This is a genomic window from Sphingobium sp. Leaf26 (genome assembly GCF_001421665.1).
Lineage (GTDB): Bacteria > Pseudomonadota > Alphaproteobacteria > Sphingomonadales > Sphingomonadaceae > Sphingobium.
In genome coordinates this window covers 165,849-223,519 of the sequence record NZ_LMKV01000028.1, presented here as the reverse complement: position 1 = coordinate 223,519, position 57,671 = coordinate 165,849, and the positions used below count along the sequence as shown (strand labels likewise).

Genomic DNA, 57,671 nt, shown 5'->3' with positions numbered 1-57,671 from the left:
CTCTCGATGGAAAAGCTGGTCGTGCAATTCGATCAGCGAGGCTTCGTCGTTGCTCCAGTGTCGCAAGAGGATTTGCATGAGCTGACCGACGCCCGTTGCTCCTTATACGGCATCTTGATCCCCCGATCGCTTGAACAAGGCGATACCCAGTGGGAGGAGAATATCGTCATCTGTCTCCACCGGCTCAATCGCGCCCAGTGGCTGGTGGGCGACCCTGCGCGGCTAAATCCGGCAGCGAGGATGGCACATCGAGACTTTCATCGTTCGATCATTGCAGCGGCCGGCTCACCTCCATTGGTGGATTTCATGGACACTCTCTTCGATTTTTCCGAGCGCTACCGGCTGCTTGCCCAGCAAAACCGTGAAGCGCCGCATCGCCCGACGTCGAACGAACATGCAGAAATGGCGGACGCCGCGATCAATCGCCGGACCAATGATGTGCTTGAACTTTGCCAAACCCATGTGCGCCGAACGGCGGCCCTGGTCGACCGACTATTTGAAGAGCAAGGACTCCCTGGTAGTAATTATCGATAAAATTTGACTTAATCAAAATTTATCGTTTATGCGCCGTGGCGTTGCCGCTTGATATGGTAAAGCGGCTTGCGGAACTCCGTTGCGGTGCGCCTTTGTTAAGCGGCTGGTCGTGCAGGGCGACTGCCGTCCTGCGCCCTTCGCGATCGCGGCGCAGAGCGTGTGGTCCGGTCGACCAACCGACCGGCGGGACTGCCGTCAAGCCCAAACCTGATGCCAAGCGCCAGCATCGCATCCACGCTGCCTTGGTCGGCGCATGACCTTGGAGGCGTGGTTCCTTCGAACTGACCGGGCAGCACGTCCGGTGTGCAGGTGTAAGCGGGCATGACAGCAGGTGAAGCAGGCGTTGAAAAATCCTTGGGTGCGCAAGACGGACTGACCAAGGACGGGGAGCGATTTGACTACGATCTTTTCGTCATAGGCGCCGGCTCGGGAGGGGTACGTGCGGCAAGGGTCGCGGCTGCCCACGGCGCGCGCGTCGGACTGGCAGAAGAGCATCGTGTTGGCGGGACGTGCGTGATCCGCGGCTGCGTACCCAAGAAGCTCCTCCTGTATGGAGCGAGTTTCGCCGAAGATCTTGCCGGCGCGGAATCGCTGGGGTGGCATCTGCCTGCCCGACAGTTCGACTGGCAGATCCTGCGGGACAACGTACAGGCCGAGGTCAGCCGTCTCAACGGCCTATACGAGGCGACCCTGCGCAAACATAATGTCTCGATCCATCTGGAACGGGCTCGCCTGGCAGGCCCGCATATCGTGCAACTGGCCAATGGCCGGACCATGACCGCCCGCCGGATACTTCTTGCCGTGGGAGCCTGGCCGATCATGCCAACGGTCGATGCGCTGCCTGGCGCTGACCTGGGCATCACGTCCAATGAGGTCTTTGGCCTGGCTGAACTGCCTCGACGCGTCGTGATCCTGGGGGGTGGATATATCGCACAGGAGTTTGCAGGCCTGTTCAATGCCCTTGGTTCCTCCGTCTCAGTCGTCGTCCGGTCAGAGACAATGCTCAGGGGCTATGACCAGGAACTGGTCGATCGTCTCGTACAGGCAAGCGCTGACAAGGGCATAAGCTTTAGAACCGGCACCGACCTTCGCAGCGTCGAACGCCAACCCGATGGGTCGCTGCTGATTGGACTTTCAAAAGGCGAGGCCGTCCGATGCGACCGCCTCGTCTACGCGATGGGACGACAGCCCTATACCGGCGGGCTCGGTCTCGAAACCGCAGGCGTTGCCACTGACGCGGCGGGCGCCATCATCGTGGGCGAGTACGGTGCCACGACCTGCAAAAGCATCTTTGCCGTCGGCGACGTCACCAACCGCGTTCAACTCACGCCGGTTGCCATTCGCGAAGGACAGGCTTTTGCCGATGCGTTCTTCGGCGACCACAAAGCGCCTGTCGATTATGAAGCGATCCCCAGCGCCTGTTTCAGCCAGCCGCCCCTTGCGTCGGTTGGATTGACCGAGGCTGCCGCCCGCCTGATCCACCCTGTCATCAAGATATTCCGTAGTGACTTCAGACCCATGAAAAATACCCTGACCGGACGGACGGAGCGGGCGCTGTACAAGATGGTGGTGGATGGGACGAGCGACAGGGTGCTGGGTCTCCATATGATCGGCCCCGATGCGCCCGAGATCCTGCAGGCCGCGGCGATCGCGGTGAAAGCCGGCCTCACGAAACGCGATTTCGACGCCACCATGGCACTCCATCCGAGCATGGCCGAGGAACTTGTGCTGCTCAGATAAGGTCGCCGACGCCGTGATGCTGTCGTCCGTCGGATCCCAGATCGGGTGCTTTTGCCATCCTTGGTCGACCATCATGGCAGGTCGCTACCGTGAGTGGTCATCCTCTTTCCAGCACTATCACGGAAATTATCGATTAAATTTGACCTAAAGCCGAATCATCTTTTATATCGCAGTTCTTGATTGATAATCGCCAGGCAAAGCCTGGGGCATAGAGGGAGGATAAGATGTTGCGTGCAAAGCTTCGGAACCATCACGTCACGCGAATTGCGTTATTGGCCTCTACGGTGATTGCCCAGCCGGCACTCGCGCAAGCCAGCCAGAAGCAGACAACCCAGGCGCAGACCGACGCCGCGAGCGGGCGTGCACAAGCGCCAGTGACCAACAGCGAAATCATCGTGACCGCCCAATTCCGCAGTCAGAAGCTGCAGGATACGCCGCTTGCCATTACGGCGCTCGATGCGCAGTTGCTGCAGGCGCGCAATTTGAACAAGCTCAGCGACATCGGCGAGCAGGCGCCGAACGTCGTGATTAAGCCCGCGGGCTCGGCTTATGGTCCGGCCACTCAGATCTTCATCCGCGGCATCGGGCAGGCCGACACGAACTTCGCCCTCGAACCTGGCGTAGGCGTCTATATCGATGACGTTTATTACTCGACGGTGTTCGGTTCGGTGTTCGACTTGGTCGATGTCGATCGCATCGAGATCCTGCGCGGACCGCAAGGTACCCTGGCGGGAAAGAATTCTATTGGCGGATCGCTGAAGCTGTTCTCGCGCAAGCCCGACAACGAGATGAGCGGCTCGATCGAAGCCAATCTGGGCAGCTTCGACCGCAAGGGCATTCGTGGCAGCCTCAACCTGCCGATCATCGAGGACAAGCTGGCCGTTAGGCTCGCCGGCGTTGCACGCTACAGCGATGGCTATGTCACGAGCTACGACTATGGCTGCCTCAATCCCGGATCGGGCGTGCCCTCGGTTCGCACGTCCAAGAGCTGCAAGATCGGCAGCGAGGGTGGCCAGGAATATTACGGCTTGCGTGGTTCGCTGCGCTGGACGCCGTCGAGTGATGTATCGGTCACGTTGACAGGCGACGTCAGCAACGACAAGTCGGAGCCAGCGGCTTCGGTTGTGACCCACATCGAGAGTCGCGGTCGCTCCTTCTTGAGCGGTACCCCCTTCGATTCGCGGTTTGTCACTGCAGGCACCTACCGCAATTACGCGACATACGACAATTCCGGCGGCAACTATGTCACGCGCACGGGCCAAGTGCTAACGCTCCCGGCCGGTGGTATTTCGCTTCAGCGCAACAACGATCTGGTCGACTGGGGTCTGTCGGGCGTGGTCGACTGGACGATCACCGATGGCTTGTCCCTGAAGTCGATTACAGCCTATCGTGAATATCACGGCATCTTTAACAATGATGCCGATGAAACACCTTTTGGTATGCAGTTGGTCAGCAATGACTTCCGGCATCGGCAGTTCAGCCAGGAATTGCGTCTGTCCGGTGCCAGTTTCGACCGGCATCTCGAATGGACCGTGGGTGGGTTTTACTTCAAATCGCGGGACATCACGGGCGGGCGTGTGTTTTTCCCCAGCAACTTCGACACGCTCCTGTACGACCCTGCCCATTCCCGCAGCCAGTCGGTGTTTGCCCATGGAACCCTCCATGTGACCGATCGTCTCAACGTCACGGCGGGCATCCGCTATTCCAATGAACGCAAGACCTATACATTCAATCGGGAAGACCCGGCAACCGGTGCGCCACCGCCCGCACTCGCAGCGATTGATGGTGTCACCGGCGAGGCCAAGAACAAGCGCGTGGATTACAAGATCAACGCGGATTATCATCTGAACGACGACGTCATGGTCTATGCGCAATGGTCGACCGGGTTCCGTAGCGGTGGCATTAATCCTCGCCCCTTCTACAGCAACCAGGTCGTATCGTTCGACCCTGAAGCCCTCGATGCCTACGAACTCGGGGTCAAGTCCGAGTTGTTCGACCGGGCATTGACCTTGAACGCATCGGTATTCCTGAACAAATATCGAAATATTCTGATTCAGAACCGCAATCCCTACGTCAATCCGAACATTCCGATCGATGAGAATCCTTTCTCGCCAACCTATAATCCGTCGGCAGGCACGGCACCGGCCTATGTGATCGCGAATGGCGGCACAGCGGATCTCAAGGGCTTCGAAATCGAAACGCGGATTAAGCCGCTGGCCGGCCTCGATATCGATGCCTCGCTCAGCTATCTCGATTTCAAATATACCTCCATCAGCGCAGCCGCGGCCAGCGGCGGCATTACGCTCGACTCCCGGCGCGAATTCATGCCGAAGTGGAAGTGGAACATTGGCGTCCAATATGAATTCGACCTTGGCGACCACGGTTCCCTGACCCCGCGGTTCGACGTGCTGTTCCAGGACGATATCTATACTGGGTCGGTCTCGAGCGAATTCAATTCCATTTCCGACTATACACTGGCCAATGCCCAGCTCACCTGGAAGTCACCTGAGCGGGACATCGATGTCAGTCTCGCCGTCAGCAACCTCTTCAACAAATATTATTATCTCAACAAGTTCGAGACGGTGGCAGCGAGCGGCACCGCGCTGGGCCAACCCGGCCGACCGCGCGAATGGCAACTCGTCGTGCGCCATCGCTTCTAAATCATACTCGAGGAGCACCACCGCATGCTTGCCAGTGAAACAGGCGGAGTCGATTCCGTATCCCATCCGCCTGAAGGAGAATGGCCCCCGGCTGGCCGCGCGTGGTGGGCTCTTTTTGTCTTCGGCGTGACCTTGACGATCAGTTATGTCGATCGGGGTGTCGTCAACCTGCTTGTCGAGCCTATCAAAGCCGACCTGCATCTGAGTGACACCCAAATCAGCCTCGTAATGGGTTTCGCATTCATCACCTTCTACCTCATCCTCGGCTTGCCCTTGGCACGGGTGATAGATGGGGGACCGCGGCGCGCCATCCTGGGAACTTGCGTCACCATCTGGAGCGTTGCGACTGGCCTTTGCGGCCTTGCGCAGTCGTTCTTCCAACTGGCTCTGTTTCGCGTCGGCGTCGGCGCGGGCGAAGCCGGGGTCGCACCGGCAATCTCCTCGATGGTGTCGGACTTGTTTCCGCCGCACAAGCTGCCGCGCGCCATGTCGATGTTGGCGTTCGCCTTCATCGGGGGCAATGCCCTTGCGCTCCTGTTGGGGGGCTTCGTCCTTGGAAGCCTCTCGACCAGCGGCCCCCTGACCATTCTGGGCATGGGGCCGCTCAAGCCCTGGCAACTGACCTTCCTTGCGGTCGGCTTGCCAGGGCTGTTTGCTGCGCTGCTTTACCTGACGGTCCCTGATCCAGTACGTCGTGGCGGCCACGCCACGGCCGGGAAGGATACGCCAACGCTTGTCGAAGTCTTGCGATACATCCGCAAGAATGCCAGCGTTTTCGGGCCTATGTTCATCGGCCTCGCGCTGCACAGCGTCGCGTTTTTCGGTACCCTAGCATGGAGCCCCGCATTCTTCAGCCGTACCCATGGCTGGTCTCCGGCCCATTATGGGTCCGTAGCCGGCATTGTCGGACTGGTGGCAAGCCCGATCGGCCTGATGATCGGCTTCCGCATCACCGAGAGCTTCATTCGCAAGGGCTATGACGACGCCAGCCTTCGGCTCGTGGTATGGGCGACGTGGCTCGCCTTGCCATTCCACATCGCCATGCCGCTAATGCCCAATCCTTATCTGGCCGTCGGTATGATCGCCATCTCTGGTGCCATCGGAGTATCGGCAATCGGCTCCCAGAATGCCGCGATGATGATGGTGACGCCCAATCGCATGCGGGGCCAGATGACTGCACTCTTCCTGGCCATGTACAATGTCATCGGCTTCGGGGCGGGCCCGACTGTGGTCGCCGTGCTCACCGATTTCGTGTTCGGCCGCGAGGCACTTTTGCGGTGGGCTTTGCTCTGCACAGCCCTGGTACTTCCAGCCGGATCCGCGATCCTGCTGACGCTGGGCCTCAAGCCGTACGGCGAGGAGGTCGCCCGCATACGGACGACGGCGTGACGGACCCATGGCGCGCGCTCGACATCAAACGAACATCCCCGGTCAGGTTGCTGGTCTAGCTGGGATGGCGTGCCGGCACATCTTCCCGCGAGGATGTGCCGGCATGCTCGCGCCGATGAGGCTACCAGTCCTAATGCGGCTCCCTTCGCATGGGCATTGGGGCCAATCAGCATGTCGGAACTGTTGGGAGCACAGATGATGCAACCACTATGCGGCCAAGGTCGCGCCGCCCTTCTTCTAACACCGAAAGGACCGTGAATGCTGGAACTGTACCACGCCGAACCGATCGCCAACTCCGTGAAGGTGCTGATATGCCTCTTCGAAAAAGGGCTGGAGTTCGAGAGCCACTACGTCAACCTGCTGAACTTCGAGCAACATCGACCAGAGTATCTTGCAATACATCCTGACGGTATCGTCCCCGCCTTGCGCGATGACGGCGTGGTGGTCACGGAATCCTCGGTCATCAATGAATATCTTGATGACCGCTATCCCTCCCCTTCCCTCAAGCCTGACAGTGCCCTGGGGCGCGCGCGCATGCGGACGTGGACCAAATGGGTCGATGACTATTTCGGGCCTTATTCCAGCAGGATCGGATGGCAAATGCTGCTTCGCCCGCTCGCCCAGAAGCTTGGCCCTGACCAGATGGCGAACCGCATCGCCCAGGTTCCGATGGGAGACCGTCAGAAGAAGTGGGCGACGATTGCTGGCGACGGCTTCAGCGAAGCGGAGCTTGCAGAGGCGGGCCGATGGGTCGCGGAAGGCGTGACCCGCCTAGAGCGTATCCTGGAGAGGAATGCATGGACCGCGGGTGATGATTACAGCCTGTCGGATATAGCAACCTACTGCGTGGCGCCTGGCTTGCCTCGCATGACACCCCATCTCGTCAGCCTGGAGCAGACCCCCAACATCATGCGCTGGCTAGAGGCCATGAATGCTCGGCCCGCAGTCCAAAAGGCCCTTGGCATGCCCAACAAGATCGGCGAAACCCTGCGGGCGGCCGGCCTTTGATACACATTATGATCCGGGGCCTGCTCGCTGCGGTCCCGGGTCATACACGCCAGTCAGCATCCCTGGCCGATCATTTTTGGGCCAGAAGTGGAAGATGCGGCCCTTACGACACGAGGTGATAGCCCTGCGCTGTTTTCGCATAGCGGGACGCGGGGGGAACAGGCAATGGGTTGTGGCTTTACTGCCCCGCCTCCCGGAGAGCATGGCGGTGATTGCCGTCGAGGATCGGCCGCTGGTACAGTCGATACCGGCTCCCCATGCGCCTGAACTCGCTCGGCCATTTTTCCGGTACGGCCCCTCGATCGCCGTCCCTGCGTACCGGCGATCTGCTCGTGCACGTTCTTTGTCACGCCTTTGCCAAACTGCCGTTTGCCCGATTCTCACGCACCGCGGTTATGGCTACGAAGGGGCGGTGGACCCGCTCTCAGGCCGCGCCGGCGAGGGACATGGGAGCGATATCAGCGGTCGACACTATTCTCGACGAAAGGCAACGAAGCGTCCTGTCATCGTCGCGGCAGGCAGATCGTCTGCGAACAGCGTCACCCCGACCTCAATCCTTGCCCGTTTTCTTCGCGCGAGCATTTTCATGAAAATCGGCCAGTCCGAGGTACGAACCAAACTAGACTTTGCGGTAAAAATTCCGGTTATAGGCCTGAGATAGTCCATCTGGCTGGACTGGATGACTACCTCGCAGGCGACACCCTCGCTTTCGAGCCGTGTATGGACAATCGCCCAGGCAGCAAGGATGCCTAGCACGGAGATACTACCTCCAAATGCGGTGCTTTTGTGGTTGAGGTTCGGCGCGAGCGGAGCAGAGAGGGTCAACGAGTGTGCGTCGGCATGAACCACCTTCGCCGCGACTGCTGCTGCCAGTGGAATCTGCCTGTGTAGATATTCCTCAAGCGCCTGTCTGTTCATCGGCGTTCCATGCTCGGTTTGCATAAGCGCTGCGGTCTTCTACCTTTATACAGTCCAATTGCTAAGCATCGTGCGGATCGACGCCTCTTCGGCAAGCACTTGTGCCTTGCGTACGTCGCCCCACCATCAATGTCATAATGCCTGATCGCGCATGGCTTGCCGCATCGCGAGATCCTGTTGCCATCGCGCTTCGTTGCGCGGCTCGTCCGGCAAAGAGGCGATCAACGCGTCCCGGCGCGCGCGCACGACAGGAGCAAGTCCGCCGTCGGTAAAGATGAAAGGCTTATTGGCGACGATGGCTTCTACGACCAACGCGCCGACGTCATCGGGATCCATGCCATGCGACAGCATGCGCTTGAGCTGCGCCGCTTCCTCTTCCGACTGCGTATATTTGCCATCGGCAAAGGCAGCGGGTCTCATGCCGTGGTGCTGGTGGATATTTGTGTTCACGGCAGCAGGACAAAGGACGGAAACACCAATGTTATCACCTGCCAAATCTTCCCGCAGACATTCCATCATGGCTGTGACACCGAATTTTGCAGCGGAGTAAATTCCCCCGCTGTCGGCGACGACCAGTCCACCCATCGACGAAGTGGCTAGCACGTGCCCGCCTCCATTCAAGGCTCGCAGACGGGGCACGAACGTACGAACGCCGTTTAGCACGCCTCCAAGATTGACCCCCATGATCCAGTCCCAATCCGCATAGCTAGCATCCTTGATATGCCCGAGCACACCGATGCCCGCATTGAGGATGATGATGGAGGCTGCTCCTAGATCCCGTTCTACGGCATCTGCGACGTCCGAGTGCGCGGCCCTGTCAGTGACGTCGAGACGGTATGGGGTCAGGTTGACGCCCTCCCCCTGGCCGGTTGCCACCGCTGCTTCTAGATGATCATCGCGGATATCGGCGATCGCGACCCGTGCACCGGCATGCGCCAAGGCCTTGGCGATGCCGAGGCCCATGCCACTAGCTCCCCCCGTCACAAAAGCGGTCCTGTTCTTGATATCTGTCATAATAGTAATATCCTTGTAATCATCTTGACCGCACCAAAACAAAACATGTTCCAATATCGATTTATCAGAACAAATATTATTGAATTAGCCGAATTTCTTATTTCTATTTAATTCTGGAACAAGTGTTAAACGTAATGATATTTATGATTTCCAATTATCAAAACTGGATATTTCTAATCGAGACATGCATTGCTATCCCCATCGGATGGGCTCTGCACCGGGCATCCACTCGCTGTTATCAGCCCCGCTCATGGCGGTGATCACGGCATCACGGGTAGCAATGCGATCAATCCATTCGTGCATCAACGACGCTTGGGCGACCGATGCGTGCGATGGGAGGAGGCGCGGCAGCTCTTTGGCAAAGGGCCAGACGCAAATATCGGCGATCGAATAGGTCGACCCTGCAAGCCATCTCGTGCGGCCAAGCTGGTCCTCTATGGCCTGCACCTTATCCACGGCCTTTTGCTTGGCGGCTTGCAAGCGAGCTTTGTCGAATCCCTTCAGGGCTTCTACCCAGAACCGTCGACGCTCGTGCCCCGTGCCTGGAGCCAAATCCCTGGCTAGAATGTCGATTTTGCCGGCATCACGATGCAAACGGCCCCATTCGGACCATGCAAGGATCGTCGTTGCAGAAGCGAGATCCTGGTTCATCATCTGCAACCAGATTCTGGCCTGCCAACGCCCCTTTGGGTAGCGCGGCATGAACGGCTTTAGCGGATATCGTTCGTCGATAAATTCCAGAAGCGCGCCGGCATCCGATACTTTCACCCCATCGTCGTCGACGAATAGCGGCAACTCCCACATATCCTGGGATGTCAGAAAATGATCGTCCTGGGCAGGGTCGGCCAGCGGATCGACCCTTTTATATTCGCAGGCGATATCTTTTTCCGCAAGGAGGATGTGCGCGGCCGCAGAGGTCCCGACTAAAGACTGATGATAGAGAACAGGCATCGTCAAAGCGTCCTCAGCGAGTCTCGTGAATAGGCAAGGGCCTGCACCACAGCAGGACGCTCCCGCATCCGAGTGATCCATGAAAGGAGATGTGGGGTCCGTTCGATATTTGCTTCGAGTGGACAGAAGATCGGAAGCGGCGCAGCCATATTGAACAGGTTGATGTCTGCCAGGGTATATTGGGTGCCGACCAGCCACTCGGTCCTGGCCAGTTGCTGTTCCAGACGCACGATGGACGCCTCGAGGCGCCGCCGGGACTCTTCAAGTTCCTCCGGATGGAAGTCGTTGTGAATGGTTTTGGACCAGGCGCTGCGGCGCTCGGCGGTCGGTACGCCCTCCAGCGCCTTCTTAAGTTCGGCTTGCGGCCGTTGCTTCATCATCGGCGCGATGAACTGGCTCCAGGCAATCATGGAAAGAGAAGGGCCGAGGAATTCGTCACCGAAACGGCTCCAGCGACGCATTCGCTCGCGCCCAGCGGCATCCCCTGGCCTCAACGAGGGACCAATGAATACCTCGTCGATATATTCACCCATGATCGTGGATTCAGTGATCGTCGTCCCGTCATGCACCAGCGCGGGAACCTGGCCCTTGGGATTGATCGCCAGATAGGGCGGCTGATGTTGCTCCCAGTTGAGGAGGTCGACCCAGCGACTTTCGAACGCCACGCCTTTCTCGAACAATGCGATCAGCGGCTTTCCGCCGTTCGCATTGGGCTCGAAATGATAGAGTTCAACTGTCATGCGCCTGCCGCTTGGCGAGCCGACAGGACGCGGCCATAGACGCTGAAGCCGGGCGGCGGGGCGGCCCCGCCGACGCCGCCAGCTCCTCTCGGAGGTCCATCGGGTGCGCTCGACGGCGCCCCCCCTGGAGGCGGCCCCTCGAAACCCGGCGGTGGGCCGGCCATCGGGCTGTCAGCCATGGCCGACAAGATGGGCTCGAAACGCTCTGCAATCGCAGGGGCGAATTCATTATGGGTGAGGATGTACAGGTCTTTCGACTGCACGCCCCGGAGCACCCTGTCACCGACTTCCATGGGATCCATGAAAAGCGTTGGGTCTACCGGCAGTTTTAGCGGGGGAGCGGCAGGTCGGGCGCTTTGTGGAAGATTGCCGGGACGAAGAGCCGTTGTCTCGTGGATGTTGGTGCGCACCATGCCGGGGCAAATTACAGATACGCCAATGCCCTCGCCGGCAACCTCGGTATAGAGCGCTTCGGACATCGCCACCACAGCGGCCTTTTGTACGGAATAGAGCCCGCCATGGGCGACCGGCGTCAAACCTGCCATCGACGCATTAGCGACAAAGTGTCCGCGTCCCTGTCGGCGCAGGAGCGGCAGGAATTCCTGGATCGCGTTTACTACCCCGCCGAAATTTACACCGTTGCTCCAGTCCCAGTCTTCATAGCTGGCATCTCGGACCCTGCCCATAATGCCAACGCCGGCGTTCGCTATCACGACGTGAACCTCACCGAACCTTTCGATCGTCCGTGCAGCGGCATTCGCCATGGCGGTGCGATCAGCGACATCGAGGCATATCGCGTCCGCCACGATGCCTGCGGCGGTCAGTCCCGCCAACGCCTCGTTCAGGCGATGGGGCGTGATATCCGCAAGCATGATGTTCATGCCCGCCTTACCGAAGGCATGCGCCATCCCCAGGCCCATGCCACTCGCGCCCCCGGTTATGAACGCGGTACGTCCCTTAAAGTCCTGCATGTGCTCCAATCCCTAGTAAAAAAGTTGTTCCGGGCATTAGCCAAGGCCGCCGGGCATCTTCATGCCCCATTGGACACCGAGCAGGTCTTCGATCGATCCGGCGCCCGCCTCGTGGACGGCCGGCAGTTGGTCGCCATCGGTCCAATGTTCGATCTCGTGGCCCCAAGGATCCTTCCAATAGTCGAAGACCTGGCTGCCCAGGAGGTGACGCCCCACGCCCCAGAAATGATCGCGACCTGTCGCCTTGAGATGCTCATGGCCCGCCATCAGGTCGTCGAGGTCGGCCACCTCGAACGCCGAATGGATGAAGCCGGGCCCACCGGGCCGCTCCACAAGAAAGAGAGTATGATGGTCGCACGTATCCTCGCCCCGATCACAGCGCATGAACGCGCCCATCGCAGGGGCTTGCGGCGTCGGCCTGATTTCGTCGGACGTCAGAAAGCCGAACCGGTCCTTGTACCATGCCTCCGACGTCGCGAAGCTGGTGACGGCGACCACGACATGCCCGAGACGCAGAACATGAGAAGGCCGCCTGCCCACTCTTCTTGGAAAGGCGGTACGCGGATAGGTACTGCCCTGGTTCCAGGGGACGTGTTCGGGCACTGGCAACGGATCGACGGCTCGTTGCCCACATAGCACCTCGACTTGGTACCCGTCAGGATCTGTAAGGCGCAGGATGCGTCCCCCGCCTGGTTCTATAGACTGCTCCGGGCTCAATCCCTCCGACCGGGCGAGCTGCTCGAACTCACCCTCGTCATCAATCCATATCCCGAATCCGATAAAGCCCGCCTCGCCTCGCTCCGAGACGTGAAGAAATGGTGCAGTGCCATGACCGCGCATGAACAGCGCGTTCTCATCCTGGCCTGCAACGACCATCCCGAAATCCTCCAGGAAAGACCGCATCACCTCCAAGTCCGGAACCCGAAATCTGACAAAAGCAACATCCCGAGCCCGCGCTAAAGCCATCATGGTCTCCTAATATCGTTTTTCCCATGGCATTTGTCATTATTATCGATATTATGTCAACCATGTTCAGACTAGCTACGATTTCCGACCAGTCTCCTGACGGCCGGCTCGCCCTCGTGTCCAGATGCGGCAACCGAGCCGCCTTCTCCGAGCAGTTCCTAACGTTACAATCCGCGCTCGATCGCTGGGAAAAAGCCCTTATCGAATTTGCTCATATAGCCGAGGCGATGGAACGGGATAACGGGGCGATCGAAGTCCGCCAGCTCGAGGACGCCATGCTTTTGGCGCCCTTGCCGAGGGCATGGCAGTGGCTTGACGGATCAGCCTACACGACGCACGCAGCCTTGATGGACCGAGCCTATGGCATCGCTACTGTCGACCTCGGTCGCCCCTTAATGTACCAGGGCATGTCCCATCATTTCTGCAGCCCGACCGAGGACATCGTCTTCGTCGACGAAGAGCATGGCATCGATTTTGAAGGAGAGGTCGGCGTCATCGTGGATTACGTACCCATGGGTACGTCGGCGGCCGACGCACTTGGCCACATCCGGCTGATTGTCCAGATCAATGACTGGTCGCTGAGGAAACTAGGTGCCGAGGAGATGAAGACGGGTTTTGGCTGGGTGCAGGCCAAGCCCGCATGCAGCGTGGCGCCGTTCGCGATATCGCCAGAGTATCTGGGTGAGGCGTGGGCAAACGGCCGGGTGCAGGCCACGCTCGAAGTCGACCGGGATGGTGCCGAGTTCGGGCGGGCAGCGTGCGCCCCGATGGCCTACGGATTTCATGAACTCATCGCGCATGCAGCGCGAACCAGAGATCTTTGTGCAGGAACGATCATCGGATCGGGCACAGTGTCCAACAGCGACTATGCGAATGTTGGTTCTTCGTGCATCGCCGAGCGCCGGGCTATCGAAATGATCGAGCATGGCAGGCCGTCAACGGAGTTTCTCCATGATGGTGAAATAGTTGCCATGACCCTCGTCTGTCCTGATGGCAGCCGCCCTTGTGGTTCGCTCAGGCAACGCGTCAGCGTCTGGCCTCGGACCGTCGGGTCATAAGGTTTCGGCGAGGCATATTCGGGACCTTGGTCGGTCCCGGGGGTGCTGCGTGAACCCCGACGCCTAGCGGGATCATGAAAGTTTCGCCGGCCATCCGGACGATTTCGCTGAAGCATGCGACTGGTGGCGCAAGCGCACCGACCCGTCACGCCGCATGCCGTCTGACTTCGACCGGAAGACTGGCAAATCCGCGCAAGATATTGTTGCTTTGGATCGTGGGGTCGCCAACGTTTATCTCTGCGATCTCCTCTACCAGTGCTTCGAGCAGGCATTGCATCTCGAGGCGGGCAAGATGCTGACCTGCGCAGGCGTGCCGACCCTTGCCAAAACCCAGATGATCCTTTGCATCTGCTCGTGTAACGTCAAAGACGTCGGGATCGTCGAACTTGTCCTCGTCGCGATTGGCTGAGGCGTAGAGCAACAAAACCCTCGAGCTGGCGGGCACAATCGTGCCATCGATGACGATGGCATCGCTGGTCACGCGTGCAAAGCCGCGCAACGCCGGTTCGAACCGAATTACTTCCTCGATGGCATTCGCGATCAGAGAGCGGTCATTCTTGAGCAACCGCCATTGTTCCGGCTGGCAACCGAGTTGGTGGAGCAGGTGCGCAGTGGCAAAGATGGTGGTGTCGAGGCTTGGTGCGAGATAGTCCAGCAGCAGTGCTGGGACCTGCTCGCGGGCGATCATACCCGCTTCTGCTGCTTCATAGATCCGGGCGGCCCAACTCCCAGGGGTGACATCGGTCGGCCCTGCCGAATGCAGGATATAATCCAGCATCTGCTGCAATTTGGGCATGGCGCGGGAGAACCGGCCATTTTCAGGCCCAAGCGAGTCAAAGGCCGCCGCTGCCCAGTCCAGCATGTTTTCGCGCCCTGCTTCGGGGAGACCCACAAGCGTCGAAACGATCGAGACAGGCAAATAGCGTGCGAAGTCGGCGACGCCATCAAAATTGCCCCGGCTTGCGAGGCGCCGGACCAAGTCTTGCGCGGCCGTGGCTACCTGGGATTTGAGCTCGGCCACCGCTTTCGGCAACAAGGGCGCTCCCATGATTCCGCGCAGTGTCGAATGAATGGGTGGGTCGCTCGCTATCATGGTCCCGCGCCCGATTGCGTTAGCAATCCCGTTCAACGCTATCCCCTCGCCAGATGTAAATGTCCGGTGGTCAAGCAACGCGGCCTTTACGTCCTTGTAGCGGCTCACCACCAGGACATCCTGGGCAGGCAGGTAGACGACCGGGCCCAGAGCTCGCAACGCACGGTAATGCCCGTAGGGCGCGGCGATCGATGCTTCACCGTAGATATCCTCGGAAAATGTGGGATATTTTTCCGCCAACTCAGATTTTTCCGGCACGATTTCTATACCTTTATCTTGAACGGCCGCAGTCAATCGAGTGGCAGTTTCAGCCTAGCCCGACGCCCCGCGCGACGTTGTCATTCAGCACAGCGAGACCGATCCCTGATCTGACAGGCGAAGCCCAGAGCCTTTGGCCTTGCTAACTTCCGGATGGTGCGCAGCGATCTGTATCGAGTAATCTGGATATCTATCGCGCAACACGGCGCGCAACGTCCCCATTACCCATATGTTCAGACTATGCCTGGACGTCCGCCTTTGCATATTTCGCCGCCGTGTCTCATCAGCCACAACCGCCGACAACTGTAGGCTTCCTCCAGGCACAGCGGTGTTCAGGCCGGCTCGACGACCCGTTGGCTGTTCATAGCGATGCCGATGCCCGGCCCCGTGAAGTGCACCATCTCGGCATCCGTCACTTCTAGAATGTCGAGGCCAGCCATGCCGTTGACGATATGGAAGGACAAGGGAAGCTGCTCGAACGTGGCACGATGCCAGTTCAGCCGGCCGGTCCCTACCCAGCGGCGGAATTCAAAGTCGTCGAAATTGATGTTCGCGACCGAGCCCCCGCTTCCCGCAGGCGCGGCCGAGGTCGTTACATATGCGATATCCGAGCCATCGCGCCCACCCGGGCTCGTGCGCGGCATATATTTGTAGTACATCTGCGCGCCGCCGCCCGATCCCGGCAGTTGCTTGATTGGATTTTCTTCTTCGACGAGGTTCGTCAACTCGACATCGAAGAACCGATGCTCGAACCATGAAGCGTCGCATGCAGCGCGCCCTGCAGCTTCGTCCCAGTGGAAATCGCTGAAGCGAGCAAACATTTTCGGGAAACCGAGTTCTTCGCGTCCCGTCATGATCGCATCGGGAGACCCTTCCCAGATGATAGGACAGAGCGCACCATCGAGCTTTTCTGTCTTGCCTTCGTAGGTAACAGGAAAATCCACCGACAATATCCCGTATCCACGCCCGGCGAGCCAATAGAGGTCCTTGAACCATGCACAGCTTATGGACACGATTGGCTCGCCACGCAGCGAAAAGCCAGGAGGCAACAAGGCTTCTAGCTTCGCTGCTTCAGTCCGATAACCCACCTTCATCCACTGCGCGGTCATGCGTCCAGCCTCTGCCGGTGTCCACATCCGGCCGTCGGGATGTTGCCGAGGCCCTGGCGCAGGGCCGAACATGATTGGCATCCGATATCGAGAGGCGGGATCGGGGATAAAAGTCATCTAGTCATTCCTTCACTCTAGAATTGAACAGCCCAATGCGCATGTGATCCCAACCTTCTGTTCGGACGCGTGCGCCGGATTTCGAAGGATTGTCGGAACGAGCCGAACGAACTTGCCGGAAATCATGGCCCCTCCTTCGCACTTGTGGATGAACGCCGCAGCCACCAGCTCTTGGTGGGAAAGAGCCGCTGGATCCCGGCATGTGCGTCATTTCCCCCCCGACCATTGCGTAGCCGCAGCAGTCTTGCGTCACGCCACAAACGCGCGCGCTTCGCCTGCCCAGGCTCGCATCAGCTGACCGGTCTCTCCGGTGCCGAAGACATGGCGATCCGCTCGGACGAGCACCGCCTGGGCCTCCATGCCGTCAAGCCACGCGCTGATTGCTGGCGCGAAGGGCGCCAGTTTTGGCGTGTCCAAGGCAAGCTGAGGCATCCCATCCGGCACATCGCTTTCAAACGAGCGCGTGATCAGGGCTGGGCCATGGCCCAGCAATGTGTCGAATCTGGTTCCGTCTGCCGAGATTGGCTGGGGAAAAAGGCTCCCGGCCCCCTTGGATTGCGTTAGAAATCCACCGACCAGATCCGGGTAGGCGATGGAGACATCCTGTGCGCCTGCTGCCTTGCGCGCCAACATCTCGGCGTTACGACCGTCAGCAGCACCTTTGTCCAGCATGCAAACGACCTTCCCCATTGCAATGGCAGTAGCAATGATGGCTCGAACATGGGGTTCACGCTCAGCCTGATAGCTGTCGAGCAGTTCCGCCTGCGCTTCACCCCGCATCACAGCTGCCAGTTTCCACGCAAGATTGGCTGCATCACGTATGCCTGAACACATGCCTTGGCCAGCAAAGGGGGGCATCTGATGGGCGGCATCGCCTGCTATCAAGACACGCCCGGCCCGCCAGCGATCAGCGACCAAACCGTGAAATCGGTAGACGGCCTTGCGCTCAAGCGTGATACGCTCGCTGCAATCCCACGGGTCGAGCAATTGGGCGATACGACGATCCGAGAGCATCTCGTCAGGGGTCTCGCCTGGCTTGAGCATGAATTCCCAGCGGAAGCGCTTTCCGCTCATCGCCATATATGTCACCGGCCGCTCGGGATCGCAGATTTGGTGGCAGACGATCGGTAGATCGCCCGGCTCATCGACGATTGTGTCGAGCACTAGCCAGGGCTCGTCGAACTCGTAATCGTCGAGACTGATTCCGAGCGCTTCGCGCACTGGGCTCCATGAGCCGTCACATCCGACCAGATATTTCGAGCGGATGCCACGAATCCCGTCCTCGTCGGCGAGCGTGGCAGTGACCCCCTCCTCGTCCTGGGAAAGGTCGAGGAACGTTACCCCCAGCTCCGTCCTCACGCCCAATTCGTCAAGTCGTGTCCTCAAGACTTGCTCGACCGCAGGTTGATGTAGGGCATAGGTTTCCGCCCAGCCATAAGGTCCGACTGCCGCTACGGGAAACTCAAGCAAGGTTTCCCCGGAGGCCGTGATGAACTTGTAGTTCTCCGGCACTCGGCACAAAGGTTCGATGCGCTCTGCCACCCCTAGTGTCTGGAAGATGCGCATGATCTCATGATCGAACACGGCGGCGCGCGGGAGTTGGAAATGCGTCGGCGACTTGTCGATCGCAACGACCGACAGGCCGTGGGCCTGTGCGAGTGCAGCCAGAACCGCGCCCACCGGACCGAGGCCCACCACGAGTAAGTCACAATCATGCGTGTTCATGATGCGGCTCCCTTGCCAGCCATAGCAGGCATGTTCATACCCCATTGCACCTCCATCAGCTCAGAGATCGACCCGACGCCTCCCCCGTCAGCGGCGACGAGCTGGTCGCCATCGGTCCAGTGCTCGATTTCGTGACCCCAGGGATCTTTCCAGTAGTCGAAGACCTGGCTGCCAAGAAGATGCCGGCCAACGCCCCAAAAATGCTCATGATCCTGGCTGACCAGATGATCGTGGCCAGCCATGAGGTCATCAAGATCGGCGACCTCGAAGGCCGCATGCATGAAGCCGGGCGGCGTAGGACGCTGCAGGAGGAAAAGTGTATGGTGATCGCAAGGTTGGTCGCTGCGATTACAGCGGAGGAAGGCACCTATGGCGATACCTGGCGCCACTTCAATGGCGTCTGACGTGACGAAGCCGAAACGCTCTTTGTACCAGGCCTCCGATCGCTCGAAGTTGGAAACGCCCAAGACGACATGACCTAGCCTACGGACGTGAGATGCGCCGCGCTCCACCCGCCGTGGCTTGCTTTGCCGCGGATAAGCCTCCCCTTGGTTCCAGGGTAGGAGGGCAGGCATGTCCAAAGGTTCTGCGCTACGCTGGCCAGAAACGGCTTCCACCGAGAAGCCGTCCGGATCCGTCAACCTCACGACTCGCCCGCCTCCTGGCGCATCCAAAGGCTCGATCACCGCCCCATCATGCGCCGCAAGGCGTTCCAAACCGCATTCGTCTGGCACCCAGATGCCAAACCCGGCAAAGCCCGGCTCTCCCTCCTGCGTGGCGTGCACGAAAGGAGATGTACCATAGCCCCGCATGAACAGTTTGTCTTGGCTGACTTCGACATCGCGCATTCCAAAATCCGTAAGGAAGCGGTGCATCTTAGCTATGTCGGGTGCACAGAAGCGCACGAAGGCGACGTCAAGGGCGCGCGTAATGCTCACTTAGATTCCTTCTTAGAATATCGCTGGCTGCAGCATGTCAGATGGGACACGAGGAAGCGCCCCGGTGGCGTGCCAAGATGACACACGGGTCGCAGCAGCGAGGTACGATGTTATCGACGCCAGCGCTGGCGAGCAGGCGCCCGGCCACGAAGGCATCGCCTGCATGCAGCAAGGCACGCATCCCCGTTCACATTGCCCCTTCAATCCAGATCGCACCATCGTGCCGATCATCGACATATCCTCCCGATTAGTGACCATATTGGACATGTTTGTACGATTCGGTCAATATAATTTCAGGGAAGCTGTGCTGGCTCGATGCCCTTGCGGGATTTGGCCAAACAGGCGAACATGAGACAGCGAGGAACGCCTGCTTGACAACGGGCGTTTGCCTGGGCTGAGGGCCGCATTGCTCCCTGCTCGTGCTGGCAGCAGTTTGTCATCGTGACGGCACAAAAATCCGTTGGTTTAGGGGCGCACTTGGCGCAACAGGGTTCAATCTTCGATAGAGGCCCGATAACCAGCTTTTTATGAAAAACCGTAGCGAGACGGGGCAATCCCAAAGGCAGCCAAATCGACAGCGCCGTAAAACCAGATCGGCTTTGCTCGAGGCTGGCCAGCATCTATTCGCCCAGAGGGCCGTGGAGGGAGTGACCGTCGACGATATCGTGGCAAAAGCGGACGTCGCCAAGGGCAGCTTCTACAATCATTTTGATGACAAGAATGCTTTTGCGGACGAGATATTCGAAGACATTGGTCGTGAGCTTGAACTGCTCATCGCGCAGAATAATGAAGCAGTTGGCGATCCTGCCTTAAGGGTTAGCCGGGCCCTGTGCACGGTATTGCAATATGCTCGTGAAAATCCCGACCGCACCCAGGCGCTCCTGAGCCTTGGCGATCGTCGAGCCAGCCCCGTTTCACCACTTAACGATGGGCTTTCCGCAGATGTGGGCGCCGGGCTGTCTACAAAGCGATTCTCCCAGGTCGGGTCAGAATGCGCGATCCTTTCCGTCGTCGGATTGATCGCGGTAACGGTGCGCCATGTCTTGTCCGACGCACCATTGCCAGATCCTGTGGAACTGGCATCGGCGATGTCGGCGGCCCTGCTCCGAGTTCTGGGCATTCCGGCCGATGAAGCCACCATCCTTGGCATAGAGTCGGCGAGCGCAATCGTCGCTTCTGGCGCGCGGTGCTGACAACCTGCTTGGCGCTTCGCTCTCGTCGGCATCCTTGACGAACCCGTCGCAACTCCCCTCGGCGGAATCGTTTTCGGTTGGACACTCGCCAACTGCAGGGTGTGCAGCCCCGATCGTGACAATGCCAGTAACTACAGGGGCAACACTGGGCCGATTTCAGGTGGAGAGATGTGACAGCGCGCTGCTTGATCAGCATCGCAAACAGCCAAAATGACGTAATAAGTCGTTTTTGACCATTGTAGTCACTTTCATATCGTGTTTTGTAATGCTCCAGAAGCGATCTCGAGCACGGTTTGCATCCGGCGGTCCGATAGATCGGTCCGGATCAGGTGCCGCGGTCCTGCGGCTTCATGCGAGGCCGTTCGACGTCAGGCATGCGGCGCGACATGAGTTTTGGTGGCTGAAAGGGGGAAGGATGGTAGCGAGCAAACATTTGATGCGGCTCGACGTCGCGTTGGGTCCCACATTGGACGTTGGGGCCGTTCCTGGAGGACATCGCCGCGTCATACCAATCGTGGGAGGGACGTTTGCGGGCGAACGCCTATCTGGTACAATCTGCCCAGGCGGCGCGGACTGGAATCTGGTTCGCCCGGATGGGACAGTCTATTTGTGGGCCCGCTATACCCTCAAATGCGATGATGGCACATTGATCATGATTACGAACGACGGATATCAACCGGGGGCACCCGATGTCATGGAGAAGATCCTGACGGGTGAATCCATCGACATGACAAACTGGTATGCAAGGACCCGCCCCGTCTTCGAGGTCACTGGTGAGCGCTATGCCTTCTTGAACGAACGGGCCTTCGTCGGGACGCTGCACCCAAAGAACAGTAGTGCGGTCTCCATCGATGTTCACGAACTGCTGTAGCGGCCAGCAAAGCAAAGGACGGACTGCTTGATCGTGTGCGCCCCGAACACCACGACCGCCAGGAATTAAAGCTCGAGGTGGCCGCAGCGCGGCAGGCGAGCGTTGCCCCCATCCCGATACGGTAAGATACTGTCGCCGCGACCAGCATCTTCCAGTTGCCCACAGAGCGTGGCCGCGACGATGCAACCCTCGGATTGATTATATGGGGAAATGCCCTGGCTGTGTTTCCATGGTGATCCACCGCTGTTCCGTGAAGCTGTCGATGCCGGCCTTGCCGCCGAAGCGGCCATAGCCCGAGGCTCCGACACCACCGAAGGGCATCTGCGCCTCGTCGTGGACAGTTGGCCCGTTAACGTGACAGATGCCGGACCTGATCTGCCGGGCTACGCGCAAGCCACGGGCAGCATCACGCGTGAACACCGCGGCGGACAAGCCATATTCGGTATCATTGGCAAGTTCGATAGCATGATCCTCGTCCCTGGCACGGACGATCCCCACGACCGGTCCGAAGCTTTCTTCACGAAACAATCGCATCTGCGGGGTTACGTTATCCACGACATGAGCCGGCATGAGCACGCCCTGCAGTGTATCGCCCCCAACCAATAGGCTTCCGCCTTGCTCCAATGCATCCGCTACTAGATCTTGGCAATGTGTGACCGTCTTGACGTCGACCACGGCGCCCAGAGGCGTACTCCCCACCCGCGGGTCGCCGACCGCCATGGTGGAAACCTTGGCTTTGAACTGCTTTATGAAGCTTTCGGCGATCGCATCCACGACGATTATCCGCTCTGTCGACATGCAGATCTGACCTTGGTTCATGAAAGCGCCGAATGCTGCTGCCTTGACGGCTTCCTCGACCTCCGCATCCTCCAACACGATCAACGGCGCCTTACCGCCCAGTTCGAGCAAGCAGGGCTTCAAGTTTTCGGCTGCTCGCTTGGCGATGACGCGCCCGACATTGGTGGATCCGGTGAAGTTGATGCGCTTCACCTCCGGCGCGTCGATGAGAGCGCCGACGATGGTCGCGGCATCAGTTGGTGCATTAGTTACGATGCTGACGACGCCTTGCGGGAAGCCCGCCTGCGCAAAAGCCTCGATGATCAATGAATGCGTGCGCGGACACTGTTCTGAAGCTTTCAAGATAACGGCGTTTCCGCAAGCCAATGGTACCGCAATCGCGCGAACCCCAAGGATAATCGGCGCATTCCATGGAGCAATGCCCAAGATGACACCGACTGGTTCCCGAACAGCCATGGCGATGCAACCGGGCTTGTCGGAGGGAATGACCTCGCCGACGATTTGCGTCGTCAAGGCAGCGGCTTCTCGAACCATTGAGGCGGCAAGAGCAACGTTAAACAACGCCCAACCCTTGGTCGCGCCGATTTCACCCATCATTGCCTCGACGAAAGTCTCCGAACGACTCTCCAGCTCCTCAGCGGCCTTCATCAGGATAGCGCGCCGCGCGTTGGGGCCTAATCTGGCCCATGCGGGCGCTGCTTTCGCAGCGTTCCGCGCGATCTCGACGACATCGCTTTCTTGCATCGCATGGGATGTCGAGGCGACCATAGCGGTCAATGGTCCAATACGGTTGAATTCCATCCAATCCCTCCCGTGCGTCGGTCGCGGCCGACACGATGACGTGGCGTCGCCATCACTTTCTAAATGACTACTTTGTCTATTATTGCACGGTATCGTCAATGTCACGGAAAAAACTGGCTCAGATGCATTGCGTCGCGACGTCGACCTGTGACGACGGTCGGATCGATGCGGCCACTGACCTGCCGCCCGAAAATTTCGTAAGTCTCGACGGATTTTTCCGCAAGTCCCGCGGTTCCTGCTTTTTCGGAGATTGCGCTACTGTTATTCCTTAAGTCTTCGAGATCAAGACGACTATTGTTCAGGTCGATCTGCTCTGCCGTAAACATAATAGCTAGGGGATGACACCACCATGCCGCTACTTGATGAGGCGGTTCGCCGGCAAATGATGCCAATATACGATGCGCTGGGGTATCTGACCCGAAGGTTGGAACAGCGCATTTTCCAGGAACATGAAGCGACGGCCGCCGCCCTAAAGCTCACTCGCGCTCAACTGGCAATTTTTTCTACCGCTATACTCATACCTGATCTTGAGCAGGCCGAACTTGCGCAGATTGTCGGCTACGACAAAGCCACGACTGGTGTCGTTCTTGGAGCACTGGAGAAGCGGGGCTTGATTACTCGTTGTCGAAGCGGCCGTTCACGCCGCGGCTGGCTCGTCAAGGCCACACCAATAGGAAAATTGATGGGAAAACAGCAACTCGCCATGCTGGGTGATCTGCAAGGTAACATTCTTGCGCCGCTCGAGGAAGACGAACGCCTTACATTCCTGCGACTGCTAAGCAAGGTACTTGAAGTGCGCAACAGCTACTATATTGACTGAGATTAGCTAGAAATTTGGTAAGGCACGCCACGTTTCCCTTCCTCGAGAACCGGCTACTCTCCTGTAGACGGCCGTAGTTTGGCAGTCGGCTAGTGGTCACGGTTCAAGCACTGCAGCCGGCGTGCTTTCATGGATCGGTACAGTAGGCGCATTCGTCGTCCCCGCACGGCGATCAGGATCCGGCTCGCGCCTGATCCTGAGGCGACACGAGCCTTTGTCCCCGTCAGATCAAACGGTTCTGCATCCCGTCAGCGGGAAGGATCCGAGCATGCCGGTCTTGACCTTACCGGTCATCGCATCGCCCTCGACGTCGACGGTGAAACCTAGCGTCATTTTGAACGGCTGCACGACATCTAGTGCCCATTCCGCGTGACTGCCATCAGTCGTGCCGGTGAAGTGCTGTTCGACGCCATTTACAACAGATATCCCTTTCAAGATGCCGCCCGTCACTTCCAATGTCAGGGATGAGAATTGCTTGCCCATGGGCGTCTTGGTTTCGATTTTCCAATGTCCGTCAATCGACATATTTTTCCTTCTCTTGGTTATCTGTAGTGCCTTGAACGGCAATCGGATCAAGCCATGGTTATGACGTCTGTGCCTAGGTAGTTTCCCGTGCTGCCGGTTCACTTTTGTAAGGTGGCAACTTCAGAGTAGATGCCGGGAAACGGCAATCTTCGATGTGTCGACCTTCGTGCCGTCTTTTTATGATGGAGAACATCGTGGATCCATCAGCCCGGCAGAGGTTAGAAAATCACGCGTCATCGAGCGCGCCCTCTTCTGCAGACCAGAGCAACGGGAATAGTGGATGGTCCACCGAAGCACCGTTTTCGAGTCGCGGGTAAGGAAACCCTGGTTTGCCCTTCATCATCCGCATGAAATTCGGACGGGTATCGTCCCAGACGGCGTCATCGCCTAACCATCGCGTGGCCAACGCGCGTCGGCGCCGGTCAGTCGAGGTGTTGCCCGGTGCACCGTGAATGACGAGCGGATGATGGACGATCACGTCTCCCGGCTCCACCTCCCATGTCAGCATCTCAAATTTTTCAGGATGCTGTCGGATCTCGCTAAGCAGATTCGACCGATCATAGACGTCATGGGTTGGATCGTCCGTATGGACTTCAAACTGTGGCGGCGCTCTCTCGGTCAAGACGTCGTCGTCGGTGAATGGCTGCATCGGGAACATGCTACCGCGATTGTGGGAGCCGCGAACATACGTCACGACACCATTGTCGGGACCCGCGCAATCGACCGGCACCCAGATCGAAACGATTTGCTGACCCTTTACCGGCCAATAGGACAAATCCTGGTGCCAAGCGGTCCGCGCCGCCGTCCCGGGTTCTTTGACCAAGAGCTGGTCGTAGAAAAAGCGAACATGCTGCGCCCCCATGATCTTGCCTGCAAGCCGCGCAAGCCGGGACTTGCGGACAAAGGCAGCAAAGTCTTGATCTTCGAGGCTTGTAAAAAGGTCGTTGAAGAAGCGACCACGCCCGGACCCTGCTGCATCAAATCCTCGATCGCCAGCAGCAATGAGGCGGTCGATCGCATCGCCCAGCTCGCCTACGATTTCCCGAGACAGCACTCCCCGTATCACAGCAGCGCCGTCCTCCCTGTAATCGCGGGCAGCTTTTTCCAGTTCGCGCTCTGCAGCCATTGCGGTTCCTCTCTCTTCTGGCGCTCCTCTTGCCAGGCAGTCGCCAGCAACCAGAGATTTCTATAATATGTAGACATATCAATATTCCGTCAAACGATTTGTCAGAGGGACGAGTTGGTGGGCTGCTAAAGCTAAGCCGGGCACTTCTTGGCGGATTCGTCGGCACCTCCCAGCCTGTCTATTGATAAGTACACATATTATGATATCGTCGCGTCATTCGGCGGTCTCAGGTGGATCGGTAGGCTTCGGTCCAAGGACGATCCAGCCCGCCAGTTTGGTCCGGAAACCAGATTTCCGGCAATCGAAGGCGAGGATAATGCTGTTGACCAACCCCGCGGTCCGGGCGCCGACACCTTGGGCGATGACCCACGCCCAGATGATCGATGGATCATCTGGGTACACGACAGATGGGCTGCTCATGGCGGGCATCGCGGTTCACGCTGGTGGGCGGACGAACCTGAACATTCCTAGGCGGTTCGAAGCGACCTGATCTGGCGCGCAGCGTCACGCCATGGGCGTCTAAGCCGTTCTAATCTGCAAGCGCTAACTGTCGTGCTTACTCTCCCGGCCAGAAGGGAATGATGCTCGGCAAGCGCCGGTCGGTAGAAAAATGTGAGGGAGCTACGCGATGAATGACTGCTGGAGGGCCGCTGCGGCGATCGCATCCGATGCGGGAAGGGAGTTCGAATTCGGCGACATAGTCGCGGGACCGCTTCGGGACGACGAGGTTTTGGTGGCGGTGAAAGCTGCCGGCATATGCCACACGGACATGGTAGCGCGCGACGGGCTCCTCGGTGTGCCGATGCCGATCGTTCTTGGCCATGAGGGTGCTGGGATCATCCAGGCCGTGGGACAGTCCGTACGCTCATTCGCACCCGGTGACAGAGTCGTGATGTCATACCTGTCGTGCGGAGAATGCCGGGAATGTCGTGTCGGCGTGCCTGCCAGCTGCGCACGTCTGCCCGAACTTTGCTTTTCGGGTGGACGCCCCGATGGCTCTCATGCCGTCCAGCAGCAAAATGGCCGCGCTCTGCACGATCGCTTTTTCGGTCAAAGCTCCTTTGCCACGCTCGCCGTCGCGAACGAACGCAATGTCTTTCACATCCCTGCCGATCTGCCGTTCGAATTGGCCGCACCACTTGGTTGCGGCGTTATGACGGGCGCCGGCACGATCTGGAACGAGTTGGATGTCCAGGCAGGTTCGAGCGTGGCGGTATTTGGCGTTGGAGCCGTCGGACTTGCCGCCGTGATGGCCGCCGCTGCGGCCGGCGCGGAGCGCATCGTTGCCGTAGACCGCTTGCCGACCCGCATCGACCTGGCCCTGGCACTGGGCGCTACCCAAGCAGTCAACGCTGCGCAGGACGCCAGCGTAAGCTGCGTGCGTCCCGTCGACCACGCCATCGACACGACGGGCAACATACAAGTGATCGGTCAGGCTTTCGCCTCGCTCGGCCAGCGCGGGACACTAGCCTTGATTGCGCCTCCACCCCCGAAGCAGCAATTGAACGTGAACGCCGCAGACTTGATTCTCGGAAGCAGGCGAATGCTTGGCGTCATCGAAGGAGGCGGTTCCGCGGGGGGCACCATTGCGCATATTGCCCACCTCCACAGCCGAGGGCGTTTCCCGCTTGAGCGCATCGTGACGCGCTACGATTTTTCGTCGATCAACCAGGCGATGCTCGACGCCGAGCGCGGGAAGGTCATCAAGGCCGTCATGTGTATGCCGTAAACGATGTTCCATTCCAAATCGATCACGCGCCGGGCGTGGACTCCCTTGCAACGGTGTGGCCACTGCCTGGCCTGGCGATCGCACGTCGCGAAAATTGAAATCCTCACTGCGTCTGCGTCCGCACGGACTAATCATCCCGCTGTCGCGAAGTAGCCCATGTGCCATCAAAAAGGAGTCAAATTTGTGAATCCAAATCCAGCCGCGCGAGCAGGGCGAGCCGATTCCGGCTGGCTCAAACGCGTAGTACTGCTTTCGCCGATGGTGCTCCTCGGAATGGCACCAGCTGCACTTGGCCCGGTCCTGGCCGAAGTCCAGCGGGAATTTTCTGGCTTTCCAGGCTCTGCCTATCTCGTCCCAATGGTCTTGACCCTGCCCTCTGTCTGCATCGCGCTCTTGTCCGGCCTTGCCGGCATCATGGTCGACCGACTTGGTCGCAAGACCGTCCTTGTGTTCGGCCTCTTCCTGTACGGAGTCGCCGGCGTGGCACCGTTTTTCCTGACCAGTCTGCCAGCTATCCTGGCGAGCAGGATTTTCGTCGGTATCGCGGAGGCTTGCGCGATGATCGCCGCGACTACGTTGATCGGGGACGAATATGAGGGTGAGGAACGGGAACGCATGCTTGCGTACCAGATTGCAGTCGCTGCCCTTTCTGCTGTCACCATCGCCGCTGCATCTGGCGTGTTGGGATCGTTCGGTTGGCGCTACGCCATTCTTCCTCATTCTCTATCGCTTGCCGTATGCTGCCTGGCAATCGCGCTGATCCGCGAGCCGCAACGTCCGACACGAGCAGCTGCCTCGTCCGCGCGGAAGCCGGCCGAACCGTTCCCTTGGCAATCAACGCTGATGGCGGGCGGGCTCATGTTGATGACCTCGCTCTTTTTCTTCATCATGCCAGTGGAGCTTGCGTTCATCTTGACCAATGTCGGGATCACTTCCCCGGAAGTCATCGGACTGACGCTGGCGGGAGTAACGATCGGACTCGCCGTAGGGGCGATGCTGTACAAGGCGCTATCCCGCTACAACACCCGAGTGCATATCGCGCTCGGCTTCGCTATCATGGCTATAGGGCTCGCCGGTGTTGCCGGTTCGCGCTCCCATGCGGTGATCACTGGCTTCGCCTTCCTGTCGGAGATCGGCGGAGGGATGATGGTTCCGTCGCTTCTCGCGGCTGCACTGCAGCTGTTTTCTTTCGAACATCGGGGTTTTGGGACCGGACTGGTGCAGTCGAGCAACTCGCTTGGCCAGTTCGCCTGCGGAGTTGTTGTGACTGGACTTGCTGCGGCCACGACCAGTTTGACGACCGCCCTGTGGATACTGGCGGGGTGGGCGGCAGTCGTCTCCATACTCGCTGGATTGACGTTGCTCCGGCGGCCTGCAACGGCCCATGCTCCCGGCTTGATGGGAGACTGAGCAGCGGATCAATGCGATCCTTGTGATATCGGCTTCGCTACCGGCTGCGCACCAGCCTGTAGCGAAGCGGTACTTTCACCATAAGCCGTGCTGATGCCGTAACGACGTCCCGCCGGCAACTTATCCATTAATCGTTGATCCTGGCACCGCTGAGGTTTGTGATTGTCGGGAAGTGGACGCTGCCAGGATGCGCCAAAGTGCATAGTTGCAGGTTGATTCGTTGATACCTGCCTTCAAGGAGCAGAAAAGCTGGTACTTCGTAAGCCGGAGCCACGCGGTACGTTGCAATGACAAAGGTGTCCGCGCCAGATCTGATGCACCGGACGTGCCCATGTCATGGGGAGCATTTCCAGGTAGGCCCGCACGCTCTCGATACCATTTGGCATCTTGATAGTAGCGGAAGGGGTGGCGGGCCACTACCGGCGGCGGCAACAACCATGGGTCATGGGGAACCGGAGTGGCCGGAACTCATTGCGCGAATGCGCATGTGTCGCTGGACAAGACTATCCGAAGGGCTCTTGTTGGCGATCAATAAAAAGCTAAGAGCGAAACACCCACCCCCGTGTGGGGGCGGGCATCGCTGACTGGGTCAGGCCGACTTCGCCTGCGACCAGTTGCCGTGGAAGCCCATGGGAACGCGATGGCCCATATGGATGCGCGCAAGGGGCGCTCCCTCGAAATCGCGAGCGTCGTGAACCAACATCTCGCTCTCGTCCGTGTGGGCGTTCCACCAGACGCAGAGCACATATCCATCGTCTTCTGCCACGCTGTCGGCGCGTGGAACGAAGACGGGTTCGCCGGGCGAAGTCAGTCCTTCGACGCCGCCTTGATATTCGACCTTGCCAGTCTCGCTGTCAATTTTTGCCAGATGGTCGAAAAGCCAGTCTTCGCAAAATTGGCCTGTCCGAGTTGCGGCATAGTAGCCATAACGATGTTCGCGCCCGGCCACTCGCGGATCATGGCGCGGAAATTCACAATTCACGTCGGCGATCTGATGCCCGGTCACTGTCCCGGTTTCGAGATCAATCGTCCAACGCCAGGGCGTAGCCACGCTGAACGGGTTGCGCTCACCGATCTTCGCGCCAAAGTCAGGCGCGCAGTTAGCGTCGATCACGACCTGCCCATCACGCTCAAACGCATTCAGGAAATGAGTGATCGAAAAGGTGTGGTCCACGCGATACCATTGGATTTCCCCGGTAGCGATGTTCATGAGCCCAAACTCATTAGAAAGCTCGGGTGACCATATGGTGCTTGGATTGCCTTTGATCACGCCTTCGAAGTCCACCAGGGCCGGTGTCCGAGCAAAGACGGCGTAGTGTTCCGTCGCCGCGAAGTCATGCATGAATGCCGGTGTGTCGATCGAGAACGGATAACTCGCAATCAACTGTCCGTCGGATTTCGCATGGTAGAAATTTACATGTGTGCCCATTGACCCGAAAAAGATGATATCACCGTTGGCGGGATCAATCTTGAAATGCGCCGTGACCGGTCCTTGAGTTCCACCAAAATTGAACATCCCTTTAGTCTCCAGGGTGCTCGCATCCAGCAGATGGGGGGCATCGCCTTCGCAAAATACAAGGACGTCGGTCTCGTTGAGCTGCCACACGTTTGTATTACCAGGATTTTTGATTAGCGGGCGCGACCCGTCCATCACGGCGGGGACACCGCCATTCATGAAGCTGCCATATACGGCATGGCCGACGCCCTGCTCATATTTCAGGCCAGCAGTCGCAACGTACCGGTTACGAACCGAGGCCGTACCTTCCCCTATGGCAATTGCATGGACCATGCCATCGCCGTCGAACCAATGATATTTTTCAGGCACAAGAGGGTCGAAATATGGGCTTGAGCCCGCGCGGTACATCGTTCCTTGCAAATCCGCTGGAATCGTCCCGGTAACGCGCAGATTTTCGCGCTGGGACTCTTCGCGTTGAGGAACGAAGGGACCGTTTAGAAACATGTTTGTCATGGATTGCGTCAGCCTTTCGCAACGACGCCAACATATGGCGACTTTAAAATACGTATACATATTTAAGGCATGTGTCGTGGCTCGTCAACCGTCTGCCAGGGTTCGGCCTGGCAGATCAAAATCATAGGATTGCGCCGCTGCGCCCAGGCCGTTTCTTGTCACGAGCGCCTGGCGTGATGCGGCCCATCGCATATTTTCGCCGGCTCCTCCTTGGCGATGGTTCGCAACCCTGTGCAGCAGCACCAAACATCATTCGTGCGCAGTTCTGAAAAATGTGCGCAAGGAGGTTAGGCAGCGTCTTAAACCTCGATTCGTAATCCGTGACGGCCGGGCATGAGGTTGGAAGAGGATCGCCGCCTTGCGCCAACCAGCATCGCTTCGGCCTTTCGCCTTGGCGCCGCAGCGGTTATCGGTTTCCCTACCAATCCCGTCCAAACCGGCTCAAAGGCGGGACCGCGTATCTGCACAGCGCAATGGTCGTGCGCATAGGCCGGTGCGACGTGAGAATGAACGCCTCCCTCGTCCAGAGACAGAAGGTCCGCAAGCCCGATTCGTGGCTTTGGCATGGTTCCGGTTCCAGACGCGGTCGCGAAAGACCGCGAAGAGATACCTGGCGATATCAGCGGCACCCTGACGCCTCAGCCGCCCTTCTGAGACCATGTGCCCGAACCCGCAGTCATCTTCCAGACTTCGGCGGAGGCCCGCATGACCCCGACAAAGCTGCTTATAGGACAGATCCTCGTTGTGCTCGCAATCATCCTCGCGGGCATATGGACTGCGACGCAGTGGGCAGCGGCGCAACTCGCGTACCAGCCCGAACTCGGCCGCCCCTGGTTCGTCTTGCTGGGCCAGCCGATCTACCATCCCTGGTCGATCTTTCCCTGGTGGTTTTCCTTCGACGCTTATGCGCCGCTGGTATTCGACAAGGCTGGCGCCATCGCAGCCGCTGGCGGCTTCCTAGGCTGCGGCGCTGCGATCTTCGGTTCGGTATGGCGCGCGCGCCAGTCCAACAACCTGACGACTTACGGCTCCGCCCGCTGGGCAACACGCCGGGACATCAAGGGCGCCCGGCTCCTTGGCCCAGGCGGCGTCGTCCTCGGCCGGATCGGTCGGGACGACGTGCGCCACGACGGCCCCGAACATGTGATGGCGTTCGCACCCACGCGATCGGGCAAGGGCGTCGGGCTGGTCATCCCAACCTTGCTTTCCTGGACAGGCTCGACTGTCGTCCACGACATCAAGGGCGAGAACTGGCAACTCACTGCCGGCTGGCGGGCGCGCTTCTCGCATTGCCTCCTGTTCAACCCGACCGACGCCCGCTCGGCGCGCTACAATCCGCTGCTCGAAGTCCGGCGCGGCTTGAACGAAGTGCGCGACGTGCAGAATATCGCCGATATCCTGGTCGACCCGGAAGGGGCGCTGGAGCGTCGCAACCACTGGGAAAAGACCAGCCATTCGCTGCTGGTCGGTGCGATCCTCCATGTGCTCTACGCAGAGGAAGAGAAGACGCTCTCCCGCGTCGCCACCTTCCTCTCCGACCCGCAGCGCAGTTTCGCCGCCACCCTGCATCGGATGATGGCGACCAACCATCTGGGCACCAAGGAGGCGCCGCTTGTCCATCCGGTCGTCGCCTCGGCTGCTCGCGAACTCCTGAACAAGAGCGAGAACGAGCGCTCTGGCGTCCTTTCGACCGCGATGTCATTCCTGGGGCTCTACCGCGACCCAACCGTCGCAGCCGTGACGGCAGCATCCGACTGGCACATCGTCGACCTTGTGGAAGCGGCGCATCCGATCTCGCTCTACCTCGTCGTGCCGCCGTCCGACATCAGCCGCACCAAGCCGCTGGTTCGCCTTATCCTCAACCAGATCGGCCGCCGGCTGACCGAGGAATTGCACGGTGTCGGCAAGGACGGCGAGGCAGCCAAGGGCCGTCACCGCCTCCTGCTGATGCTTGACGAGTTTCCGGCGTTGGGGCGGCTCGACTTCTTCGAGACGAGCCTTGCCTTCCTGGCCGGCTACGGCGTGCGCGTCTTCCTGATCGCGCAGAGCTTGAACCAGATCGAAAAGGCCTATGGCGAGCACAACGCCATCCTCGACAATTGCCATGTCCGCGTCGCCTTTGCGACCAATGACGAGCGGACCGCCAAGCGGATCTCGGACGCGCTGGGCACCGCGACCGAGCAGCGTGCGATGCGCAACTATGCGGGGCATCGGCTCGCGCCCTGGCTCGCGCACGTCATGGTCAGCCGCCAGGAGACTGCGCGGGCTCTGCTGACACCTGGCGAGGTGATGCAGCTTGCACCCACGGACGGCCTGGTCCTGATCTCGGGATCTCCGCCGATCCGCGTGAAGAAGCTGCGCTATTACGAGGATCGCCGGTTCACCGAACGCCTGTCGCCGGCACCGATACTGGATCCCGCACGCTATCGTGACCTTCCGGCGGCTCGCCCGGATGACTGGGCTGGACAAGTTCGCGGTGCAGACATGCGCCTATCCACCGGCAATGAGGCCGATGAAGGAGCCGACGCGGGCGGCCTTGAGCAGGCCCGTCACCCCGCGCACGAGATCGAACCCGGGGTCGTCATCGAGCCAGAGATTGCTGATCCCCTGGGCCTTGGCGAGGACGATGGAGACCAGGCCGCCGAGCGCCGGGCGATGGACCGGATTCAGCAAATCGGCACGGCGCGCACGGTCTACGGCATCGATGCCGCCTCCAGTCGCCCTGACGACCTGCAGCTGGGGTTCTGATCATGGAGAAGATCCGCCATCAGCTGTTCCTGCCCAAGCCTTTGTCCGATCGGCTGGAGGCGCTCGCCGCCAGGCCCGGCGCCAGCAAGTCGGCGATCCTCGTCGATGCGGTCACCGCCTGGCTCAATCGCCGCGGTGCTTCCGAGCTGGAAGATCGGTTTGCGATCCGCCTTGATCGGCTCACGCAAGCGATCGGCCGGGTCGATCGCGACGCCTATGTGATCCTCGAAACGCTCGCCCTCTTCATCCGGTTCGAACTCGCGATCCAGACGCCGCTCGCCGAGAACGACCAGGCCGGCCGAGCGCTGGGCGCGAAAAGGTTCGAAGCCTTCGTGACCCAAGTCGGACGGCAAGTCTCGACCGGACGGCGCACGCTTGTAGCCTCGTCGGATAATGGCGAATGAGCGCCCGGCCAGCCCCCGCAGGGCCGACAACCTCGGCTGAGCGCCGTCGTCGCATGCTGATCACGGCCCTTGGCGGCGACATTGCCGCTGCGATGCGCGACAGCCAAGTCACCGAGATCATGGTGAACCCTGACGGGGCGCTGCGGCTTGATCGTCTTGGCGAAGGTCGTACCGATACCGAAGTCCGCATCGAACCCGAACAGGTCGAGCGGATCATCCGGCTGGTGGCGAGCCATGCCCGTGCCGAAGTCCATGCCGCGCACCCGATCATATCGGCCGAGCTCCCGCCGCATATCGAGGGCCGCGCGGGCGAGCGCTTCGAAGGCGTGCTGCCTCCCGTGTCGTCGGCGCCGTGCTTCTCGATCCGCAAGCCTGCCACAAGGCTGCACACGCTCGACGACTATGTCGCCGATGGGCTGATGTCGGAGGTCCAGGCAGACGCCCTGCGTGCCGCTGTCACGCAGCGCTACAACATCCTCGTCGCCGGAGGCACCAGCTCGGGCAAGACGACGCTCGCCAACGCGCTGCTCGCCGAGATGGCATGGGTGGATAGCCGCGTAATCGTCATCGAGGACACGCGCGAGCTGCAATGCCCGCTGCCAGACACCGTCGCGCTCCGCACCCGCCCGCCGCACGTGTCAATGACCGACCTGGTGCGCTCGACCATGCGCCTGCGTCCCGATCGCATCGTGGTCGGCGAGGTCCGCGGCCCCGAAGCGCTCGACATGCTCAAGGCCTGGAACACCGGCCACCCCGGCGGGATCGCGACCGTCCACGCCAACAGCGCCATCGCCGCGCTCTACCGCATCGAACAGTTGGTGCAGGAGGCGGTCGTCACTGTGCCGCGCCAGCTGATCGCCGAGGCCATCGACATCATCGTCTTCATCTCCGGGCGCGGCATCGACCGCCGCGTCTCGACGATCGCGCGTGTCGCCGGACTCGACCCCGAGACCAGCGCCTACGCGCTCGCCGATCTTCCCAAGCTCAATCCCCCAAGTCCAGCCCTAAGGAGACCTGACCCATGACCCTTGCCCGCAATCCCCGCCACATCGCCAGCCGCTTTTGGCTTATCGGCGGCACGACCGGCATCGCGCTGACGCTCGCCACCCAGGTCCAGGCGGCCGGCTCCGGCATGCCTTGGGAAGAGCCGCTGCAGCAGGTGCTGGAATCCGTGCAGGGCCCGGTTGCCAAGATCGTCGCGGTGATCATCATTATCGTGACCGGCCTGACGCTCGCTTTCGGCGAGAGTTCGGGCGGGTTCCGGCGACTGATCCAGATCGTCTTCGGCCTCTCCATCGCCTTCGCCGCGTCGAGCTTCTTCCTGTCCTTCTTCAGCTTCGGCGGTGGGGCATTGATCTCGTGACCGGCGCCATGTCGTTCGGGGCCCAGCATGTCGACGGCTACGAAGTGCCGATCCATGGCTCGCTGGGTTCGCCGCTCCTGCTCGGCGGCGCACCACGGGGCCTTGCGATCGTCAACGGGACGCTGGCCGCAGCGGTCGGGCTCGGCCTCCAGCAATGGCTGGCCGGGATACTGCTCTGGGCCGTGGGCCATAGCATCGCCGTGATGGCCGCACGTCGCGACCCCAGCTTCGCCCCGGTTCTCCTCCGCCACATCCGCCAGAAGGGATACTTCGCATGCTGAGGCACCTGAAATGATGTTCTTGGGCGAATATCGCGCGTCCGCCGAACGGCTTGCCGATCACCTGCCCTGGGCAGCGCTGGTGGCGCCCGGTGTGGTGCTCAACAAGGACGGCAGCTTTCTGCGCGTGCTGGCCTTTCGCGGTCCCGACTTGGAGTCCGCGACCGAGGCAGAACTGGTCGCCGCCTGCGCGCGGGCGAACAATGTGCTCAAGCGGCTGGGCAGCGGCTGGGCGCTGTTCTTCGACGCGGAGCGGCGCGAGGCGCAGGCTTATCCCGACAGCGCCTTTCCTGATGCGGCGAGTTGGCTCGTCGATGGCGAGCGGCAGGCGGCGTTCGAGGCAGCAGGGACACATTTTGAAAGCCGCTATCACCTGACCCTGACCTGGCTGCCGCCGGCAGATGCGACCGACCGCGCGGGCCGGAGCCTTGTGGAGCGGCCCGATGGCGAAAACACACGTGACTGGCGCGGCGCATTGGAAAGCTTCGTTGCCGAAACCGACCGCGTGCTCGACCTGCTCGCTGGCTTCATGCCGCAGGTGCGCCCGCTCGACGATGGCGAGACGCTGACATTCCTGCATGGCGCGGTCTCCGACCGGCACCATCGGGTCGCGGCGCCCGAAACGCCGATGTATCTCGATGGGCTGCTCGCCGATACGCCGCTGGTCGGCGGGCTTGAACCGCGCCTTGGCGACCTGCATGTGCGTACGCTGACGATCCTGGGCTTCCCGAGCTTTAGCCGTCCCGGCATCCTCGATGCGCTCAATCACCAGGATTTTGGCTATCGCTGGGTCACGCGCTTCATCGCGCTCGACAAGACGCTGGCGACCAAGACGCTCACCTCGCTCCGGCGCCAATGGTTCAACAAGCGCAAGTCGATCACCGCGCTGCTGCGCGAGGTCCTCTATAATTCGCCCGCGCAACTGCTCGACAGCGATGCCGACAACAAGGTGGCCGATGCCGACCAAGCCCTCCAGGTGCTGGGCGGCGACCATGTCGCGTTCGGCTACCTGACCACGACGATCACGGTCACGGACCAGAGTCGGATGGCGGTCGAGGACAAGGTCCGCGCCGTCGAGAGGATCGTCAACGGGCTTGGCTTCACCTGCGTCCGCGAGACCGTCAACGCGGTCGAGGCCTGGCTCTCCTCGCTGCCGGGCCAGACTTACGCCAATGTCCGGCAGCCGCTGGTGCATACGCTCAACCTCGCGCACCTGATGCCGCTTTCGTCGGTGTGGGCCGGGCCAGTGCGCAATGCCCACCTAGACGGACCGCCGCTGCTGGTCGCGAAGACCGCCGGCTCGACACCGTTCCGGCTCTCCAGCCATGTCGGGGATGTCGGGCACATGATGGTCGTGGGGCCAACGGGCGCTGGCAAGTCGGTGCTGCTGAGCCTCATCGCGCTTCAATTTCGGCGCTACCCCGGCGCCCAGGTCTATATCTTCGACAAGGGCAACAGCGCGCGGGCCGCCGTGCTGGCGATGGGCGGCGTCCACCATGCGCTGGGATCGGCGGAAGCGGACGGCGAGATGCTGGCCTTCCAGCCGCTGGCGAACATCGACGATGCCGGCGAACGGAGCTGGGCTGCGGATTGGATCGCGGCGCTGCTCGCGCACGAGAGCTTGGTCGTAACGCCGGAAATAAAGGACGCGATCTGGACCGCGCTCGGCAGCCTTGCTTCCGCGCCGCGCGAGGAGCGAACCCTGACCGGGCTCGCAATGCTGCTCCAGTCGAACGCGCTGCGCCTTGCGCTCCAGCCCTATACGCTCGAAGGCCCGCATGGCCGGCTACTCGATGCCGCCGAACAACATCTTAGCCTGGCCGACGTCCAATGCTTCGAGACCGAAGCGCTGATGGGCCAGACCGGTGCGGTCGCGCCCGTGCTGACCTATCTGTTTCACCGGCTGGAAGAGCGGTTCGATGGCCGCCCGACCTTGCTGATCCTCGACGAGGCCTGGATCTTCCTCGATCATCCGCTTTTCGCCGCCCGCATCCGGGAGTGGCTGAAGGTGCTGCGCAAGAAGAATGTAGCGGTGCTGTTCGCGACGCAAAGCCTCGCGGACATAGCGGGCTCCGCGATCGCGCCGGCCATCATCGAAAGCTGCCCGCAGCGGATCCTGCTGCCCAACGATCGGGCGATAGAGCCGCAGGGCCATGACATCTATGCGCGCTTCGGCCTGAACAACCGGCAGATCGAGCTGATCGCGCGGGCCACGCCCAAGCGCCACTATTACCTCCAGTCCGCACGGGGCAACCGACTGTTCGAGCTGGGCCTGGGCCCCATCGCGCTGGCTTTGTGCGGCTCGTCGGACCCCACAGCGCGGGCCCGGATCGATGCGGTCCTCGCCGAGCATGGGCGCGAGCGGTTCGCCGAAGCCTTGCTGCGCGACGCTGGCCTCGACTGGGCGGCCGACCTCGCCGCCAATTTCCCCCGTCCAGATATCAAAGCCCCCAACCAAGGAGAGACGTAATGCGTGGTCCCAATCAAAAGCACATGATCGCCGCCGTGCTCGGCCTCGGCGCGTGCGGCGCTCTCGGCATGGGCGCGATGACGCTGACGGCGAGCCCAGCACATGCCCAGTTCAGCGGCATCGTGTTCGATCCGAGCAACTATGCGCAGAACATCCTGACCGCTGCACGCACGCTGCAGACCGTCAACCAGCAGATCCAGCAACTTCAGAACGAAGCGCGGATGCTCGTCAACATGGGCAAGAACCTGACGCGCATCGACTTCCCGCAGCTCGATGCCCTCAAACAGAAGCTTGCCGAGATCGACCGGCTGATGGGCCGCGCACAGGCCATCGACTTCCGGGTCGACCAGCTCGACGACAAGTTCCAGTCGCTGTTTCCCCAGGACTTCAGCTCTGCCCTGCGCACCGATGCCCGCGTGCGCGACGCGCGAGCGCGCCTCGACGCCAGCATGGGCGCGTTCCGCCAGACGATGACCGTGCAGGCCCAGGTGGTCGAGAACATCCAGTCGGACACCGAGGCGCTGGCCGACATCGTCGCGCGCAGCCAGGGTGCCGAGGGCTCGCTTGCAGCGCAGCAGGCGACGAACCAGCTTCTCGCGCTCACGGCCAAGCAGCAGTTCCAGCTCCAGCACATGATGGCCGCGCAGTTTCGCAGCGAGTCCGTCGAGCAGGCTCGCCAGACCACGCAGGCGGCGGAAGCTCGCGCGGCGACGAAGAAGTTCCTCGGTTCCGGATCGGCCTACACGTCTGAATAGCCCCCGGGCCGCAGGTCCGATCCGGCCCGCGGTCGGCGGTGCCCCCTCTCATGCCGTCGATCGCCGTCGCGGGGCGTGGCCCGCTCCCCCGCTGCGCCCCGCGACACCTCTTCGCTCCATCAGGAAGGCAGTCATTTGAACGACCTCAATGTCATCGACCGCTTCCTTCAGGCGTTCATCACCTACATCGACAGTGGGTTCGGACTGCTTGGGCCCGATGTCGGATTCCTGACTGCGACGCTGATCGGCATCGACATCACGCTTGCCGGCCTGTTCTGGGCGATGGGCGGCGAGGACAATGTCATCGGCCGGTTCCTGCGCAAGATCCTGTATGTCGGCGCGTTCGCCTTCATCCTGAACAGCTTCTCGACGCTGGCCGACATCATCTTCCGCTCGTTTGCGCAGGCTGGCCTGACGGCCGGTGGCGGCACGCTCTCGGCCGATGACCTGCTCAAGCCCGGCCGACTTGCGGGGACGGGTTTCTCGGCCGCATGGCCACTCCTCGAACAGGCCAGCGAGATGGTCGGGTTCACGACATTCTTCGACAATTTCCTGACGATCATGGTCCTGCTGTTCGCTTGGGCGCTGGTGATCGTCGCCTTCTTCATCCTCGCGGTGCAGATGTTCGTCTGCATCCTCGAGTTCAAGCTGACCACGCTGGCCGGCTTCATCCTCGTGCCCTTCGCGCTCTGGAACCGAACGAGTTTCCTTGCCGAGCGCGTGCTGGGCAACGTCGTCTCTTCGGGCATCAAGGTGATGGTGCTCGCCGTCATCGTCGGCATCGGTTCCAACTTCTTCAGCGAGTTCACCGACGCGCTGCAAGGCCAGGAGCCCGACATCGGCCAGGCCATGAGCCTCGTGCTCGCGAGCCTTTCCCTGTTCGGCCTGGGCATATTCGGACCGACGATCGCTTCGGGCCTGGTGTCCGGCGCGCCGCAACTCGGCACGGGTGCAGCGCTCGGCACCGCCGTCGGCGCTGCCGGGGTGACGATGCTGGCGGGTGGCGCAGCTATGGGCGGAGCGCGCGCTTTGGGTGGTGCTGCACTGGGCGCTGTCCGCTCTGGCACGGCAATGGGGTCGGCCGCGTCGACCGCCTACCAGCTTGGCCGCGAGACCGCCGCCACTCCCTCGGTTGGCGCGGGCCTCGGCGGTGTGGCGCGCGCAGCGGGGAATGCCGCGCGATCGCGCGTAGGCGGCGCCCTTGGTCTCGGCCAAGCCGCGGCCGGCGGTCGTCAGGCGGCATGGGATGCGCTCAACCAAAGCTCACCGCCATCCAACCCGAGTGGACCGGGCGGCGGCGGGGAGGCCGGCGGAACGCCCGCCTGGGCACGCGCTATGCGCGATCAGCAGACGAGCCGTCATCGCCAGAGCCAGGCGATCCACGCGCTCCAGCAGGGCGATCGCGGCGGTGGATCCGCCACCCCGGACATCAAGGAAAGGAACGACTGAGCCATGTTCTTCAAGCGAAGCGCGCAGCGCTACGGGCGCACGCCACCTCCCGAGACGCCGTACCAGCGCGCCGGCCAACTATGGGACGAGCGGATTGGCTCGGCACGGGTGCAGGCGCGAAACTGGCGACTGATGGCATTTGGTTGCCTCGCGCTGACCGCCGGGACCTCGGCGGGTCTCGCCTGGCAATCCTTGCAGAGCCGGGTAACACCCTATGTCGTCGAGGTGGATCGGCTGGGTGAGGCGCGCGCCTTGCAGGCGGCCGATGTCGCGTATCGGCCGACCGACGCACAGGTCGCGTGGCACCTCTCGCACTTCATCACCAACGTCCGCTCGGTATCGCTCGACCCGGTCCTGATGCGCCGCGACTGGCTCCAGGCCTATGACTTTGTGACGAAGCGGGGCGCCCAGTTCCTCGGCGACTATGCCCGCTCAGCGTCGCCGTTCGCCAGTGTGGGCGAGCGTACCGTGTCGGTGCAGGTGACCAGCGTCGTGCGCGCGTCGGACAAGTCGTTCCAGGTAAAGTGGACGGAGACGGGGTTCGAGCGCGGGTCACAGGCGGGCAGCAGCCGATGGACAGCCATTCTTACCACCGTCACGCGCCCGCCAGCATCGACCGACGTCCTACGCAAGAACCCTCTGGGCATCTACATCGATGCGATCGACTGGAGCCGCGAACTCGACACGACGCCCGCTTCCTCGTCCATGGCGCAACCCGCACAACAACCTGCCGCGCACGTGCCCATGGGATCGCCGCTCGATCCCGACCTCGGGGCCCAGACCGCGATGCCGGTCTCCCCCACCCCCCAGGAGAAAAATCCATGAAGCTCGTCTTTCTGCCGGCGATCGCCGGAATGCTCCTCGCTTGCCCGGCGCTCGCGCAGGAACGCTCCGCATCAACACTCAAGACAGTCCGGTCGGCGACGCGCAGCGCCACCGTGGAACCGGTCGCCCTCGGCTTCATCGCCGGGGCACAGGTCTATCCTTTCAGCGAGGGCACGGTCTTCGCGGGCTATGCCGCGCCGGGGCTGGTGACTGACATCATCCTGCAGTCTGGCGAAAACCTCGTTGCGGTCGCCAGCGGCGACACCGCCCGCTGGGTGATCGGCGACACGACCAGCGGCTCGGGGGACGGGAAGCAGACGCATGTCCTGGTGAAACCGTTCTCGGCGGGCCTGCTGACGAACCTTGTCATCACCACCGATCGCCGCGCGTACCATGTCCGCCTGGTAAGCACCTCGGCGACCGCCCTGTCGTCAATGCGGTGGACCTATCCCCAGGACGAGTTGCTGGCGGTACAACGCAAGGCGGAGGCCGCCCAGATCGCAGCGCCGGTGGCCGCCGGCGTCGCCATCGATCAGTTGCACTTCCACTATGCGGTCAGCGGCGACCGTCCTGCATGGCGTCCGCTCCGCGCGTTCGACGACGGGACGAAGACCTATATCGAGTTCCCCGCATCGCTTGGCGTCGGCGAGGCGCCACCTCTGTTCGTCCTTGGTGCAGACGGGAAGGCTGAACTGGTCAACTATCGGCAGCGCGACCGCTTCTACGTCGTCGACCGGATCTTCGACGCCGCCGAGCTTCGCCTCGGCCTGAAGAAGAGCGAGGTCGTGCGCATCGACCGCGTGTCGCGCCCCGCCAAGCGGAGGGGCGCATGACTGACACGCTCGCCACCGAGCAGCCGACCATACCGGCGGCGAAGCTCGATCCCGAAACGCTGAGCATTCGCTCGCGACCGGCGCGGGCGATACGCTTTCGCCGGGGCGCGATCATCGGCGCAGCCGCGCTCGGCTCGGTCAGCCTCGTAGGCGTCGCTTGGATGGCGCTGAAGCCGCAGGTATTCCGGCACGTCGTCCAGGACAGCGAACTGTCGCAGCCGATGGCGAAGTCGGCCTCGGACGCGCTGTCCGAATTGCCGACCAGCTATGGCGATACGCCTAAACTCGGTCCGCCATTGCCTGGCGACCTGGGTCGGCCGATCCTTCGTGCGCAGGAACGGGCGGAAGCCGCGACCGCGTCCACGCCGGTCGATACCGCTGCGGCGGCACGCCAGCAGCGGGTAGCGGATCTCAAGGCTGCAAGAGAGTCCGGACTCATGGCGCAGACCACCAGCGGCCGCGGCGGGGCGGCCCCGGCAGGCGCAAGCGCGACGACGCTCGATACCCAGCCGGCCAATCCGACCGCCACCGGAACCCGCAAGGAACAGTTCGCGTCGACCCGGGACGCCGGTGGTGACGTCAATTCAGGAGTGTTGGTGGCGCCGATGTCCCCCAACAGCCTACTTGCCGGCAGCGTGATCGCAGCGAGCCTGATCACCGGGCTCAACTCCGACTTGCCTGGCATGGTTACCGCGCAGGTCACGCAGAACGTGTTCGATACGGTCACGGGCAATATCCTGCTCGTGCCGCAGGGTGCGCGCCTTATCGGCAAATATGACTCCGTCGTCGCCTTTGGACAGCGCCGGGCACTGGTCATATGGCAGCGCTTGATCTTGCCGGATGGCAGTTCGGTGCGGCTCGACAACATGCCGGCGACTGACGCGGCGGGGTATGCCGGGCTTGTAGACAAGGTGGATTTTCACACCTGGACCCTGCTCAAGGGCGTCGCCATCGCCACGTTGCTGGGAGTCGGATCGGAGCTGTCGATCTCTGGCGAGAGCGATCTCGTGGAGGCGATCCGCGAGTCTGCTCAGTCGAGCACCGCGAGGGCCGGCGACCAGATCACACAGCGCAATCTCGACATCCAGCCGACGATCACGATCCGGCCGGGCGCGCCCGTCCGCGTGCTGGTGACCCGCGATCTCATACTGGCGCCATGGCGCAAAAATGCAGGGAACTGACACATGGTCGATATCAAACTTGCAAGGTTGCCCGATCGCACGCCGGTCAAGCTCGCCATTACCATCACCCCCGATCTGCAGAGCGCTCTCAACGACTATGCCGCCATCTACGCCCAATCCTACGGGCGTGAGGAACCAGTGACCGAATTGATCCCTGCGATGCTGAGTTCATTTCTCGAAAGCGACCGCAATTTTGCACGGGCGCGCGAAGAAGTGCGGAAGGCGCGGCCATGATCGAGCGGGCTTGGGAGAAGAAGATCGAGCCCTTGACGGTGCGCATCTCGACGGCGGTTCGCATAACTGGCCTCAGTCGCTCACGGATCTACGAACTCATTCAGGCTGGCGATCTCGACACGGTAAAGGTGGGACGGGCAACACTGGTTCAGTACGAAAGTTTGAAATCTCTGACCACTGGTCGTGGTGGACCAAGCGTATAAGCGAGGGTCAAGTTTCGACCGATAGTGTTGAAGAAGTCGATCTTCGCCGGGTGTTGGGATCGAAGCGGGAATGGGCTGAGTGTCGTTTTGGCCTTCAACCCGTTGCTGGTTGAGCCTTCATCGGCAGAAGCTTGGCCATCTTGCGGAGGTTCTGGGCGGTAGCGGCGAGGAGGAACTCGTCTTTTGCTCCATTTGGCCCACGCAGGCGCAACCGATCCAGCTTCAGTATGCGCTTGAGATGCGCGAACAGCATCTCGACCTTCTTTCGTTCCCGGCGTGAAGTGACATAGGCGTCGGTCAGCGCCAGATCGCGGGCCAGATCGCGAGCGCCTTCATGGACTGAACGCAGGATTTTGCGGACGGGCTGTCCCGGACAGCAGTCCGGCTTAAGCGCGCAAACGTCACAATCGGCTTTGGACGCGCGATATCGCATGAAGCCGTCCTGATCGACACCCGAGCGCGCTGTTGCGAAGTTGCGATGCTGCCGCTTCAGATCCTTTTCTCCCGGGCAGACATAGACATCGCGCTTATGCTCGAAGCGGAAGGCGGATCGCTGAAAGCTGCCGGTGCGCCTGTTGCTATGATCAAAGACCGGGATATGCGGCTCTATCCCTTTCTCGTGCACAAGCCACGCCAGGTTTTCTGCAGAACCATAAGCGGTGTCCGCCGCCAGTCGCGCAGGCCAGACTTCGAACCGGTCCTGGACGCGATCGATCATCCGCCGTGCCGCAGTCAACTCAGCCTGACGCACCGCCGTGCTCGCTTCCACATCCATGATGACGGCGTTCTTCAGGTCGATCAGATAATTGGTGCAATAGGCGAAGAACGCCTGGCCGCCCTTGGCGCTGGTCCAGCGCGCGGCAGGATCGGCGGGCGACAAGAACTTCGGAACGACAGGCGTCGCGGCGCCAAACGCGGCATCGTCGAGCACAGCCAGATATTCGTTCACAGCATGGTTGGTCGCCTCCGGCGGCAACGGCTCACCGCCACGAACGCCGCGCTGGCGATTAGCATCGGCTGCGATCAGGCTGGCATCGACGGCAAAGCCTTCACCGCCGACCAGTCCCTCTGTCATGCAGCGCTCCACCGTCATCTCGAACACCTTGCGCAACAGATCACTGTCGCGGAACCGCCCATGGCGGTTCTTGGAAAACGTCGAATGGTTGGGCACATCGCCTTCCAGTCCCAGTCTGCAAAACCAGCGATAGGCCAGGTTGAGGTGTACCTCGTCGCACAGCCGGCGTTCCGAGCGGATCCCCATGCAGTAGCCAATGAACAGCATCCGGATCATCAGTTCCGGGTCGATCGAAGGACGACCTGTCTCGCTGTAATAGGGCTGCAAATGCTCGCGCATGCCGGACAGATCAACGAACCTGTCTATCGATCGTAGCAGATGACCTGCCGGTACGTGCCGTTCCAGATTGAAGCTGTAAAACAGCGCTTCCTGCGCCACCGTCCGCTCACCCATCATCGGCCTGGCTCCGTCCTGCAAGAGCAGTGAATCAGACCCCGAAGACTACTTCAAGCCAGAGTTTTTCAACACTATCGACCAACTGAAGACGTTCAGCATCGTTGGTGTAAGCGTCGGCTTTTGCCGTAACCCGTCGTTTAGATCGCGCAAACCGGCCGGTCTGGTGTGGGCCCTATTGTCACCGTTGCCGAGCTCGACGGTGCTCCAAATTGCAGACCGTCCGCTTCATACCCGCTGGCCGCCGGCAGTAGCTTCCGCATGGCGCGAACTGGGTGGAGAACGGCCCGGCCGACTTCAGGTCCGCACAAGCGGATAGAAGACGCCCGTTTATGCGAAGCGTAGGACGCTTCTAGGTGCCGCTAGACACTGCGGGGGTCGCCTCAAGAAGCCGCTTGTTGTTTCGATAGAGACTTCGCCATAAAGAACGGGACCGACAATTTAGCTTGCATCTACAATTCTAGGTGGACCTGGATAACGTGATGTGGTCACCCGGATCTGCAGGCCGAGAGAGGGAGATGTTGTGGCAGGAACTGCAGATGCGCTCGCAGATCTTCGTTTCAGCCTAAGGTTCGCGGCAGGTCGTTATCGCGGTTACGCTGCGATGGAAGACGCCGTAGACAATGCTGCTCTGTTCCAGACGCTCGCCGATGAGCGTGGTAGTGATGCGGACGACCTCGATCGCGCGGCAGACGAAAACGGTTTGCGCCAAGGCCGTCCGACGATCAGCGACGACACAGCTGGTCCACTTCTCGGTCTGGGAGGAGCCGAGCCCCATTCCGCGGCGTCGGCGGCATACCGTGTGCAGCGCGCCGAAAACACGCTCGAGCGTATGGCCGCCCAGCTCGGATCGCTCTTCGAAGGCGTTCAGTTGAGCCGAGCGCTCGATGGAGTGCGCAGACATATCGATCAGCGCCGCGAGGAGGTGCGGGCCGCGCGGCGCCGCGCTCAAGACTTCACGAAGGGTGCACTCAGCGCTGGGATTGGCATCGACCGAGCCGACGGACAGGAAGTAATGGTCTGGTTCGGCACAAACCGGCGGCGGAACGCCCGCGACCGTTTCCCAGGTGAGCGGGCAGATATCGTTACGCACGGCCGATGCCGCGTATTCGTTCCCGAAGATCGGATGAGTGGCTCGCTAGGCCGCGGTCTTTTTGGTCGAATACTAAGGGGCGATAATCGTGTGAAATTGCAAGGATTGGACATCCTCGGCGAATGCCAATTCTGGTCTCTACTGGCTAGTGAGACGGCCTCACTCGATGCTGGTGACCGGCAAGGCCTGGTTTTTCTCCACGGTTACAATACTAAGTTCGAAGATGCGGCGCGCCGGACCGCCCAGCTCAAGGTCGATCTGGCACATAAGGGACCGGCTGGGTTCTTCTCCTGGCCGTCGCTCGGCTTTGGCGCCGGCTATACCGGCGACGAAGCGGCGATAGAGGGAAGTGAGCCGGCGATCCGAAGCTTTCTAATCGACTTTGCCGAGCGCTCTGGCGCGAGCGCAGTGCACATCATCGCCCACTCAATGGGCAACCGCGGCTTGCTGCGAGCGATGGATGCTATTGCCAATGCCGCCGCATCGGCAGCGCCAGTGCGTTTCGGCCAAGTATTTCTTGCCGCGCCTGACGTCGATGCGCAGCTCTTTCGAAACCTTGCTGCCGCGTATGGCAGGCTGTCCACACGGGCCACGCTCTATGTAACGAACAACGACAAGGCGATCGGGCTCTCGCGTCGCCTGCATCATTTTGCGCGCGCGGGGCTGGCTCCGCCCATCGCCGTGGTGCCCGGAGTCGACACGATCGACGCAAGTCACGTCAATCTGGGATTGCTGGGCCATAGCTACGCAGCCGAAATGCGCCCGGTGCTTGCAGACATGCACCGCCTCATTCAAGGTGACGCTGCGCCGGATAACCGGTTTGGCCTGCGAAAGGCGCTTGGCGGCGCGGCGGAGTACTGGGAGTTCGTTCGGTAACATCTATTCAAGGCGGTGGAAGGAGCAGCCTCACAGGTGACAGTTATCGTTCATTCGTTGTGACAATCATTCTGCTGTATATCCTGCCGGCGACTACGGGATATTAAAGCGACCGATCAATCGTGTGCCGAATGGAGGATCGCGATCGCTACCAGGCTTTTTCTGTGGGTGCTTGTGAATGCCATCAAGATCGTGCGACCCTAACCGAAAAGCAGGGAACCGGAGCTCACCAGCCCACTGCGACTAATGGTGACATAAGAAACTTTTTAGCTTCTCATCGCCGCTTTGGTTGCTAGAACAAAACGAGATTAGCCAGGGGGGGGGCAGCGTGGGCGAAGGCATACTTCAAGGTTTTCTGAACAGAGGGCTGATCGACGTGGGCGGCGACGACGCCAAGCTCGATAAGCTCAATCAAGCGGCAGGTGATCTAGCCGCCGCGCTTAAGAAAAACCCCTCCAAGGCGCTTGGCTTCTCACTGATCGCGTTCGACCCCGACGCGCCTGAGGCTGATCCTATCGTTCAGGAGGCGCTGGCCGCGCTCCAGAAACGGTGGACGACATACCGCAACACCTTCTCGGCCACGCCGATTGCAGTAATCCGCGCCATGCTGCTCGATGCGCTCGTCGCCTCCGCGGCGGATGACGACCGCGTCGGCGTCTGCTTTGTCGCCTCGGCCCGCAACGCATTGCCGCTTTTGCCCGTTGATAACGAGCGCGACATCTGGATCGGGATCGTCGAGGAAGTCGAGCGGCGTGTCGACCTCCGCGCAGAGGCGGAGTGGGCTACGCCCGAGAACTTGTCGGTCCGGCCGCTGAAATATGACGCGCCGAAGCTAAACGCGGCCGAGGTTCAAATCGGCGAGGCACCCGCGGCAGCCCTGCGGGCCGGGATGATGGCAGCTGCCGGTCCACATTACCATAATCCTCAGCAAGGGAATGTCGCAACTAACGGGAACCCGCAGTGGCCGCAAAATAACCCGACCCAATGGGTAAGTGAATTTGGCCGACGCGCCGGCGCCACAATTGCGGAAGCCATCAACACCACGATTGGCGAGATCAAGGTCAGCCAGCCAGACCTAACCCAGCCGTTTGCCAAGCTTGCCGAGGCAGTCTCCGGCTACGTTGACGAGACGCTGAAAACAGTCGGCGCGGCGACCGCTGGGCTCCAGCGGCGCACGAACCTGCTCTGGTGGCGAGAGGCACTATTCTCGCCATCGGTCGGCAAGAGCTACCGGACACTCCCGCCCTCCGTCGCCGCCGCCCTGATGGCGCTCGATCTGTTCGACGCCGTCCCGCTCTTCTCGCCCGCGAGTGTCTCCGCTTTTCTGGGCGAGGCGGTGCTGCGCCTAGGGGGAATCGCGGATGGCGGAAAGCGCACCGTGCGCGATCTTGTCAAGGAAGCACAGGACGAGGCCACGCTCGCTCCACTGCGTGCCGCCGCCGCGAAGCTGGCGGCGGAGCCGGCGGGACGCGGTCCGCTGCTCGCTATGATAGGACACCCAACGCACACCGGCGCCAGGGATGTGGAAAGTTTCCAGCGGCTGACTGGTGTTCCTGCCGACTCCGAACTCGATACGGTCGCATGGGCTGGCTGGCTATTCCGCGAGCTTCAGGCCTCGAAGGCCGCGACCGACGCCTCGCCTGCGAGACGCGGCGCCGCTAGGAAGGGCTGAGCGATGGAGAAGTGTGCGCGGACAACGTGCTTCGTCCCTGACACTGGATGCGACCTCGGCAATACCGACCTCTCGAAATGCCCAATATGGAGCGGCGGCAGCGCCGCTGACAATATTGCCGACGACGACCTGTCAGGTGAGATGTTGATGCCTTGGTCCGGAAGCGCTTTTGGGCTGGCTGACCTCGGTTTCGTGTCGGGGCGCGCCAAGCCGATCGTCATCGGCGTGGTCGGGCCGCAGAACGCAGGCAAGACCACGCTACTCGCCGCATGGTATCTCCTGCTTGGCCGAGGGTTGGCCACTCCGGAAAGACGCCTGTTCGCCGGATCCTACACACTCTCCGGGTGGGAGGCAGCCGCGGGCGCTATGCGGTGGACACCGGGCCAGCCGCCGCGCTTTCCACCGCACACCACTAGCCGCAGCGGCAGAGCGCCCGGGCTCCTTCACCTGGCCTTCCGCGATGAGGAGAGCGGGGCACTAGTGGACTACCTCTTTACCGACGCACCGGGCGAGTGGTTCCAGCGCTGGGCGATCAACACAGACTCGGCGGAAGGCGCCGGCGCGCGGTGGGTCTCCGACCATGCCGACGCGTTCATAATCGTCGCCGATCGCGAGGCACTCGCCGGTGAGGCAATGGGCTCGGCCCGTGGCTCGCTCCAACTTATTGCCAAGCGGCTAGGGGCGGAGCGCGGACGCCGTCCGGTCGCCCTTGTTTGGACCAAGGCCGACGTTGAGATCTCGGCCGAGATGGAGGAGGCCGTCCGCAGCGCCGTCAATGACGCAATACCGGACGCTACCGAGCACTCCGTTAGCGTGGTCGGCACTCCAGACACGGACCCTCTCCTCAACAAGGGCGTCGGCCTTACCGAACTCCTCCAATGGGCGATTGATGTTCGACGACCGGGCGTCAGTCTGCCGCCGCCCGCGTCCACGTCCGCAGACCCCCTGTTCATCTACGGGAGCAGGAATCCGTGAGCGGCCCCTCTAATTCCATCCTCCTCGTCGGTGAAAGCGGCGTGGGGAAGACGCACTATGGCGCGCAGCTGTTGAGGCGTCTAATGCGGGTCAAAGGCGCGCTGCGCATGAACGGCGCAGCTACTAATCTTGAGGCTTTTGAGACCGCGCTTGAGAGCCTCGATGAAGGGCGGGCCGCCGGTCATACGGCGCGCACGGTGAACGTCGACAGCGTGTGGCCAGTAGTCGATGGCGGCGGGCGGCAGGCTAACCTTGTGTGGCCGGAATACGGCGGCGAGCAGATAAAGTCGGTGATCGAAAACCGGCGTTTGCCTGACGCGTGGCAGAAGCGCGTCGAAGGGGCCGACGCTTGGCTACTTCTCGTTCGGCTGCAGCAGGCCATTGTCGGCGACGACATGTTCTCAAAGCCGCTCGCTAACTTGAAAGGCACCTCGGTAGAGAACCGGGAGGTGCATCAGTCCGACCAAGCTCGGCTGGTGGAGCTGCTGCAGATGCTGCTTTTTTCCTACGGATCGGCCGCAAAGGCGCAGCGGACCCCGCGGCTCGGCGTGCTCCTCACCTGTTGGGACGAAGCGGCGACCGCACAGACGCCGGCCGAAGCGCTCGGCGCCAGGCTACCCTTGGTCTCGGCGTTCGTGCGATCAAACTGGTGCCAGCCGTTGATCATGGGACTCTCCGCCCTTGAGCGCCCGCTCAGCCCGACCACGCGCGACATGGACTACGCCAGCAAAGGGCCCGAGCACTTCGGATACGTCGTTGAACCGAACGGAACGAAGAGTACCGACCTTACCCTGCCCATCCACCACCTGCTAAACGCCGGTAGTTGAAGGGGCGGAGAGCGCGATGCGCGTAGACCAAGCGATTTACGGCACCGTCCGGAACGGGCATGGGCTCAGATGCGCAAGCGGTGACCTCAGGCTTGCGGCCGACCTCGCCCAGCGGCTCGACCTACCGGACACCGAGCCGCTGGGCGCTAACTGGTCGCCAGTCACATCTGGGTTTCCCTCGCGCGACAAATATGTCCTCGCGAGGACGTTTAGCGACCCGACGGTAGGCAGGTCGGGCATGGTAATCTCACACGCTTTCATCTGCGACCTAGCCGAGATCGTCGGCATGAAAGACCTGCGCCCACTCCTCGCGCACTTCATTACGTCGGCCGCTGCTGCGCCCGACGCCGTCGAGCCGCTCGACATCTTGCCCAGCCAGGGCATGCCGCCCGCCTCGCCCGACCTGGCCGACGCCGCGCAGGCGCTAGTCGCTCGCGGGAACGGCCCGGTAGTTCGGATCGGATCCGTCGGATTCGAGGAGCTCATCGTCGCGCTGTGGGGACGGCTCTGGCCGACGCTGCGTGGCAAGCTCTACTTCCGGTTGAGCTTCAGCCCAAAAGACGTCGTGGAGAAGCCCGGACCGACGATCGTCTGCACCCCGGCCTCGCTCATCGGCCGTTGGCAGGACCAGCGAATCGTCGGCCGCAACGTGGCAGGCGGGCTCAAGGCCGCAGGCATGATCGACGGCTCACCCGACGGCAATGATCTCCACGCGTTCGGCGAGCGGATCGGCGCCGACCTCGAGGGCTTCCAAGACCTGCAGCTCCTCGAGCAGGCGCACGCAATGGTGACGGCCAGCCCTGACACCGTCGCGCGGCTCGTCTCGGCTGCTAGGCTCGTCGAGCGGCTCTCGCCGGATCCGTCGCGCGGCGCGGCGGAGAAGGAGGCCATCATCGGACGCCTCTCGCGCGCGCTCCCCGACGCGACGCCTTCCGAGATCCTGACGCTGCGCAACCTCGCGCTCCCCGGCTTCGCGACCAGCGGTGCCCTGTGGCAGGGGCTCGAGGACTGGCTGGTAGGTAGCGGCCATCCCGCCCCATACGACTCCGAGGCGGTGACCATCGTCACCGACGCGCTCGTCGGCACCGAAGCGGTCGCGCAGTGGCGCGCCGCTGCCCGTCGCGGACTGGAACGCTCGTCGACGGCTCCCGGGGGGGCGTTCGCCGCCGCGTTCTGGCGCTGGGCCAAGGCCGACTTCAGGACGTCGTCGCCGCTCGTCGCCTTGGCCGCCGCGGACCGCAAGGCGCTTGACGCCGTCGTCGCCGCCGCCCCGACCGAACTCGACCCCGCTACCGCGAAGCCGATCATTGAGGCCGCCGCGCGGTCTGGGCTGCCCCGGTTACACGCGGTCACGGCCAGCGGCAGCATGAAACCGGCGGACGCAGCGCGGGCCCAGAGCGCCGCCGAGAAGGGCGCCGATCCCGCCGCGATGCGGCTCGCGCTGCGCCGCGTGAAGCCCGACGAGCTTCTAGACGTCTTCGTCGACGTCCCCGACGATCGGGTGCTGACGATCGCCGGCGAGGCCGTGGCTAAGGACCCGAAGCTCTTGGCGCGGCGGGACATGTCTACTGTGGCCAACCGCCGCATCTGGGCAGCGGCGCTGAGGGAGGACCCTGCCGCGTGGGACGGGCCGGCCGAACCGCGCAAGGCTTTTGACCAGCTCCTCACCGAGCAGATTGACGGCGCCCACCCGCCGACCGAGCTCCTCGACCGGCTATCGACCACACCGCTTGCGGACGTCACGTCGCTTCCCCGCAGGAGCGAACTTTGGGCGAAGTTACCCGCCACCATCCGCGACCGCCTGCTCGCCGCCACCGTCGACGCTTGGTTCGCGCGGCTCGGCACCGCCGCGAAGGAGGCTGCGCTCGAAGCCCCGCTGACTGACCGGATCTTGGTCGATGCGAGATTCGGCCAGCTCCTCGACCGGGTGACCGCGCGCGGGATCGCCGAGGGCCTCCGCCTCATCGACGCGCTGGGCGGCCTCGACGCCAACTGGTTCCGCACGTGGATACTGACCGCCGTCCGGTCGACGCGCCTGCTTCCCTCGGACGACGCCGAGCTCATCGGGCGCACGCTCGCGGCGCGGCGGCGGCGCGACATCGTCTCCGATTTAGTTGCCCTCTATCGCGGCGGCCGCAGCGATCTCGCGCCGGCACTGCGCCAATGCCTCGACCTCATCGGTTTCTGGGATAGGATGTTCCTTGGCCTCTCGTCCGTCAGCAGCGCCGAAAAGTGGGAATCGCTGGTGGGACTTGCCGCCGAGCTCTACCCGAAGGGGCCAGACCAAGAGGCGCTCTGGTCGCGCGCCGGCGGGCGGGACTCCGACCTGCGCCACCACGGGACGGGTAAGGAGCGGTGGCACAGCGCGCTGCGCGATATCCAGAACGGCCGGCCGCCGCGTATCTGGAAGCTGATTAGCGAGATGCGGGTCGACTACCCCCAGAACACCAACCTCAGCATGCTGGCTGGCGACGCCCTGTTCCGCGCTTAAACGGGAACGCGCTGATTATGGAGACGAGCATGCAGTTCAACCAAGGCCGGGCGCTCGTAATCGGCGTCGCTGACTATAAGGAAGTCCGGCGCCTGCCCGAGGCCGTCCTTAACGATGCGCGCGACACCGCCGATGCGCTGAAGTCGCCGTCGTACTGCGGTTACCCCGATGCGAACGTGACGGTCCTCACCGATGGCCAAGCGACGCTCGTGGGCATCCGAAACGCGCTCGCTGACCTCGCCGCGAATTCGACGGCCGACAGCACCGTCGCGATATTCTTCTCCGGCCACGGCACGCGCGTCGGATCGGGCGGGGCGGCGACGAGCGCGCTCGTCCCCTACGACTGCAAACGGAGCGACCTCGCGGGCACTACGCTCGGCGAAGCCGAGCTTTCTGCCGCGATCGGAGCGATCAAGGCACCGCGCGTCCTCGTCATCATCGACGCGTGCCACGCGGCCGGCGCAGCTACGCTCAAGTCCGACCTTGACGAGGTGGATGACGACGGGCTGGACGTGGGCTTCGACGAAAAATCGCTGCAGCAGCTGGCGAGCGGGACTGGCCGGGTGATCTTCGCCTCGTCGCGTGCGACCGAAGTGTCACGCGTCCTCAGGGGGGAGCGCAACAGCGTCTTCACGACCGCTATGCTCGCCGGCCTTAAGGGCGCTGCGGCCACCGCAGGCGACGGCACGATCCGGGTGTTCGACCTGTTCAACTACGTGTCCGAGGCGGTCAGGCAGGCCGTGCCCGGCAGGCAGCATCCGATCTTCAAAGCGTCCGAACTCGAGGAGAACTTCCCCCTCGCCCTTGCCCTCGGCGGGACTAAGTCCCTCACGCCCCACTTCGCAGTGCGGGACCGCTCGCTCGAGCAGATCTTGTCGGACCTCTTCCCGGCAGGCCCGACGGACCAACAGATTTGGCTGCGTGCGGGCGGCGAGGTGGCCAACCTCACGCTGGGCGGGACCGGACGGTCGCAGTGGTTCTCGGCTTTACGCCTGCTGTCGCAGGGCGGCGGCGGGGGCAACGTTACTCGCGAAAGCCTGATCGACGCGGCACTGGAAGAGTTTCCTGCCCACCGCGAGTTGGGGGCGCTCCGTTGACCCTGCGGCGCGCACTGCAGTTGTCATGCGGCGTTTCCCCCTAAAGCATGAATCCACTGGCGGCTGTCCGGGCTCGCCAAGCGGCCGGTCCGCTCACATGAACTAGCGGCACGCTGCGGGCAGTGGAAGGCGGCAAGTGGATGGCCGGGATTGCGTCCTTCCACCGACAGCGAGTGGGCTGAAGCTCGCTGAAAGCCGATCTTACCCCCCCCCAACCGCGCGAATGTCGGCTCGTGTCGGAAGCCGGCATTTGACGAACCGGGCGGGAATGGCGGGTTTGTCCCACGATCCGGCACTCGCTTCCAGCGACTTTCGACCATTGCGCGAACCCGCTCCGCGGGAGGGTCGCTTGGGGTGACGTATAGTAGTATTTGTGAGGCTTTCGGCGGGGCGGCGTCGCCTGCCGACGGTGGAGTTCCTTCAACGGAGAGGAACTTACCATGGATGCTATCACGACTGCTGCCCCGACCCATTCGCACCGTGAGCGGATGTTGCAGGACATGACGATGCGTGGCTTCGGGGCGCACACGCAGAAGGACTATATCCGGCATGTCCGGAGCTTCGCCACCTGTCGCTTCTGTTCATCGGAGTCGTTCGCACCATTGACGAAGCCGACTGCCCCGAACACTTGTCTGTCCCCATCGTAAATCGCCTTCATATCCCGACCGCCGTCAGGTCCACCCGACGGGTGGCGAGGACGGACGTCGGTGTAGTGTGGATCGAGAGCTAGCAATGCCCGGCACATTTGTTCTCGATCGCGCTGATTCCCGTCAAGCCAGCTTCTGAGGTGTAGATCCGTTTCTGTCGGCATAGTCACAGTTTAGCCGTCCGGCGTCTGACGTCCAGCGGTTGATCCAGACACTGCGGTGCCGTGAGGCGGAAAGCATCCTGCCGGTCGGCAACGCGCCCCAATACCATCAACCAGCCAAGCAGTAGCCGACCAGCTTACGTCGTTCCAGGGTAGCTTCGGGAATGCCGGCTCACGCTAAACCGGTCACTCGCGGGTTTCACTCGCGACAGGCTGCTACGGGCGCAACTTCTCCCCGTTCGCTAGCTCATTTTTGTTTTCCGGAAGCTGTTAATTAATCGAGAGAAAAGCGGCCGATCTAGCAATGGAAAATTGGGCGGACGGCCGCCGACCCTTTTAAGACGTTCACTGAACTAATTTGAATCTTCAATTGCAGGCCATCCGATTTATAGCACTTCGAATCTAATTTTTTGACTTTGATATCAGTTTCAAAGAACGATCCGATCGATAGATCACAATCGATTAGACCTGATAAACAGTTTTAGTTCCGAGCAGCGTCAATCGATATCTAACTGTTTCTGTGCTGTCCGAAAACTATCGACCAATTGTGGTTGGGCTGCAGAATTTGAAACCCGAAGGTCATAGCTGCCCTCCTTTATGATAAAGCGATGCGCGCTTTCGTCGAAGTCGGCGAGGATTTTCGGCTCCAGCTTCAACTCGATCGCCCTGCTTTTACCGGCGTCGAGATCGATCTTCGTCCACCCGGCAAGTCGCAACGCACCGTTACCGTCACGTCTGGCGACATATATCTGCGGAACGTCCGCGCCACTGCGCTTGCCGACGTTCCTGACCACGAACCGGGCAGTGACGCTCCCGTCGCTGGCGGTTGAGAGTCGCAGATTGGAATAGACGAACCGCGTGTAGCCAAGACCATGTCCGAACGCGAAGAGCGGGTCCAGCTTCTTACGAGCATACCACCTGTACCCGACGTCGGAGCCTTCGATATTATAATCGATCGCAATGGTCGGCTTATCGGTTTGAGCAGGGGCCAGACCCTTCCCATCATCCGAAACCAGCCTCTTTGCTAGCTGGTCTTCGGTCAGTTGCTTCGGCGCGCCCGGCACAGGCGCCGGGACGGGAGTTTCATACGAAACTTGCGCCTTGGGCCAATGGGGCCGGGGCTGCTGGGCGTCGCTACGGGGGAAAGTGACCGGCAGGCGTCCGCTTGGATTCACGTCGCCAAAGAGGATGTCGGCAATCGCTTCGCCGCCCTGCTGGCCCGGGTACCATGCGGCGAGTATGGCAGGCACCTTGTCGACCCACGGCATGGCAATGGGATTGCCGCTCTGTATCACAACGATCGTGTGTCGGTTAGCCGCTGCAACCGCTTCCACAAGCCGATCCTGATCGCCGGGAAGCGAAATCGTTTCGGGATCGCTGCCTTCCGCATTCACCTGATTAACGAAGACGACAGCAATTTCCGCGTCCTTCGCGAGTTCGGCCGCTGCCTTTGTATCTACGCCCGGATCGAACCGGACTTTCGCGGACTGCGCCCGCGCAGCGATGGCCTTGAGCGGAGAAGAGGGAATATACAGACCCTTTCCGCCAAAATTGCCGCCCGGCAAAATCGGTTGACCGTTCGCATCGCTGTTGGCCGGCGGGCTGTTATCGAACGGACCGCCGCCGTCGGGCTTCAGTATCCCGCCATAAGGAATGACGGCCGAACTGCCGCCCCCCGTCAGCACCCCCAGATCGGCCCGTCCGCCTATGACCGCGATCGAGCGCGCGCTTTTGGCCAGAGGCAACAGATCGCCCTCATTCTTGAGCAAAACGATGGCGCGGGTCGCGATCTTACGCGCCAGCGCGACATGCCCCGGCTGATCGATCGCTGCGATCTTGCCCGGTTCCGGCGGATTGTCATACACGCCGGTCGACAGCATGGCCCACAATATGCGGCGAACCATGTCATCGATGCGGGATTGAGGAATCTGCCCGCTGGCAAGACCGGCCTTCAGAACCTGCGGAGCATAATGCGGCATGGTCCTGTCGAACGCCCAGGCCGATTCCTGATCCAGCCCGCCCAGCACGGCGCCTAAAGTGTCATGCACGGCCCCGAAATCGGAGAGGATGAACCCCTTCCAGCCCCACTCCCCCTTCAGAACCTTGTTATTGAGATAGTCATGCTGGCATGAACGTGACCCATTTGTGAAATGATAGGCGCACATCACCGAAACCGGCTTGCCTATCTTGACCGCAATCTCGACGGCGAGAAGGTCGCTTTCTCGCAGGGCCGCATCGCCAAGCACTGCGTCGACCTTGCCCGAATCAGCCGTCTGATCGTGCAGGACATAATGTTTCAGATTCGCCATAACGCCAGTGCTTTGCACGCCCTTGACCGAATAGGCAGCAAGGATTCCGGCAAGCAGCGGGTCTTCGCCGCCGAGATATTCGAAATTTCGACCGCCTCTGGCATCGCGGGCGAGGTTGAGGCCAGGACCCAAAACCATGTTCATCCCCCGCGCACGGAATTCCTCCGCTACCGCCTTGCCCTCCGCTTCAACGAGTGCAGGTTCGAACGTAGCGGTCATCGCCATAGCGGAGGGGAAGGCCGTCGCCTCGTCACCTGGACGTACCGCCACGCCGTTGATGCCGTTGCTGACGCCCAGAATCGCATCGCTGGCGTGAAGGGCCGGAATACCCAGCCGCGGCACGCCGGGCACATAATTCCCCGTCAGCCGCTGCATCGGGCCGATCAGCGGGTCCTTTGACCGACCACCGATGAAGCCGCCCGAAAAACCGCGCAGCATGATCAGTTTCTCATCCAGCGTCATCTGCGCCAGAATGAGATCCGCCCTGCGTTCAGGCGACAGGCTCCTGTCGCGCCACGGCCCATCGATCGCCTTCGTATCGACTTTGGTCGATGCGATCAGGGCGGGGTTGGGCGTTACGGGCGGACCATCGAGCTGAGCCAGAGCCGGCCCTGCGGCAAGGCCGACAAAAGCGCAGCTGATCATGGCATGACGCCTGAAGATCGAAGCCATTCGACTGGCCCGGGTCGACTTGCCGGATGTCATTGCGCAATCGTCCTTGCATTCAGGGTCAGGGACGCCTTTGCCGTCAGCTTGTCCGAGGACGGGCCAGTAGCCAGTTCGTAGCGCCCCGCTGCGATCTGCCAGCGATGACCGGCTTCATCCCACCGCGCCAATAGTTTCGGTTCGATGGCGACATCGATTCGCTTGGTTTCGCCGGG

49 protein-coding genes (2 of these 49 cut by a window edge) are annotated in these 57,671 nt (G+C 61.5%); 30 read left to right on the top strand and 19 right to left on the bottom strand.

Features of this window, described 5'->3' with window-relative positions; translation table 11 throughout:
- The 5 genes from ASE85_RS16815 to ASE85_RS16795 all read left to right on the top strand — a co-directional run.
- Nucleotides 1-534, top strand: partial view of a GntR family transcriptional regulator gene (locus ASE85_RS16815; protein WP_056690946.1) — the 3' portion only. The gene continues 183 nt to the left of window position 1, outside the view; only the last 534 of its 717 coding nucleotides appear in the window; the start codon falls outside the window, past its left edge; the stop codon is at nucleotides 532-534.
- 321 nt (nucleotides 535-855) lie between these two features.
- Complete coding sequence (gorA, locus tag ASE85_RS16810; RefSeq protein WP_082462880.1) at nucleotides 856-2,274, top strand: glutathione-disulfide reductase; 1,419 nt, start codon at nucleotides 856-858, stop codon at nucleotides 2,272-2,274.
- 224 nt (nucleotides 2,275-2,498) lie between these two features.
- Nucleotides 2,499-4,934, top strand: coding sequence for a TonB-dependent receptor (locus ASE85_RS16805; protein WP_082462879.1), 2,436 nt, complete (start codon nucleotides 2,499-2,501; stop codon nucleotides 4,932-4,934).
- A gap of 24 nt (nucleotides 4,935-4,958) precedes the next feature.
- Complete coding sequence (locus tag ASE85_RS16800) at nucleotides 4,959-6,323, top strand: MFS transporter (RefSeq protein WP_082462878.1); 1,365 nt, start codon at nucleotides 4,959-4,961, stop codon at nucleotides 6,321-6,323.
- 258 nt (nucleotides 6,324-6,581) lie between these two features.
- Nucleotides 6,582-7,331: a glutathione S-transferase family protein gene (locus ASE85_RS16795; protein WP_056690933.1), complete on the top strand. Its 750-nt coding sequence runs from the start codon at nucleotides 6,582-6,584 to the stop codon at nucleotides 7,329-7,331.
- A gap of 471 nt (nucleotides 7,332-7,802) precedes the next feature.
- On the opposite strand, the gene ASE85_RS16790 is transcribed toward ASE85_RS16795, so the two are convergent.
- From ASE85_RS16790 to ASE85_RS16765, 6 genes are all read right to left on the bottom strand, one after another.
- A complete protein-coding gene (locus ASE85_RS16790) occupies nucleotides 7,803-8,273 on the bottom strand; it encodes a YiiD C-terminal domain-containing protein (RefSeq protein WP_200928388.1) in 471 nt (156 codons plus the stop codon).
- 108 nt (nucleotides 8,274-8,381) lie between these two features.
- On the bottom strand, nucleotides 8,382-9,263 hold the full coding sequence (locus ASE85_RS16785) for an SDR family NAD(P)-dependent oxidoreductase (protein ID WP_082462907.1): 882 nt from the start codon (nucleotides 9,261-9,263) through the stop codon (nucleotides 8,382-8,384).
- Between the two features lie 192 nt (nucleotides 9,264-9,455).
- Complete coding sequence (locus tag ASE85_RS16780; protein ID WP_056690927.1) at nucleotides 9,456-10,214, bottom strand: glutathione S-transferase family protein; 759 nt, start codon at nucleotides 10,212-10,214, stop codon at nucleotides 9,456-9,458.
- A gap of 2 nt (nucleotides 10,215-10,216) precedes the next feature.
- Nucleotides 10,217-10,954 carry a glutathione S-transferase family protein gene (locus tag ASE85_RS16775; RefSeq protein ID WP_056690923.1) on the bottom strand — a complete coding sequence of 246 codons (738 nt, stop codon included), beginning with the start codon at nucleotides 10,952-10,954 and terminating at the stop codon, nucleotides 10,217-10,219.
- Nucleotides 10,951-11,925, bottom strand: coding sequence for an SDR family NAD(P)-dependent oxidoreductase (locus ASE85_RS16770; RefSeq protein ID WP_056690920.1), 975 nt, complete (start codon nucleotides 11,923-11,925; stop codon nucleotides 10,951-10,953). Before ASE85_RS16770 ends, ASE85_RS16775 begins: the two co-directional genes overlap by 4 nt.
- 36 nt (nucleotides 11,926-11,961) lie before the next feature.
- Entirely contained in the window at nucleotides 11,962-12,894 is a 933-nt protein-coding gene (locus tag ASE85_RS16765) for a VOC family protein (protein WP_235523586.1), read from the bottom strand.
- A gap of 23 nt (nucleotides 12,895-12,917) precedes the next feature.
- Here ASE85_RS16765 and ASE85_RS16760 point away from each other — a divergent pair, with 23 nt between their 5' ends.
- Nucleotides 12,918-13,949: a fumarylacetoacetate hydrolase family protein gene (locus ASE85_RS16760; RefSeq protein WP_235523585.1), complete on the top strand. Its 1,032-nt coding sequence runs from the start codon at nucleotides 12,918-12,920 to the stop codon at nucleotides 13,947-13,949.
- Nucleotides 13,950-14,094: 145 nt separating this feature from the next.
- Here the strand turns inward: ASE85_RS16760 and ASE85_RS16755 are convergent, their stop codons facing one another.
- From ASE85_RS16755 to ASE85_RS16740, 4 genes are all read right to left on the bottom strand, one after another.
- Nucleotides 14,095-15,336 carry a cytochrome P450 gene (locus ASE85_RS16755; RefSeq protein WP_200928387.1) on the bottom strand — a complete coding sequence of 414 codons (1,242 nt, stop codon included), beginning with the start codon at nucleotides 15,334-15,336 and terminating at the stop codon, nucleotides 14,095-14,097.
- A 296-nt stretch (nucleotides 15,337-15,632) separates the two neighbouring features.
- Nucleotides 15,633-16,481 carry an acetoacetate decarboxylase family protein gene (locus tag ASE85_RS16750; RefSeq protein WP_235523601.1) on the bottom strand — a complete coding sequence of 283 codons (849 nt, stop codon included), beginning with the start codon at nucleotides 16,479-16,481 and terminating at the stop codon, nucleotides 15,633-15,635.
- Nucleotides 16,482-16,775: 294 nt separating this feature from the next.
- Nucleotides 16,776-18,251, bottom strand: a complete 1,476-nt coding sequence (locus ASE85_RS16745; RefSeq protein WP_056690915.1) for a bifunctional 3-(3-hydroxy-phenyl)propionate/3-hydroxycinnamic acid hydroxylase — start codon at nucleotides 18,249-18,251, stop codon at nucleotides 16,776-16,778.
- Nucleotides 18,248-19,189, bottom strand: coding sequence for a VOC family protein (locus ASE85_RS16740; protein WP_056690912.1), 942 nt, complete (start codon nucleotides 19,187-19,189; stop codon nucleotides 18,248-18,250). Before ASE85_RS16740 ends, ASE85_RS16745 begins: the two co-directional genes overlap by 4 nt.
- 527 nt (nucleotides 19,190-19,716) lie before the next feature.
- On the opposite strand from ASE85_RS16740, the gene ASE85_RS16735 reads away from it, so the two are divergent.
- Nucleotides 19,717-20,382, top strand: a complete 666-nt coding sequence (locus tag ASE85_RS16735; RefSeq protein ID WP_082462876.1) for a TetR/AcrR family transcriptional regulator — start codon at nucleotides 19,717-19,719, stop codon at nucleotides 20,380-20,382.
- A gap of 415 nt (nucleotides 20,383-20,797) precedes the next feature.
- Nucleotides 20,798-21,253, top strand: coding sequence for a DUF3237 domain-containing protein (locus tag ASE85_RS16730; RefSeq protein ID WP_056690907.1), 456 nt, complete (start codon nucleotides 20,798-20,800; stop codon nucleotides 21,251-21,253).
- A 198-nt stretch (nucleotides 21,254-21,451) separates the two neighbouring features.
- Here ASE85_RS16730 and ASE85_RS16725 read toward each other — a convergent pair whose 3' ends face one another.
- On the bottom strand, nucleotides 21,452-22,852 hold the full coding sequence (locus ASE85_RS16725; protein WP_056690904.1) for an aldehyde dehydrogenase: 1,401 nt from the start codon (nucleotides 22,850-22,852) through the stop codon (nucleotides 21,452-21,454).
- A 101-nt stretch (nucleotides 22,853-22,953) separates the two neighbouring features.
- Nucleotides 22,954-23,178 carry a hypothetical protein gene (locus tag ASE85_RS16720; protein ID WP_056690901.1) on the bottom strand — a complete coding sequence of 75 codons (225 nt, stop codon included), beginning with the start codon at nucleotides 23,176-23,178 and terminating at the stop codon, nucleotides 22,954-22,956.
- Between the two features lie 23 nt (nucleotides 23,179-23,201).
- Here ASE85_RS16720 and ASE85_RS16715 point away from each other — a divergent pair, with 23 nt between their 5' ends.
- A complete protein-coding gene (locus tag ASE85_RS16715) occupies nucleotides 23,202-23,672 on the top strand; it encodes a MarR family winged helix-turn-helix transcriptional regulator (protein WP_156358395.1) in 471 nt (156 codons plus the stop codon).
- A gap of 228 nt (nucleotides 23,673-23,900) precedes the next feature.
- On the opposite strand, the gene ASE85_RS16710 is transcribed toward ASE85_RS16715, so the two are convergent.
- Together ASE85_RS16710 and ASE85_RS16705 are read right to left on the bottom strand one after the other, a co-directional pair.
- A complete protein-coding gene (locus ASE85_RS16710) occupies nucleotides 23,901-24,197 on the bottom strand; it encodes a hypothetical protein (RefSeq protein ID WP_156358394.1) in 297 nt (98 codons plus the stop codon).
- A 226-nt stretch (nucleotides 24,198-24,423) separates the two neighbouring features.
- On the bottom strand, nucleotides 24,424-25,323 hold the full coding sequence (locus ASE85_RS16705; RefSeq protein ID WP_082462874.1) for a phytanoyl-CoA dioxygenase family protein: 900 nt from the start codon (nucleotides 25,321-25,323) through the stop codon (nucleotides 24,424-24,426).
- 628 nt (nucleotides 25,324-25,951) lie between these two features.
- On the opposite strand from ASE85_RS16705, the gene ASE85_RS16700 reads away from it, so the two are divergent.
- The gene (locus ASE85_RS16700; RefSeq protein WP_056690886.1) at nucleotides 25,952-27,052 is read left to right on the top strand and encodes an NAD(P)-dependent alcohol dehydrogenase; all 1,101 of its coding nucleotides are present in this window, start codon (nucleotides 25,952-25,954) and stop codon (nucleotides 27,050-27,052) included.
- Nucleotides 27,053-27,208: 156 nt separating this feature from the next.
- On the top strand, nucleotides 27,209-28,462 hold the full coding sequence (locus tag ASE85_RS16695; protein WP_082462873.1) for an MFS transporter: 1,254 nt from the start codon (nucleotides 27,209-27,211) through the stop codon (nucleotides 28,460-28,462).
- Between the two features lie 589 nt (nucleotides 28,463-29,051).
- Here the strand turns inward: ASE85_RS16695 and ASE85_RS16690 are convergent.
- Nucleotides 29,052-30,431, bottom strand: coding sequence for a carotenoid oxygenase family protein (locus ASE85_RS16690; RefSeq protein ID WP_162237472.1), 1,380 nt, complete (start codon nucleotides 30,429-30,431; stop codon nucleotides 29,052-29,054).
- A 705-nt stretch (nucleotides 30,432-31,136) separates the two neighbouring features.
- On the opposite strand from ASE85_RS16690, the gene ASE85_RS16685 reads away from it, so the two are divergent.
- The 13 genes from ASE85_RS16685 (at nucleotide 31,137) to ASE85_RS16625 (ending at nucleotide 43,174) form a co-directional block, all read left to right on the top strand.
- Complete coding sequence (locus ASE85_RS16685; protein WP_056690874.1) at nucleotides 31,137-33,179, top strand: conjugal transfer protein TraG; 2,043 nt, start codon at nucleotides 31,137-31,139, stop codon at nucleotides 33,177-33,179.
- A gap of 2 nt (nucleotides 33,180-33,181) precedes the next feature.
- Entirely contained in the window at nucleotides 33,182-33,583 is a 402-nt protein-coding gene (locus tag ASE85_RS16680) for a CopG family transcriptional regulator (protein WP_185998587.1), read from the top strand.
- Nucleotides 33,584-33,636: 53 nt separating this feature from the next.
- Entirely contained in the window at nucleotides 33,637-34,608 is a 972-nt protein-coding gene (gene trbB / locus ASE85_RS16675) for a P-type conjugative transfer ATPase TrbB (RefSeq protein WP_056690869.1), read from the top strand.
- Complete coding sequence (locus ASE85_RS16670; protein WP_056690866.1) at nucleotides 34,605-34,946, top strand: TrbC/VirB2 family protein; 342 nt, start codon at nucleotides 34,605-34,607, stop codon at nucleotides 34,944-34,946. The genes trbB and ASE85_RS16670 overlap by 4 nt, the downstream gene beginning before the upstream one ends.
- A gap of 8 nt (nucleotides 34,947-34,954) precedes the next feature.
- Entirely contained in the window at nucleotides 34,955-35,227 is a 273-nt protein-coding gene (locus ASE85_RS16665) for a VirB3 family type IV secretion system protein (RefSeq protein ID WP_056691292.1), read from the top strand.
- 10 nt (nucleotides 35,228-35,237) lie between these two features.
- The gene (gene trbE / locus ASE85_RS16660; RefSeq protein WP_056690863.1) at nucleotides 35,238-37,694 is read left to right on the top strand and encodes a conjugal transfer protein TrbE; all 2,457 of its coding nucleotides are present in this window, start codon (nucleotides 35,238-35,240) and stop codon (nucleotides 37,692-37,694) included.
- Entirely contained in the window at nucleotides 37,694-38,449 is a 756-nt protein-coding gene (gene trbJ / locus ASE85_RS16655) for a P-type conjugative transfer protein TrbJ (RefSeq protein ID WP_056690860.1), read from the top strand. Before trbE ends, trbJ begins: the two co-directional genes overlap by 1 nt.
- Before the next feature lie 135 nt (nucleotides 38,450-38,584).
- Nucleotides 38,585-39,898 (top strand): P-type conjugative transfer protein TrbL, encoded by a 1,314-nt coding sequence (gene trbL, locus ASE85_RS16650; protein ID WP_056690858.1) that lies wholly within the window; start codon nucleotides 38,585-38,587, stop codon nucleotides 39,896-39,898.
- A 3-nt stretch (nucleotides 39,899-39,901) separates the two neighbouring features.
- Entirely contained in the window at nucleotides 39,902-40,723 is an 822-nt protein-coding gene (gene trbF, locus ASE85_RS16645; RefSeq protein WP_056690854.1) for a conjugal transfer protein TrbF, read from the top strand.
- On the top strand, nucleotides 40,720-41,556 hold the full coding sequence (gene trbG / locus ASE85_RS16640) for a P-type conjugative transfer protein TrbG (RefSeq protein WP_056690851.1): 837 nt from the start codon (nucleotides 40,720-40,722) through the stop codon (nucleotides 41,554-41,556). The genes trbF and trbG overlap by 4 nt, the downstream gene beginning before the upstream one ends.
- Nucleotides 41,553-42,737 (top strand): TrbI/VirB10 family protein, encoded by a 1,185-nt coding sequence (locus tag ASE85_RS16635; protein ID WP_056690847.1) that lies wholly within the window; start codon nucleotides 41,553-41,555, stop codon nucleotides 42,735-42,737. Before trbG ends, ASE85_RS16635 begins: the two co-directional genes overlap by 4 nt.
- A gap of 3 nt (nucleotides 42,738-42,740) precedes the next feature.
- Nucleotides 42,741-42,971 (top strand): DUF2274 domain-containing protein, encoded by a 231-nt coding sequence (locus tag ASE85_RS16630; RefSeq protein ID WP_056690844.1) that lies wholly within the window; start codon nucleotides 42,741-42,743, stop codon nucleotides 42,969-42,971.
- Entirely contained in the window at nucleotides 42,968-43,174 is a 207-nt protein-coding gene (locus ASE85_RS16625) for a hypothetical protein (RefSeq protein WP_056690843.1), read from the top strand. The genes ASE85_RS16630 and ASE85_RS16625 overlap by 4 nt, the downstream gene beginning before the upstream one ends.
- Nucleotides 43,175-43,268: 94 nt before the next feature.
- Here ASE85_RS16625 and ASE85_RS16620 read toward each other — a convergent pair whose 3' ends face one another.
- Together ASE85_RS16620 and ASE85_RS23415 are read right to left on the bottom strand one after the other, a co-directional pair.
- Complete coding sequence (locus ASE85_RS16620; protein ID WP_056690840.1) at nucleotides 43,269-44,645, bottom strand: IS1182 family transposase; 1,377 nt, start codon at nucleotides 44,643-44,645, stop codon at nucleotides 43,269-43,271.
- Nucleotides 44,646-45,207: 562 nt separating this feature from the next.
- Nucleotides 45,208-45,735 (bottom strand): hypothetical protein, encoded by a 528-nt coding sequence (locus tag ASE85_RS23415; RefSeq protein WP_056690837.1) that lies wholly within the window; start codon nucleotides 45,733-45,735, stop codon nucleotides 45,208-45,210.
- Between the two features lie 90 nt (nucleotides 45,736-45,825).
- Between ASE85_RS23415 and ASE85_RS23410 the strand changes: the two genes are divergently transcribed.
- The 6 genes from ASE85_RS23410 (at nucleotide 45,826) to ASE85_RS16585 (ending at nucleotide 53,673) form a co-directional block, all read left to right on the top strand.
- On the top strand, nucleotides 45,826-46,611 hold the full coding sequence (locus ASE85_RS23410) for an alpha/beta hydrolase (RefSeq protein WP_162237471.1): 786 nt from the start codon (nucleotides 45,826-45,828) through the stop codon (nucleotides 46,609-46,611).
- 328 nt (nucleotides 46,612-46,939) lie between these two features.
- Nucleotides 46,940-48,283, top strand: coding sequence for a GTPase-associated system all-helical protein GASH (locus ASE85_RS16605; protein ID WP_082462905.1), 1,344 nt, complete (start codon nucleotides 46,940-46,942; stop codon nucleotides 48,281-48,283).
- 3 nt (nucleotides 48,284-48,286) lie between these two features.
- Nucleotides 48,287-49,258: a TRAFAC clade GTPase domain-containing protein gene (locus tag ASE85_RS16600; RefSeq protein WP_056690826.1), complete on the top strand. Its 972-nt coding sequence runs from the start codon at nucleotides 48,287-48,289 to the stop codon at nucleotides 49,256-49,258.
- Nucleotides 49,255-50,085 carry a hypothetical protein gene (locus ASE85_RS16595; protein WP_056690823.1) on the top strand — a complete coding sequence of 277 codons (831 nt, stop codon included), beginning with the start codon at nucleotides 49,255-49,257 and terminating at the stop codon, nucleotides 50,083-50,085. Before ASE85_RS16600 ends, ASE85_RS16595 begins: the two co-directional genes overlap by 4 nt.
- 16 nt (nucleotides 50,086-50,101) lie before the next feature.
- Nucleotides 50,102-52,576 carry a GAP1-N1 domain-containing protein gene (locus tag ASE85_RS16590; protein ID WP_056690820.1) on the top strand — a complete coding sequence of 825 codons (2,475 nt, stop codon included), beginning with the start codon at nucleotides 50,102-50,104 and terminating at the stop codon, nucleotides 52,574-52,576.
- A 29-nt stretch (nucleotides 52,577-52,605) separates the two neighbouring features.
- Nucleotides 52,606-53,673, top strand: a complete 1,068-nt coding sequence (locus ASE85_RS16585; protein ID WP_056691289.1) for a caspase family protein — start codon at nucleotides 52,606-52,608, stop codon at nucleotides 53,671-53,673.
- 1,305 nt (nucleotides 53,674-54,978) lie between these two features.
- On the opposite strand, the gene ASE85_RS16580 is transcribed toward ASE85_RS16585, so the two are convergent.
- Together ASE85_RS16580 and ASE85_RS16575 are read right to left on the bottom strand one after the other, a co-directional pair.
- A complete protein-coding gene (locus ASE85_RS16580) occupies nucleotides 54,979-57,495 on the bottom strand; it encodes a beta-glucosidase family protein (protein WP_082462868.1) in 2,517 nt (838 codons plus the stop codon).
- A protein-coding gene (locus ASE85_RS16575) for a beta-glucosidase (RefSeq protein ID WP_056690818.1) crosses the window boundary here: on the bottom strand, nucleotides 57,492-57,671 show its 3' end. 2,013 nt of this gene lie beyond the right edge of the window; only the last 180 of its 2,193 coding nucleotides appear in the window; its start codon lies off the right edge, out of view; the stop codon is at nucleotides 57,492-57,494. The genes ASE85_RS16580 and ASE85_RS16575 overlap by 4 nt, the downstream gene beginning before the upstream one ends.

Bases quoted from the DNA above. Each gene is read 5' to 3' on its own strand.
- trbF (WP_056690854.1), top strand. From the start codon at position 39,902: ATGTTCTTCAAGCGAAGCGCGCAGCGCTACGGGCGCACGCCACCTCCC.
- ASE85_RS16775 (WP_056690923.1), bottom strand. From the start codon at position 10,954: ATGACAGTTGAACTCTATCATTTCGAGCCCAATGCGAACGGCGGAAAG.
- ASE85_RS16790 (WP_200928388.1), bottom strand. From the start codon at position 8,273: ATGCAAACCGAGCATGGAACGCCGATGAACAGACAGGCGCTTGAGGAA.
- ASE85_RS16795 (WP_056690933.1), top strand. From the start codon at position 6,582: ATGCTGGAACTGTACCACGCCGAACCGATCGCCAACTCCGTGAAGGTG.
- ASE85_RS16665 (WP_056691292.1), top strand. From the start codon at position 34,955: ATGTCGTTCGGGGCCCAGCATGTCGACGGCTACGAAGTGCCGATCCAT.
- ASE85_RS16700 (WP_056690886.1), top strand. From the start codon at position 25,952: ATGAATGACTGCTGGAGGGCCGCTGCGGCGATCGCATCCGATGCGGGA.
- ASE85_RS16785 (WP_082462907.1), bottom strand. From the start codon at position 9,263: ATGACAGATATCAAGAACAGGACCGCTTTTGTGACGGGGGGAGCTAGT.
- ASE85_RS16720 (WP_056690901.1), bottom strand. From the start codon at position 23,178: ATGTTTACGGCAGAGCAGATCGACCTGAACAATAGTCGTCTTGATCTC.
- ASE85_RS16585 (WP_056691289.1), top strand. From the start codon at position 52,606: ATGCAGTTCAACCAAGGCCGGGCGCTCGTAATCGGCGTCGCTGACTAT.
- trbJ (WP_056690860.1), top strand. From the start codon at position 37,694: ATGCGTGGTCCCAATCAAAAGCACATGATCGCCGCCGTGCTCGGCCTC.
- ASE85_RS16620 (WP_056690840.1), bottom strand. From the start codon at position 44,645: ATGATGGGTGAGCGGACGGTGGCGCAGGAAGCGCTGTTTTACAGCTTC.
- ASE85_RS16725 (WP_056690904.1), bottom strand. From the start codon at position 22,852: ATGGAATTCAACCGTATTGGACCATTGACCGCTATGGTCGCCTCGACA.
- ASE85_RS16690 (WP_162237472.1), bottom strand. From the start codon at position 30,431: ATGACAAACATGTTTCTAAACGGTCCCTTCGTTCCTCAACGCGAAGAG.
- ASE85_RS16635 (WP_056690847.1), top strand. From the start codon at position 41,553: ATGACTGACACGCTCGCCACCGAGCAGCCGACCATACCGGCGGCGAAG.
- ASE85_RS16800 (WP_082462878.1), top strand. From the start codon at position 4,959: ATGCTTGCCAGTGAAACAGGCGGAGTCGATTCCGTATCCCATCCGCCT.
- ASE85_RS16600 (WP_056690826.1), top strand. From the start codon at position 48,287: ATGGAGAAGTGTGCGCGGACAACGTGCTTCGTCCCTGACACTGGATGC.
- ASE85_RS16765 (WP_235523586.1), bottom strand. From the start codon at position 12,894: ATGATGGCTTTAGCGCGGGCTCGGGATGTTGCTTTTGTCAGATTTCGG.
- trbE (WP_056690863.1), top strand. From the start codon at position 35,238: ATGATGTTCTTGGGCGAATATCGCGCGTCCGCCGAACGGCTTGCCGAT.
- trbG (WP_056690851.1), top strand. From the start codon at position 40,720: ATGAAGCTCGTCTTTCTGCCGGCGATCGCCGGAATGCTCCTCGCTTGC.
- ASE85_RS16710 (WP_156358394.1), bottom strand. From the start codon at position 24,197: ATGTCGATTGACGGACATTGGAAAATCGAAACCAAGACGCCCATGGGC.
- ASE85_RS16705 (WP_082462874.1), bottom strand. From the start codon at position 25,323: ATGGCTGCAGAGCGCGAACTGGAAAAAGCTGCCCGCGATTACAGGGAG.
- ASE85_RS16750 (WP_235523601.1), bottom strand. From the start codon at position 16,481: ATGTTCGGCCCTGCGCCAGGGCCTCGGCAACATCCCGACGGCCGGATG.
- ASE85_RS16745 (WP_056690915.1), bottom strand. From the start codon at position 18,251: ATGAACACGCATGATTGTGACTTACTCGTGGTGGGCCTCGGTCCGGTG.
- ASE85_RS16695 (WP_082462873.1), top strand. From the start codon at position 27,209: ATGTGCCATCAAAAAGGAGTCAAATTTGTGAATCCAAATCCAGCCGCG.
- ASE85_RS16715 (WP_156358395.1), top strand. From the start codon at position 23,202: ATGCCGCTACTTGATGAGGCGGTTCGCCGGCAAATGATGCCAATATAC.
- ASE85_RS16590 (WP_056690820.1), top strand. From the start codon at position 50,102: ATGCGCGTAGACCAAGCGATTTACGGCACCGTCCGGAACGGGCATGGG.
- ASE85_RS16780 (WP_056690927.1), bottom strand. From the start codon at position 10,214: ATGCCTGTTCTCTATCATCAGTCTTTAGTCGGGACCTCTGCGGCCGCG.
- ASE85_RS16670 (WP_056690866.1), top strand. From the start codon at position 34,605: ATGACCCTTGCCCGCAATCCCCGCCACATCGCCAGCCGCTTTTGGCTT.
- ASE85_RS16735 (WP_082462876.1), top strand. From the start codon at position 19,717: ATGAAAAACCGTAGCGAGACGGGGCAATCCCAAAGGCAGCCAAATCGA.
- ASE85_RS16730 (WP_056690907.1), top strand. From the start codon at position 20,798: ATGGTAGCGAGCAAACATTTGATGCGGCTCGACGTCGCGTTGGGTCCC.
- ASE85_RS16630 (WP_056690844.1), top strand. From the start codon at position 42,741: ATGGTCGATATCAAACTTGCAAGGTTGCCCGATCGCACGCCGGTCAAG.
- ASE85_RS16770 (WP_056690920.1), bottom strand. From the start codon at position 11,925: ATGCAGGACTTTAAGGGACGTACCGCGTTCATAACCGGGGGCGCGAGT.
- ASE85_RS16760 (WP_235523585.1), top strand. From the start codon at position 12,918: ATGGCATTTGTCATTATTATCGATATTATGTCAACCATGTTCAGACTA.
- ASE85_RS16805 (WP_082462879.1), top strand. From the start codon at position 2,499: ATGTTGCGTGCAAAGCTTCGGAACCATCACGTCACGCGAATTGCGTTA.
- ASE85_RS16625 (WP_056690843.1), top strand. From the start codon at position 42,968: ATGATCGAGCGGGCTTGGGAGAAGAAGATCGAGCCCTTGACGGTGCGC.
- ASE85_RS16685 (WP_056690874.1), top strand. From the start codon at position 31,137: ATGACCCCGACAAAGCTGCTTATAGGACAGATCCTCGTTGTGCTCGCA.
- ASE85_RS16680 (WP_185998587.1), top strand. From the start codon at position 33,182: ATGGAGAAGATCCGCCATCAGCTGTTCCTGCCCAAGCCTTTGTCCGAT.
- gorA (WP_082462880.1), top strand. From the start codon at position 856: ATGACAGCAGGTGAAGCAGGCGTTGAAAAATCCTTGGGTGCGCAAGAC.
- trbB (WP_056690869.1), top strand. From the start codon at position 33,637: ATGCTGATCACGGCCCTTGGCGGCGACATTGCCGCTGCGATGCGCGAC.
- ASE85_RS16580 (WP_082462868.1), bottom strand. From the start codon at position 57,495: ATGACATCCGGCAAGTCGACCCGGGCCAGTCGAATGGCTTCGATCTTC.